Origin of the sequence: Streptomyces sp. NPDC007346, assembly GCF_040703535.1 — a bacterium.
Taxonomy (GTDB): Bacteria; Actinomycetota; Actinomycetes; order Streptomycetales; family Streptomycetaceae; genus Streptomyces.
Genome location: NZ_JBEYKR010000010.1, coordinates 1 through 57671 on the forward strand (window position 1 = coordinate 1; position 57671 = coordinate 57671).

At 72.9% G+C, this 57671-nt stretch carries 45 protein-coding genes and 1 pseudogene (1 of these 46 running past the window's edge); 17 read left to right on the forward strand and 29 right to left on the reverse strand.

All coding sequences use genetic code 11. From position 1 onward, the window contains the following. Positions 1 to 100: 100 nt before the first annotated feature. The 12 genes and pseudogenes from AB0917_RS05295 to AB0917_RS05350 all read right to left on the reverse strand — a co-directional run bounded on the left by AB0917_RS05295 (position 101) and on the right by AB0917_RS05350 (position 14204). Positions 101 to 1543, reverse strand: coding sequence for an LLM class flavin-dependent oxidoreductase (locus AB0917_RS05295; RefSeq protein WP_366818113.1), 1443 nt, complete (start codon positions 1541 to 1543; stop codon positions 101 to 103). Continuing rightward, the gene (locus AB0917_RS05300) at positions 1540 to 2931 is read right to left on the reverse strand and encodes an NtaA/DmoA family FMN-dependent monooxygenase (protein ID WP_366818114.1); all 1392 of its coding nucleotides are present in this window, start codon (positions 2929 to 2931) and stop codon (positions 1540 to 1542) included. The genes AB0917_RS05295 and AB0917_RS05300 overlap by 4 nt, the downstream gene beginning before the upstream one ends. Positions 2932 to 3055: 124 nt before the next feature. After that, a complete protein-coding gene (locus tag AB0917_RS05305) occupies positions 3056 to 4030 on the reverse strand; it encodes a fumarylacetoacetate (FAA) hydrolase (RefSeq protein WP_366818115.1) in 975 nt (324 codons plus the stop codon). A 106-nt stretch (positions 4031 to 4136) separates the two neighbouring features. Continuing rightward, a complete protein-coding gene (locus AB0917_RS05310) occupies positions 4137 to 5525 on the reverse strand; it encodes a pyridoxal phosphate-dependent aminotransferase (protein WP_366818116.1) in 1389 nt (462 codons plus the stop codon). Positions 5526 to 5664: 139 nt separating this feature from the next. Next, positions 5665 to 7497 (reverse strand): annotated as a pseudogene (locus tag AB0917_RS05315) (AMP-binding protein); the annotation flags it as partial. 575 nt (positions 7498 to 8072) lie between these two features. Further along, positions 8073 to 9203, reverse strand: coding sequence for a Glu/Leu/Phe/Val dehydrogenase dimerization domain-containing protein (locus tag AB0917_RS05320; protein WP_366818117.1), 1131 nt, complete (start codon positions 9201 to 9203; stop codon positions 8073 to 8075). A gap of 51 nt (positions 9204 to 9254) precedes the next feature. Further along, a complete protein-coding gene (locus AB0917_RS05325) occupies positions 9255 to 9818 on the reverse strand; it encodes a gamma-glutamyl-gamma-aminobutyrate hydrolase family protein (protein WP_366818118.1) in 564 nt (187 codons plus the stop codon). Beyond that, complete coding sequence (locus AB0917_RS05330) at positions 9815 to 10654, reverse strand: acetylglutamate kinase (RefSeq protein WP_366818119.1); 840 nt, start codon at positions 10652 to 10654, stop codon at positions 9815 to 9817. The genes AB0917_RS05325 and AB0917_RS05330 overlap by 4 nt, the downstream gene beginning before the upstream one ends. After that, positions 10651 to 11706, reverse strand: a complete 1056-nt coding sequence (gene argC, locus AB0917_RS05335) for an N-acetyl-gamma-glutamyl-phosphate reductase (protein WP_366818120.1) — start codon at positions 11704 to 11706, stop codon at positions 10651 to 10653. Before argC ends, AB0917_RS05330 begins: the two co-directional genes overlap by 4 nt. After that, a complete protein-coding gene (locus AB0917_RS05340; protein ID WP_366818121.1) occupies positions 11703 to 12557 on the reverse strand; it encodes a RimK family alpha-L-glutamate ligase in 855 nt (284 codons plus the stop codon). The genes argC and AB0917_RS05340 overlap by 4 nt, the downstream gene beginning before the upstream one ends. Before the next feature lies 1 nt (position 12558). Then, positions 12559 to 12747, reverse strand: coding sequence for a hypothetical protein (locus AB0917_RS05345; RefSeq protein WP_018489663.1), 189 nt, complete (start codon positions 12745 to 12747; stop codon positions 12559 to 12561). Between the two features lie 302 nt (positions 12748 to 13049). Beyond that, positions 13050 to 14204: a LeuA family protein gene (locus AB0917_RS05350; RefSeq protein ID WP_366818122.1), complete on the reverse strand. Its 1155-nt coding sequence runs from the start codon at positions 14202 to 14204 to the stop codon at positions 13050 to 13052. 246 nt (positions 14205 to 14450) lie between these two features. On the opposite strand from AB0917_RS05350, the gene AB0917_RS05355 reads away from it, so the two are divergent. Beyond that, positions 14451 to 15209, forward strand: coding sequence for an arylmalonate decarboxylase (locus tag AB0917_RS05355; RefSeq protein ID WP_366818123.1), 759 nt, complete (start codon positions 14451 to 14453; stop codon positions 15207 to 15209). A gap of 172 nt (positions 15210 to 15381) precedes the next feature. Here AB0917_RS05355 and AB0917_RS05360 read toward each other — a convergent pair whose 3' ends face one another. From AB0917_RS05360 to AB0917_RS05375, 4 genes are all read right to left on the reverse strand, one after another. Then, positions 15382 to 16071 (reverse strand): response regulator transcription factor, encoded by a 690-nt coding sequence (locus AB0917_RS05360; RefSeq protein WP_366818124.1) that lies wholly within the window; start codon positions 16069 to 16071, stop codon positions 15382 to 15384. A gap of 49 nt (positions 16072 to 16120) precedes the next feature. After that, positions 16121 to 17302, reverse strand: a complete 1182-nt coding sequence (locus tag AB0917_RS05365) for a transposase (RefSeq protein ID WP_366818125.1) — start codon at positions 17300 to 17302, stop codon at positions 16121 to 16123. Positions 17303 to 17743: 441 nt separating this feature from the next. After that, on the reverse strand, positions 17744 to 19111 hold the full coding sequence (locus AB0917_RS05370) for an MFS transporter (protein WP_366818126.1): 1368 nt from the start codon (positions 19109 to 19111) through the stop codon (positions 17744 to 17746). A 189-nt stretch (positions 19112 to 19300) separates the two neighbouring features. Further along, positions 19301 to 19927, reverse strand: coding sequence for an SDR family oxidoreductase (locus AB0917_RS05375; protein ID WP_366818127.1), 627 nt, complete (start codon positions 19925 to 19927; stop codon positions 19301 to 19303). 151 nt (positions 19928 to 20078) lie between these two features. Here AB0917_RS05375 and AB0917_RS05380 point away from each other — a divergent pair, with 151 nt between their 5' ends. The 3 genes from AB0917_RS05380 to AB0917_RS05390 all read left to right on the forward strand — a co-directional run bounded on the left by AB0917_RS05380 (position 20079) and on the right by AB0917_RS05390 (position 27319). Continuing rightward, positions 20079 to 23855, forward strand: coding sequence for a BTAD domain-containing putative transcriptional regulator (locus AB0917_RS05380; protein WP_366818128.1), 3777 nt, complete (start codon positions 20079 to 20081; stop codon positions 23853 to 23855). 442 nt (positions 23856 to 24297) lie between these two features. Then, entirely contained in the window at positions 24298 to 25512 is a 1215-nt protein-coding gene (locus AB0917_RS05385) for a S8 family peptidase (protein WP_366818129.1), read from the forward strand. Between the two features lie 580 nt (positions 25513 to 26092). Further along, positions 26093 to 27319, forward strand: coding sequence for a transposase (locus AB0917_RS05390; protein ID WP_366818130.1), 1227 nt, complete (start codon positions 26093 to 26095; stop codon positions 27317 to 27319). A gap of 173 nt (positions 27320 to 27492) precedes the next feature. On the opposite strand, the gene AB0917_RS05395 is transcribed toward AB0917_RS05390, so the two are convergent. Then, positions 27493 to 29295: a helix-turn-helix domain-containing protein gene (locus AB0917_RS05395; protein WP_366818131.1), complete on the reverse strand. Its 1803-nt coding sequence runs from the start codon at positions 29293 to 29295 to the stop codon at positions 27493 to 27495. Between the two features lie 518 nt (positions 29296 to 29813). Beyond that, entirely contained in the window at positions 29814 to 32510 is a 2697-nt protein-coding gene (locus AB0917_RS05400) for an AAA family ATPase (protein ID WP_366818132.1), read from the reverse strand. Positions 32511 to 32674: 164 nt separating this feature from the next. On the opposite strand from AB0917_RS05400, the gene AB0917_RS05405 reads away from it, so the two are divergent. The 7 genes from AB0917_RS05405 to AB0917_RS05435 all read left to right on the forward strand — a co-directional run bounded on the left by AB0917_RS05405 (position 32675) and on the right by AB0917_RS05435 (position 41029). After that, positions 32675 to 33760: an alkene reductase gene (locus AB0917_RS05405; protein ID WP_366818177.1), complete on the forward strand. Its 1086-nt coding sequence runs from the start codon at positions 32675 to 32677 to the stop codon at positions 33758 to 33760. A 108-nt stretch (positions 33761 to 33868) separates the two neighbouring features. Then, positions 33869 to 35089, forward strand: coding sequence for an MFS transporter (locus AB0917_RS05410; RefSeq protein WP_366818133.1), 1221 nt, complete (start codon positions 33869 to 33871; stop codon positions 35087 to 35089). 432 nt (positions 35090 to 35521) lie between these two features. Further along, positions 35522 to 36700, forward strand: coding sequence for a 3-deoxy-7-phosphoheptulonate synthase (locus AB0917_RS05415; RefSeq protein WP_366818134.1), 1179 nt, complete (start codon positions 35522 to 35524; stop codon positions 36698 to 36700). 206 nt (positions 36701 to 36906) lie between these two features. Continuing rightward, entirely contained in the window at positions 36907 to 37677 is a 771-nt protein-coding gene (locus AB0917_RS05420) for a 2,3-dihydro-2,3-dihydroxybenzoate dehydrogenase (RefSeq protein WP_366818135.1), read from the forward strand. A gap of 108 nt (positions 37678 to 37785) precedes the next feature. Then, positions 37786 to 38409 carry an isochorismatase family protein gene (locus tag AB0917_RS05425; protein ID WP_366818136.1) on the forward strand — a complete coding sequence of 208 codons (624 nt, stop codon included), beginning with the start codon at positions 37786 to 37788 and terminating at the stop codon, positions 38407 to 38409. After that, positions 38409 to 40307 (forward strand): anthranilate synthase family protein, encoded by a 1899-nt coding sequence (locus AB0917_RS05430; protein WP_366818137.1) that lies wholly within the window; start codon positions 38409 to 38411, stop codon positions 40305 to 40307. The genes AB0917_RS05425 and AB0917_RS05430 overlap by 1 nt, the downstream gene beginning before the upstream one ends. Then, the gene (locus tag AB0917_RS05435; protein ID WP_366818138.1) at positions 40304 to 41029 is read left to right on the forward strand and encodes a DsbA family protein; all 726 of its coding nucleotides are present in this window, start codon (positions 40304 to 40306) and stop codon (positions 41027 to 41029) included. The genes AB0917_RS05430 and AB0917_RS05435 overlap by 4 nt, the downstream gene beginning before the upstream one ends. Before the next feature lie 53 nt (positions 41030 to 41082). Here AB0917_RS05435 and pcaB read toward each other — a convergent pair whose 3' ends face one another. The 5 genes from pcaB to AB0917_RS05460 all read right to left on the reverse strand — a co-directional run bounded on the left by pcaB (position 41083) and on the right by AB0917_RS05460 (position 47793). After that, complete coding sequence (gene pcaB / locus AB0917_RS05440; protein WP_366818178.1) at positions 41083 to 42492, reverse strand: 3-carboxy-cis,cis-muconate cycloisomerase; 1410 nt, start codon at positions 42490 to 42492, stop codon at positions 41083 to 41085. A gap of 104 nt (positions 42493 to 42596) precedes the next feature. Beyond that, entirely contained in the window at positions 42597 to 44585 is a 1989-nt protein-coding gene (locus tag AB0917_RS05445) for an FAD/NAD(P)-binding protein (protein WP_366818139.1), read from the reverse strand. A gap of 1 nt (position 44586) precedes the next feature. Further along, positions 44587 to 46161 (reverse strand): AMP-binding protein, encoded by a 1575-nt coding sequence (locus AB0917_RS05450; protein WP_366818140.1) that lies wholly within the window; start codon positions 46159 to 46161, stop codon positions 44587 to 44589. Positions 46162 to 46199: 38 nt separating this feature from the next. Continuing rightward, positions 46200 to 46742 carry an SRPBCC family protein gene (locus tag AB0917_RS05455; RefSeq protein ID WP_366818141.1) on the reverse strand — a complete coding sequence of 181 codons (543 nt, stop codon included), beginning with the start codon at positions 46740 to 46742 and terminating at the stop codon, positions 46200 to 46202. Positions 46743 to 46797: 55 nt separating this feature from the next. Continuing rightward, positions 46798 to 47793 (reverse strand): NADPH:quinone reductase, encoded by a 996-nt coding sequence (locus AB0917_RS05460; protein WP_366818142.1) that lies wholly within the window; start codon positions 47791 to 47793, stop codon positions 46798 to 46800. Positions 47794 to 47941: 148 nt separating this feature from the next. On the opposite strand from AB0917_RS05460, the gene AB0917_RS05465 reads away from it, so the two are divergent. Further along, entirely contained in the window at positions 47942 to 48400 is a 459-nt protein-coding gene (locus tag AB0917_RS05465; protein ID WP_366818143.1) for a GNAT family N-acetyltransferase, read from the forward strand. Between the two features lie 146 nt (positions 48401 to 48546). Further along, entirely contained in the window at positions 48547 to 48759 is a 213-nt protein-coding gene (locus tag AB0917_RS05470; RefSeq protein WP_366818179.1) for a DUF4287 domain-containing protein, read from the forward strand. Positions 48760 to 48963: 204 nt separating this feature from the next. Here the strand turns inward: AB0917_RS05470 and AB0917_RS05475 are convergent, their stop codons facing one another. Further along, positions 48964 to 50436, reverse strand: a complete 1473-nt coding sequence (locus AB0917_RS05475; protein ID WP_366818144.1) for a SulP family inorganic anion transporter — start codon at positions 50434 to 50436, stop codon at positions 48964 to 48966. A gap of 257 nt (positions 50437 to 50693) precedes the next feature. Here AB0917_RS05475 and AB0917_RS05480 point away from each other — a divergent pair, with 257 nt between their 5' ends. Beyond that, positions 50694 to 51245 carry a MerR family transcriptional regulator gene (locus AB0917_RS05480; RefSeq protein WP_366818145.1) on the forward strand — a complete coding sequence of 184 codons (552 nt, stop codon included), beginning with the start codon at positions 50694 to 50696 and terminating at the stop codon, positions 51243 to 51245. Positions 51246 to 51323: 78 nt separating this feature from the next. Here the strand turns inward: AB0917_RS05480 and AB0917_RS05485 are convergent, their stop codons facing one another. The 3 genes from AB0917_RS05485 to AB0917_RS05495 all read right to left on the reverse strand — a co-directional run bounded on the left by AB0917_RS05485 (position 51324) and on the right by AB0917_RS05495 (position 53730). Then, positions 51324 to 52082, reverse strand: coding sequence for an SDR family oxidoreductase (locus AB0917_RS05485; RefSeq protein WP_366818146.1), 759 nt, complete (start codon positions 52080 to 52082; stop codon positions 51324 to 51326). A gap of 368 nt (positions 52083 to 52450) precedes the next feature. Next, a complete protein-coding gene (locus tag AB0917_RS05490) occupies positions 52451 to 53035 on the reverse strand; it encodes a TetR/AcrR family transcriptional regulator (protein WP_366818147.1) in 585 nt (194 codons plus the stop codon). A 134-nt stretch (positions 53036 to 53169) separates the two neighbouring features. Further along, positions 53170 to 53730, reverse strand: a complete 561-nt coding sequence (locus AB0917_RS05495) for a VanZ family protein (protein WP_366818148.1) — start codon at positions 53728 to 53730, stop codon at positions 53170 to 53172. 236 nt (positions 53731 to 53966) lie between these two features. On the opposite strand from AB0917_RS05495, the gene AB0917_RS05500 reads away from it, so the two are divergent. Both AB0917_RS05500 and AB0917_RS05505 read left to right on the forward strand, forming a co-directional pair. After that, positions 53967 to 55178, forward strand: a complete 1212-nt coding sequence (locus tag AB0917_RS05500) for a histidine kinase (protein WP_366818149.1) — start codon at positions 53967 to 53969, stop codon at positions 55176 to 55178. Next, on the forward strand, positions 55175 to 55843 hold the full coding sequence (locus AB0917_RS05505; RefSeq protein ID WP_366818150.1) for a response regulator transcription factor: 669 nt from the start codon (positions 55175 to 55177) through the stop codon (positions 55841 to 55843). Before AB0917_RS05500 ends, AB0917_RS05505 begins: the two co-directional genes overlap by 4 nt. A 12-nt stretch (positions 55844 to 55855) precedes the next feature. On the opposite strand, the gene AB0917_RS05510 is transcribed toward AB0917_RS05505, so the two are convergent. After that, the gene (locus AB0917_RS05510) at positions 55856 to 56437 is read right to left on the reverse strand and encodes a hypothetical protein (RefSeq protein ID WP_366818151.1); all 582 of its coding nucleotides are present in this window, start codon (positions 56435 to 56437) and stop codon (positions 55856 to 55858) included. Positions 56438 to 56470: 33 nt separating this feature from the next. Continuing rightward, on the reverse strand, positions 56471 to 56845 hold the full coding sequence (locus AB0917_RS05515) for a VOC family protein (RefSeq protein WP_366818152.1): 375 nt from the start codon (positions 56843 to 56845) through the stop codon (positions 56471 to 56473). A 347-nt stretch (positions 56846 to 57192) separates the two neighbouring features. Between AB0917_RS05515 and AB0917_RS05520 the strand changes: the two genes are divergently transcribed. Further along, a protein-coding gene (locus tag AB0917_RS05520) for an AsnC family transcriptional regulator (protein WP_366818153.1) crosses the window boundary here: on the forward strand, positions 57193 to 57671 show its beginning. The gene runs 520 nt beyond the window's last position; the window shows 479 of its 999 coding nt (coding positions 1–479); its start codon is at positions 57193 to 57195; the stop codon falls past the right edge of the window.

Sequence of the window (57671 nt, forward strand, 5' to 3'; positions counted from 1 at the left end):
TGTGGCGGGGGGGGCCCGGCCCGGGGGGCGGGGCGGTGTCCACCCTTCCGGTCCGGGGGCCCAGGCCCCCGGCCCCCCGGGCCACTCCGGTCGCCACGCGTCAACCCGCCTTCGCGTACCGGCTGGCGGGGCGGGCCAGGCCCAAGTGGCCGCGCAGGGTGGTGGACGCGTACTCCGTACGGAACACCCCGCGCCGCTGCAACTCCGGGACCAGGCCCCGGGTGATCGCCGTGAGGTCGTGCGGCAGGGTGGCCGGACGGAGGCGGAAGCCGTCCAGGCCGGTGGAGTGCCAGTCGAGCAGCAGGTCGGCCAGTTCGGCGGGTGTGCCGGTGAAGATCTCGGCGTCGGAGGCGAGTGCGGCTCCGGCCACCTCGTCCAGGCGGGCCTTGCGACGGGCCGCGGCGCCCGGTTCGTCGTCCAGGAGGACGACGAGGTCCGCGAAGGTGCGCAGGGGCCGGTCGCTCACGTCCCGGCCGGTGCGGTTCACAGCCTCCGCGACCTGGGCGAGGATCGCCGCCGTGCCCGCCCGGTCGTGCGGGGTGATGGCGACGACGTCGGAGCTGAGGGCGGCGAACTCGTACGGCGTGGTGGCGTGCGCGAGGCTCACCACCAGCGGCTGGCCCTGGGGGGTGCGCGGGGTGATCGACGGGCCCTTGACGCTGAAGTTCGAGCCCTGGAAGTCGATGTGGTGGACCTTGTCGCGGTCGAGGAAGCGGCCCGTCGCCGCGTCCCGTATCTCGGCGTCGTCCTCCCAGCTGTCCCAGAGCTGCCGTGCCGCCTCCACCACTTCGGCGCCTTCCGCGAAGAGGGCGCGCAGCGGCTGGGAGATCAGCTCCGAGTCGGTCACGTCGTTCTCGGTGAGCTGGGGTGTGGTGCGGCGGCCGAAGTGGGCGGCGTCGGCCGCGCGGGACGAGATCTGCGGGCGCCAGCCGGCCCGGCCCTTGCTCGCGTGGTCGAGCGTGGCGATGCCGATGGCGAGGTGGAACGGTTCGGTGTGGGTGACGTTGGTGGTCGGGACCAGGCCGATGTGCGTGGTGAGGGGGGCGAGGTGGGAGGCGAGCAGGACGGCGTCGATGCTGCCCCTGACCTGGTCGGTGCGGTCGTCGGGCAGGTGGAAGGCGGCGGACTGGAGGCCGAGGGCGTCCTCGAACGTGACGAAGTCGAGCAGGCCCCGCTCGGCCTCGGCGACCAGGTCGGCCCAGTACGCGGCGTCGAGCAGCTCACCGGGCCGGGCGCCCTCCTCCCGCCAGGCCGCCGGGTGCCAGCCCGCGCCGTCGAGCGCGACGGCCAGGTGCAGAGGGGCACCGGTGGCGGCGGAGGTGTCGGGGGCGGCCCATGTGCCGGGGGTGGCCCATGTGTCGGGGGCGGCCGATGTCTCGGGGGTGGCGGTCGGGGTGCCTGTCGGGATGCCCGTTGGGGTGCTTGTCGGGTCGGTGGCGCCCGTCGTGCCCGTCGTGCCCGTCGCGCCCGTCGCGCCCGGCGGGCCCGACGCGCCGGTCGTGGCGTCCGTCGTGCCGTTCGTGGCGCCGTTCGTGCCGGTCATGCGGAGGTCTCCTTCTCATGGCGCACGGTCGGTCCGCCCCACCCGGCCGGGCGGGGGGCGTCGGACAGGCCCAGGTGGTCCCGGAGCGTGGAGCCGGTGTAGTCGTCGCGGTGGACGCCCTTCTCCTGGAGGATCGGCACCACCCGGTCCACGAAGTCGTCCAGGCCACCCGGGGTGAGGTGGGGGACGAGGACGAATCCGTCGGCGCCCTCGCTCTGCACGTAGTCGTCGATGGCGTCGGCGACCGTCTGCGGGCTGCCGACGAACGTCTGGCGTCCGCCGACCTCGATGACCAGCTCACGGATGGAGAAGTTCCGCTCCTCGGCGAGCTTGCGCCACTGCCGGGCCGTCTCCGCCCGGCCCTTGCGGAAGACGGAGTGCCCCTTCAGGAAGTGGGCGTCGTCCTCGGGCTCGATGTCGGGGAGCGGCCCGTCCGGGTCGTACGCGGACAGGTCGCGGCCCCAGACCGCCTCCAGGTGGGCGATCGCGGTCTGCGGGCTGACCAGCTCGCGGCTGATCTCCTCCGCGTACGCGGCGGCCTCCTCGTCGGTGTCCGCGACGACCGCGTTGGCGGTGGGGAGGATCAGCAGGTCGTCGGGGCTCCGGCCGTACGTGGCCAGGCGCCGCTTGACGTCCCGGTAGAAGTCCCGGGCCACGTCGATCCGGTTGTGCTTGCTGAAGATGACCTCGGCGTCGGACGCGGCGAACTCCCGCCCCGCGTCGGACTCGCCGGACTGGATGATCACCGGGTGGCCCTGCGGTCCGGGCGGGGTGGTGAACCGGCCGGAGATGTCGAAGTGCTGCCCCTGGTGGGCGAAGCGGCCGGCCCCGGGGGCGATGAACTCCCCCGTCGCCGCGTCGGCCTTCAGGTCGCCGTCCGACCAGCTGTCCCACAACTCCCGCACTGTGGTGAGGAATTCGGCGGCCCGGGTGTAGCGGTCGGCCTCCGGGAGGAAGCCGCCCCGGCGGAAGTTCTCGCCGGTGAACGCGTCGTAGCTGGTGACCACGTTCCAGGCGGCCCGCCCGCCGCTGAGCCGGTCCAGGGTGGCGAACCGGCGCGCCACCTCGTACGGCTCGTTGAAGGTGGCGTTGACCGTGGCGGCGAGGCCCAGGCGCGTGGTGACGGCGGCCAGGGCGCTGAGCACGGTCAGGTTCTCCGGGCGTCCCGCGATGTCCAGGTCGTAGACCTGCCCCTTGTGCTCGCGCAGCCGCAGCCCTTCGGCAAGGAAGAAGAAGTCGAACTTGCCGCGTTCGATGGTCTGCGCGAGCCGGATGAAGGAGTCGATGGATATCTGGCTCTCGGAGCGCGGGTCCGACCAGACGGTCACATTGTGGATGCCGGGCAGCTGGGCTGCGAGATGCACCTGTTTCTTGGTGGTGGCGGGCACGGTGCGGTCTCCTCCTGCGAAGTCCGGCGGCGGGACGGTGGTGTGGGAGTGGGGGGTGGCTTTGAGAGCGTGCCTGTGCCGGATGGCATCTGCACAGGTCAACCGGCCCTACTTCACGAGGTGTTCATGCCGTGGCGGCAGACGTAGGGGCTTCGGTCGCCCCGGGCGCCGGGGCGGCGGCCGGCGTGGTGGACGGGGCCGGGGAGAGGTACCGCACCTGGTTCTCGAAGGCGACCCCGTGGCTCTTCACGTCGATGGCGATACGGTCGCCGTCGGCGATCCTGAACCCGTCGTGGAAGCTCGCCTCGTCGGCGCCCAGGAGCACGTAGTTGACCAGTCCGGGCCGTCGCACCGCCGGGAAGGTGAACAGGTGGTCCGCCATGTCCTGCACCCGGTAGTAGAGGGCGTCGTCACCGCAGTCGAACGGGCCCTCCCACGCCGTCGCGCCGTCCCGGACGATGGTGACCCGGCCGGTCACCGTGCGCGGCGGCGGGCCGAGGAAGAGCCACGGGGTGAGGGCGGTGTCGCACAGCTTGCAGTACGGGTTGTAGCCCGGGTCCTGGCGGTGCAGGCCGATGTCGCACAGGTCGTTGCCGAAGGTGTAGCCGGCGTAGTGGGGGGTGCCGTCGGCGTCGTTGACGTAGACGAGGGCGACCTCCGGCTCCTCGATGAGGGCGACCGGACGGGCCGGGACGACCAGCTCCTCGCCGGGCAGCTTCGCCCACTCCCCGAACCCCTTGAAGAACCACTTGGGCGGGGTGAACTCGCCGTCCTCCGGGGCGGTTTCGCCGCCCCACTTCTTCTTGTGCGTGCCCATGAAACCACTCAGCAGGGCGTTGCCCGTGGCCTGCGGCAGCAGGGGCGGCAGCAGGCGCAGTTCCGGGTCCCCGGCCGTGACCACGACGGTCGGCGCACCCCCGGTGAGGGCCGACCGCAGGGCCTCCTCCGAGCCGTCGGTGGCGATGAAGGCGGCGGCGACCTGGCCGTCCTCCACCCGGTACAGGGTCTGCCGCGTGCCGTCCTCGGGGCGGCCGAAGCCGACGTGACGTGCGCCGTCGTACAGGGCCTCGAAGAGGACGGGGAGGTGGGAGTGGGGCATCGGTGACTCCTTCAGTGCGTATGCGTGTGTGTGCGTGCGTGAGTAGGTGAGTAGGTGAGTTGGGGGCGTCAGAGGTGTCGGGGGTGTCAGGGGTGGTCAGGGGTGGTCAGGGGTGGTCAGAGGTGGTCAGTGGGGGTGGAGGCGCGGGGGTGAGAGCGGGTACCTCCACCCCTGTGAGGTCGGCCAGGACCTCGCCGACCCGGTCGACCGATGCCCGTATCCACGGCAGGGCCAGGGGGTCCGCCGCCTCCAGGGCCGCCGTGCGTCGCTCGTCGGTCTCGCCGTAGAAGCGGCTGGTCACCGCGCGGATGCGCAGCGGGCGGACGGGCTCCCCGAACGCGCTCGCGGGCAGGACGCCGATCCCGTACCGCTCGGAGAGCAGCGCGGCCAGACCGTCCCCGCCGTGCACGTCGTGTGCGCCCGCCAGGTGCTCGCGCAGGGGCTCGAAGTCCGGGTAGAGGTAGCAGGTCGCCGCGACGGGGGCCAGGAGCGCACCCACGGCGGTGAAGCGGGCGGCGACCGCGCGCACCACCGTCCCGTGCAGCCGCCGGCTCGCCGCGACGCGCTCGACGACCTCCGGCGGCTCCCCGAAGGCGTACGCGGCCGCCGTCTGCACCGGCGCGGGCGGGCTCGACCAGATCTGGCTCGCGACCGCGACGAGCCGGGTGTGCAGGGCGCGCCCCGGTTCGCTGTCGGGCAGCCGGGCCACGCCCGTGCGCCAGCCGCCGAGCGCCAGGTTCTTGGTGAGCCCGGTGGTGACGACGGTCCGCTCGGGGGCGTGCAGGGCCGGGGAGACGGCCGGGTCGGAGGTGTCGTGGACCAGGTCGCGGTAGATCTCGTCGGAGACGATGACGAGGTCCAGTTCGCGGGCCGCCTGCGCAAGCCGCCGTACGGTGGCGGCCGAGGCGACCGTGCCGGTCGGGTTGTCCGGTACGGTCACGACCACCGCGCGCGGGTGCTGTCCGGCGGCCCGCGCGTCGGCGACCGCCTCACGCAGCCGGTCCGGGTCGGGCACCCCGCCCTGCCCCGGCAGGATGGGTACGGGGATGGGCCGCGCCCCGGCCAGCCGGGCCTGGGCGGCGTAACTCACCCAGCTCGGCACCGGCACGACCACGTCCCCGCCGATGGCCAGGAGCAGGGCGAAGAGCAGCGACTTGCTGCCGGGGCCCGCCACGACGAGACCCGGGTCGACGGCCAGGCCGCGCCGCTCCCAGTACCCGGCGACGGCGGTCCGCAGGGCGGGGCTTCCGGCGACGGAGCCGTACGCGTTCTCGCCGGCCGCCGCCGCGAGCCGGTCCCTGAGCGCCGGGAGGACGGGCAGGCCGATCTCCCCGCTCGCCATCGACAGGACCCGCTCCCCGGCCCGGCGCCGGCGGGCCAGGGCCTCGTCGGCGGCGAGGGTCGCCGACATGGAGACCGGTGAGGGGGTCGCCGACATGGGGGCCGGTGCGGGGGCCGGTGCGGAGACCGGCGGGACCGGGGTGGGGTCGGACATGACAACAGCTCCAGCGCTCGGTGTGGGGTGCGGGGTGCGGGGCGTGACGTGTGGGTGCGGCGCGGTGAGATGTGGTGCGGTGCGGTGGGATGCGGTGCGAGGTGGGTGGCGTGTGTGAGGTGCGTGGGGTGTACGGGGGTCAGGTGCGGGTGCCCGTGGTGTACCGCTCGCGCAGCTCGGCCTTGCGGACCTTGCCGGTCAGCGTCTTCGGGAGGGCGGGGACGTGCTCCACCCGGTCGGGCAGGAAGCGGGCGTCGTGGCCCGCCTCCGTGACCCGGGCCCGGACCTCCTCCAGCGTCGGGCCCTGGCCGCCGCGGGGGACCACGACGGCGACGATCACGTTGCCGGGCCCGTCTCCCGTAAAGCCTTCCGGTGGCTCCTGGCCGACGTTCGATGACTTCGGGCCGGCGCCCGGTGGCTCCAGGCCAGCGCCCGGTGGCTCCTGGCCGACGCCTGATGACTCCTGGCCGACGCCCGAAAGCTCCAGGCCCACCAGCGCGGCCTCGACCGCCTTCGGGTGGCTGCCGATCACCGCCTCCAGCTCCGTCATCGGCGCCACCCGCCCGTCCCGCAGGACCGCGTCCCGGGCCCGGCCGATGATGCGGATGCCGCCCCGGCCGTCGTCGCGGGCGAGGTCGCCGGTGTCGAACCAGCCGTCCCCGTCCAGCTCGGCCGCGAACGCCTCGGGGCGCTTGTGGTACCCGAGCGCGAGCGACGCGCCGCGCACCTTCAGCTTCCCGACAGCGCCCTCGGCCACCGACGCCCCGTACGCCCCCGACGTCTCGATCCGGGTCTCCATCGCATCGATCGCGCGGCCGTTGCTCCGCGCCGACCAGCCCTCGGGGTCCTCGGGCCGGGTGGTGGTCACGGGGCCGTTCTCCGACATGCCCCACAGCGAGTGGGCGCGGGCGCCCAGCGTCTCGTGGACCTCGTCGGCCAGCTCCTTCAGGACCGGCGCCGAGCCGATCACCACATGCCGCAGCGTGCTGGTGTCCCGCCGCTCGGCCCGCTGGGAGGCAGCCACATCGGCGAGGGTGGCGGGCGGCCCGTAGAGCAGGGTCGCGCCGTACCGCTCCACCAGGTCGAGCAGCGCCTCGTTGCGGCGTACGTCCTGGAAGGCGACGGTCCCGCCCAGCATGACCCCGGCCAGCACACCCTGCGCGAACCCCGAGTAGTGGACCAGCGGCGTGGAGACCGCCGCCACCCAGCCGCCACCCTCGGTGTCCCCGCCCCCGTCCCCGCCCCGGTCCCTGTCCCGGTCCCTGTCCCCGTCGGCGGCGCCCGCTCCGAACGCGTCGACGTACCCGCGTACCGCCGAGTGGACCGTGTTCTGGCTGTGCAGGACCCCCTTGGACAGGCCGGTGGTGCCGGAGGTGAACAGCACCACGAACGGGTCGTCCGCGCCGAGCGCCAGACCGTCCAGCCGGGCGGCGGCGCCCTCCAGCTCCTCCCGCTCCTCGGCCACGAAGTGCTGGTGGAACGGGAGCGCGCCCTGAGGCAGCGGCCCGTCCACCACCAACACCTGCTTCAACGCCGGAAGTTCACCCTTCAGGCGGGTGGCGATCTCCGCCAGCGGGGTGCCCGACCACTCCGGGAGGGTGATGCACACCCGGGCCCCGGTGAGGCCGAGGCGGTGGCGCAGCTCCTCCTCCGTGCAGATGGGCGAGATCGGGATGATGACCGCGCCGACCCGGATGGAGGCGAAGATCAGCGGCACCATCTCCCACCGGTTGGGCAGCTGTACGGCGACGAAGTCGCCCGGCCGAACGCCCAGGTCGAGCAGGGCCAGGGCGAACCGGTCGGTCAGACGGTTCAGTTCGGCGTAGTCGAGCGTGTCGGTACGGGACTCCGCGACGCGCCGGCCCGCGATGGCCAGCCGGCGCGGGTGCTCCCGGGCCTGGCGGTGCAGGTCGTCGAGGAAGGTCCCGTCCCGCCACCAGCCACGGCGGAGGTACTCGGCGGCGCGCTGTTCACCGGCGCGCTGTTCATCGGGTCCGGTCGGCTGCTCGGTGACGGCCGTTCCACCAGAGGTCGTCTGCTCCGCGACCGTCGCCCCGCCAGGGGTCGGCTGTCCGCTGGCGGCCTCTCCGTCAGGGGTCGGCTGCTCTACGACGGTCGCCCCGCCAGGGGTCGGCTGCCTCGCGACCGCCACTCCGCCAGGGGTCGGCTGTTCGGTGGCGGCCTCTCCGTCAGGGGTCGTCTGCTCCCCGACCGCCACCCCACCACGGTTCGGCTGTCCGGTGGCGGCCGTTCCACCAGGGGGCGTCTGCTCCCTGACCGTCACCCCGCCACGGTTCGGCTGCTCCGGGACCGTCGCCCCACCACGGGTCGGCTGTCCGGCGGCGGCCGTTCCACCAGGGGTCGGCTGCTCCCCGACCGCCACCCCACCACGGTTCGGCTGCCCGGTGACCGCCGCCCCACCAGTGCCCGACCGCTCCCCGACCGCCGCCCCACCAGCAGCCGACCGCCCCGCGACCGCCGCCCCACCAGTGCCCGACCGCCCCCCGACCGCCGGGGCCGCCCCCGCCCCCTTCGCCGCCGTGCTCATCAGCGCTCCTTCCGGCGGGCCGCGAGCAGCTCGGGCAGGGGGTTGCCCGCCCGGGAGGCCGCGATCTCCAGCAGGTCGCGGGTGTTCCGCCGGACCCGGTCACCGACCCAGTCGAAGACCCACGCCTTGCGCGCCTCGGCCTCCAGGTCGAACGGGACGACCCGGGTGACGGCCAGGGCCGCCGAGGCCGCGCCGCCGATGTTGGCGATCACGCCCGGGACCAGGGCGGCCCCCGAGGCGGCCACCTTCTCCTTCGCCGCGGCGCTGGAGGCGAGGTTGGCGCCCTCGACCACCAGGCCGGCCCGCAGGCGGTGGGCGTTCTCGGCGTTGATCGCGTACTTCTGGGCCGCCAGGATCAGGATGTCCGCGTCCACGTCGAGCCAGGCGTCCGGCTCGGCGGAGAGCTTGACGTCCTGCGGCAGCCGGGTCCGGTCGATGGCCCCGAACCCGTCGGTGATGGCCACGAGTTCGGCCACCGGCAGCCGCTCCGCACTGATCGTGCCCCGGACGTCCGCGATGCCCACGACGATGTGCCCGCGGTCCTCCAGGAACCGCGCCACCGCCCGGCCCACCGCTCCGAACCCCTGCACCACGACCCGGGCGGGCTCGGTGCGGCCGCTCGCCTCCAGGGCGGTGACCGCGGCGACCCCGACGCCGTGGCCGGTGGCGTCGATCAGGGGCTCGTAGTACGTACGCCAGTCGATCGGCATGTCGGGGGCGCCGAGCCGGTAGCGGGGGTCGTACGTAGCCTCCTCGAAGAAGACGGCCCGGTCGGCGGGGGTGACGCCCATGTCGATGCCGAGGTGGATGCCGCCGTGCAGGAGCGGCTTCACCGTGCGGCCGAAGGTGCGGAAGGTCTCCTCGCGGCCGGCGCCCTCAGAGTTCGTGGCGTCGGCGACGATCCCGGCCTTGGCGCCGCCGATGCGCAGCCCCGCCAGGGTGAACTTCTCGGTCATGTCCCGGGCCAGGCCCGCGACTTCCTCCTCGGTGACCCCGGTGGTCATCCGGGTTCCGCCCATCGCCAGGCCGTCGACGAGGGTGTCGATGACCACCCATCCCTTGATGGCGCCGCCGCTGCCGTTGAGGTGGACGGTGAGGGCGGGGTCCTGCGGTTCTTCCAGAGCACTCATGGCGAAGTCCTTGTTCTGTACGAAGGAGTCGGTGGTGAGGGGGGGACTAGGTCACTGGTAGAGCTGCGCGAAGCCCCGCAGGATCTCCAGGCCGTCTTTGCGGAACTCCAGGTGGGCCTGGGCGCCGTGGATGCGGCCGTCGTCCGAGCGCAGGAACTCCACGGGCGCGTGCTCGGAGCGGCCGATCGAGCGGTAGCCCGCCGGGGCCTCCTGGAGGTAGAGGGTGTGCCGGTGGAAGACGGTGACCGTGGGCTTCACGTAGGTGAAGAGCGGTTCCTCCGTGTCGACCCGCACCTCGTAGCCGCCGACCCGCTGCGGCCCCTCGGCGAGTCGCCCGTCGGCCGCGACGGCGAGGATCTGCATGCCGCCGCAGATGCCGAAGACCGGCACGTCCGCTGTCGTGACCAGGTCGATCAGGGGCTTGTAGAACGCGCTGTCGTACGCGCGCACCTTGGTGCCGCTCAGCACGATCGCCTGGTAGCGGCCGTCCACCCGGGCGGGGACGGACGCGGCGTCGACCGTCTCGGTATCCGAGCCCAACTCCTCGAAGCGGGCGCGGAGTTGTCTGAGGGAGAGCGTTCCGTTGTTGACGACCAGCACACGGGACCGGGTCATGCGTTCGCTCCTGCTGTATCGGCGGCGGCCGGGGTGCGGGCATCGGTGATGAGCGTGCCGGTGGAGCCGTTCAGCAGCTCTGTGACGGCCGCGCTGCCGATGACGACCCGCTCGACGCCGGCTTCCAGGGCCTCGCCCGCGGCCCGCAGCTTCTTGCGCATGCCGCCCTTGGCGCCCTTGTCGCGGAAGGCGGCGGCGTCCTCGGCGCTGATCCGGCGTACCGGCCGGTCGTCGATCAGCAGGTGGCCGACATCGGTGACCAGGACCAGGTCGGAGGCGCCGGTGGCCCCGGCGATGGCGGCGGCGGCCCGGTCGGCGTCGGTGTTGACCTCCTGGCCCGCCGCGTTCCGGGCGAGCGGGGTGATCAGGTAGGCGTGGCCCGGCCGGAGGTTCTCGAGCGGGGCCGGGTCGACCCCGGTGATCGGTCCGACGAGGTTCTCCAGCTCGACGAGCTGCTTCTCCCGCCACCACCACCGCTCACCCTCGCCCGCGCCGACCAGCCCGTCGCTGCCGAGCAGCCGCTCGGCGGTGATGCCACGGCTCTCCAGCCGCGCGAGGACGTCCTGGGCCAGCTCGGCGCTGACGGTCCTGATGTCGTCGATGACCTCGGGCGTGGTCCACCGGCTCTGGTTGCCGTACCGGTCGCGCAGGATCGCCGACGGCTCGCTGTAGCGGGCGTGGAGCTTCTTGAGCGGCTTGGACCAGCCGTGTACGAGGACCAGGGGGTGGTCCTGGCCGTGGCGGGCCAGGTCGTCCCACCACGTGCCGTCGAGACCGTCCAGGCAGCTGCCGCCGAGCTTCACCACGGTGGGGTTCGTGGCAGGGTCCGCGCTCATGCCGGCATCACCGGCTGCTGCGTCAGCCCCGTCTCCTCCGCCAGGCCGAACCGCAGGTTGGTCACCTGCACGGCCTGGCCCGCAGCCCCCTTGACCAGGTTGTCGAGCGCGGCGAGCACGACGATCCGGCCGCCCTCCTCGTCCAACAGGACGGTGACATCGGCGTAGTTGGAGCCGAGCACCACCTGCGGGTCCGGAACGGGGATCAACGTTTCGTTGTGCCGCCGTACCCGGACGAACGGGCGCCCCTTGTAGAAGCGCAGGTAGGCCCGGTTCAGCTCCCGCTGGTCCACCTTCTCGTCGGTGAACACGTACGAACTGGTCAGCAGCCCGCGTACGGTGGGGACGCCGTACGCCGACATGGACAGGTTCCCGATGGTGCCGGGCTTGCTCCGCTCCAGGAAGTCGCCGACCTCGGCGGCGTGCCGGTGCCCGGTCGGGGAGTACGGGGCGATGGCGCCGGCCCGGAACGGGTGCAGGTCGGAGGTGCGCAGCTGGACACCGCCGCCGCTGGACCCGCTCTTGCCGTCCACCACCACCGTCTTCAGATCGAGCCCGAGGCCGAGGGTGAGCGGGGCCAGGCCCAGGGTGATCGCGGTGGCGTAGCAGCCGGGCAGCGAGATCAGCGCGGCGTCCGTCAACTGGTCGCCGATCAACTCCGGTACGCCGTAGACGAAGCGGTCCGCCAGGTCGGTGCGCCGCTTGACCTTCGGGTACCAGCGGTCGTGCAGCTCCGGCGTACGGATGCGGAAGGCGCCGCTGAGGTCGACGATCGCCGGGACGCGGTCGGCGAGCAGCGAGGACAGCTCGGCCGAGACCGGCGCCGGGGTGGCCAGGAAGAGGACGTCGACCTTGTCCACGACGTCCTCGGTGACCGGCTGCACGGTCAGGCCCTGGTCGATGCGGAGCCCCGGGTGGAGCTCGGAGGGGCGGCGGCCGATGTTGGAGGAGCCGCCGAGGAAGGTCAGCTCCAAGTCGGGGTGCTGGGTGATGAGGCGGATGAGTTCGCCGCCGGCGAGCCCGGAGGCGCCGACGACTCCTGCACGGATCATGCGAGTAGCTCCTGCACATATCGGCCGATGGCCGAGGGGATGTCCGCTCCGGTGGCCGAGGCCACGGCCCGGAAGCCGGGGGCGTGGTTGACCTCGTTGACGACGTGGCCGTCGGGGGTGGCGAAGAGGTCGACCCCGTAGATCCCGGGCCCGAGCACATCCACCACACCGTCGACGATCTTCAGGACGTCGGGGTCGTGGGCGACGGCGCGGTTCTTGTTGCCGAGGGCCGCGTTGTTGCGCCAGTCGCTGCCGCCGCTCTCGAACTCCGCCGCGCCGATCAGCTCCCGCCCCACGACCAGGCACCGCACCGAGCTGCCGCCGAGGTACGGCTCCACCACGCTGGCCTGCTCGAAGGCGTGGGCCAGATCCTCGATGTAGTCGTACACGGAGTGCGCGGTGTCGGCGTGCCGGATCAGCGTGACCCGCTTGCCCATGCCGCCGAAGACGGGCTTGAGGACGAGGGGCAGCGGCAGGTCCGCGAGCGCCTTGTCGAAGTCCTTGCGGGAGAGCACGAGCCGGTGGTCGGGGACTGGCACGCCCGCGGTCTGGAGCAGGGCGCGCAGGGCGGCCTTGTTCTCGCAGGCGTGGATGGCCCGGGAGGTGTTCAGCGTGGGGACGCCGGCCGCCTCGGCCAGGGAGGCGATCAGCCCGCCGCGGGTGTAGCTGCGGCTGCGGACGAGGAGGGTGTCGTACCCCTTGATCGCCGGGGCGTCCGGGTGGCCCAGGGAGAGGGACTCGTCGTTGACCCAGTCGATACGGAGGCCGAAGGCCGGGGCCGCCTTGATGAGCAGGCGTTCCTCCCAGGCGATCCGGTCCGCGACGAGGCCGACGGGGCGGGGAGCGCCCATGTCACTGGCCCCAGTCGCGCAGCTGCACCTCGACCATCTCCAGCGTCAGCCGGCCGTTCTCGACGGCCTCGACGCGGAGGGTCAGGATGCACTCGGGGCAGGAGAGGGTCTCGCCCAGGGTGACCGGGGGGACGGTCAGGTCGGTCTCGCACTCGGGGCATACGCCGGTCAGGGTGGTGGCGGTGGACATGATCAACTCCGTACGTGGGTAAGCGGTTTGAGGTGGATTGCGTGGGTGCGCGGGGCGGAATCCGCTCGGAGTCCGGGGGTCGGAGGTCGGAGTCCGGGGGCCGGAGTCCGGGGGCAGGGGGCAGGCCGCGCGGTCATCCGGCGGTGGCCGGTCGGTGGCCGGAGCCGGTCTGTGGCCGAGGCGGGTCGCGCGGGCCTGCGCCGGAAGCTGATCGCAGGCCGGGGCGCGCCCGACGGAAGCTGATCGCCCGCCGGGGCAGGTCGCGCGGTCATCCGGCGGCAACCGGTCGTCGGCCGGACGGGCTACGCGGGCACCGGCCGGAAGTCGATGGCGGCCTTGCGGATGGTGTCCCGGTCCAGCAGCGGGCGGCCGTCCCGCTCCTGCCGCTCGGCCAGCCACGGGGTGAAGGCGTCGACGTCGACCTCCAGGCCCGAATCGGCCAGGGCCCAGCGGACCAGGGCCGGGGTCAGTCGGCTGCGGACGCGCAACTCCCGGCTGTTGCCGACTAGTTCGGCGGGCAGGGTCTCGTAGGCGTGCGGGTGGCTGAGCTGGCCCGGCAGCTCGTACGCGAACGCGTGCGGGGTGGTCGGCCCGGACTGGAACGCGTCCCCGAGGCCGGCGCCCCGCAGGGCGAGCCGGGACAGCTCGGTGAGGTGGCCGAGGTCGAAGCGGGTGTCGCCGTGGATGACGCGCAGCGAGGTGAGCAGCTCGGCCAGCGGGGCGTTGCCGCCGCGCTCACCGATGCCGCCGACGGTCGCGGAGATCCACTGGGCGCCCGCCCGCACGGCGGCCAGGGAGTTGGCGACGGCCATGCCCAGCATGTTGTGCGAGTGGATCTCGATCTCGGAGCCGTCGATCGCGGTGATGTCCGCGATAACCTCCTCCATCTGCCAGGGCGAGAGGTACGCGACGGTCTCCGCGAGCCGGAACCGGTCGGCCCCCGCCGCGAACCCCGCCTCCACATAGGGGACGAGCCGTTCCCTGGGCGTACGGGCGCCGTCCTCACCGCTGAACGTGACGTGGAAGCCGCGCTCCTTGGCCTGCGTGATGGCCGAACGCGCCAGCGCCTGGAGGAACTTGGGGCTCGCCGAGTCGAGCTTCAGCCGCGCGTGCTGCTCGGAGGTGGGGATGGAGTACATGATGTGCCGTACGCCCAGGCGCTCGGCCTCGTCCAGCGCGCGGGCGACCTGGCGGCGGTCGCGTACGACGACGAGCGTCATGCTGCGCTCGGGGGTGATCGCCTCGTGGGTGGCGAGGACGAGGTCGGCGTCCTTGGAGTCCGGTCCGGAGACCATGCCCACCTCGACGAGCTCGACCCCCGTACGCACCAGCAGGTCCGCGATGGCGGTGGCGTCCGCGGGGCAGAATTCGACGCCCGCCATGTGCGCGGAGTCCCGCAGCGTCGCGTCCGATATACGGGGCGGCCTCTCCAGTTCCTCGGGTCCTTCGGCTGCCATTTCCTTTGCTCCTCTTTCCGCGAAAGGGGTCTGCGATCCGGGCTGTATTCGCTGACCCATATCCTTCGGCGCCTGGCCGAAAACAGCAATGTCTGCCGTGTCAGGGCTGTGTTGCGGAGTGTCAAGGGATGTCAAGGAGTGTCAGGGAATATCCATAGGGAAAAGGAGTGCAAGAACGGTGTGCGGGCGTGCCAAATAGCGGACGAAGGCGACCCGTTGATGCGACGCGCCTCCTAATGTGCGTCCATGGATCTCTTCTCACTGCCCCGACTGGGGGTCGTCGTCCCGCCGGAGAACCCCACGGCGGAACCTGAGTTCAACCAGCTGCTCGGCGCCGGGATGAACGTGTACACCTCCCGCTTCCCGGTGACTCCGGGGTCCGGGCTCAAGGCCATGCTGGAGACGTACAACGAGGTGCTTCCCGCCTTGCTCGGGAGCTTCGGCGCGCTGCGCCTGGACGCCACCGTGGTGGCGTGCAGCGCGTCCCACTACCTGCTGGGACCGGAAGGCGACCGGGCCTTCTGCGCCGAGCTGTCCGAGCGCGCCGGCTCCCCCGTGCACTCCTCCACGCAGGCGATCCTCGCCGCCTGCGAGGCGCTCGGCGTGAGCCGCCTGACGCTCGTCTCCCCCTACCAGCCGTGGCTCACCGACACCTCCCGCGCCTTCTGGGAGCAGGCGGGTCTCACGGTCGACGGGGTGGTGCTCGTCCCGGCGGCGGAGGCCTCGGAGCCGTGTGGGGAGGCGCACTTCGACCCGTACGAGGTGACGACGGGGACGATCCTGCGGCGGATACGGGAACGGGAGCTGCCCGCCGACACGGCCCTGCTCTTCACCGGTACGGGCATGGGCACACTCGCCGCCCTGACCGAGCTGGCCCGGAGCGAGCCGCACCGCACGCTGCTGACCTCGAACCTGGCGTCGGCCTGGTGGGCGCGGCGGGCGGTGGGGGAGAAGTGGGAGGCGAACCACCCGCTGCTGCGGCGGCTGGAGGGCAAGGCGGTCTGACGGCCACGGGCCCGGGGGCGCGCCTTGGTCATGGGTCCGGGGCCGCGCCTTGGTCATGGCCCCGGGGCCGTGCCTTGGTCGCGGGCCTGGGGCTGCGCCTCGATCACGGGTCCGGGGCCGAGCCTCCGTCACGGCCCCGGGGCCGCGCCTCGGCCCCCGGCCGTCGGCGGGGTCAGCCGGCGGACGTCTGCGGTAGCTGCCAGGCGTACCCCATGCGGTAGCCGACGCCCCGCACCGTGATGATCCAGCCGCCGGAGCCGAGTTTCGCCCGCAGGCTGCTCACGTGCGTGTCGATCGTGCGGCTGGTGTGCCCCCAGTTGCTGCCCCAGACCCGGGCCATCAGCTCTTTGCGCGTCACGACCGTTTCCGGGGTGGCGGCCAGGGTGTAGAGCAGCTCGAATTCCTTCGACGTGACACCGATGAGCCGGCCCCCCAGCCGCACTTCCTGCCGACGCGGATCGATATGCAGATCGCGCAGGGAAATGGTGGCCGGAAGGACCTGCCGGGGCTGGGCGCGGCGCAGTACCGCCTCGATACGGGCCCCGACTTCCCGGAATCCCCAGGTTTTCACCACACAGTCGTCCGCGCCCGCCTTCAGGACGAGGACGCGTTCCAGTTCGGCGTCGGCATCGGTGACCGCTATCAGGGCCGTATCCCCTCCGCTGCGGAGGGACCGGCACAATTCCAGTCCGTCGATATCGGGCAGCTCCACGGAGAACAGCACCAGATCCGCGTCGCCGTACACCCGCAGCGCCCGCTCTCCGGTGGAGACGCTGCGGGCGGTGAATCCCTGCCGCCGCAGGTCGCTCACCATGGCGGCTGCGGCGGAGGTGTCCTGCTCCACCACGAGTACCTGTCTCACGTGCCCACCCTCTCTCCTCGGCTTCACGTCGGTCGGGAGCGGCTTCACGTCAGTTGAGGGCGCCGGCGAGCACGGCGGGCGGGGCGGCGGGCAGGCGCTGGTAGACGTAGGCGGCCGAGGCCATGGTCATGTGGTGGTGCCAGCCGGGGAAGGAGCGGCCCTCGAAGTCGAGGACGCCGAAGCGCCGGCCGAGCGTGGTCACGGCCGCGAGGGCCGCGGCGTGGCTGCGCGCGAGGCGCAGGATCTCCTCCACCCGCCGGTCGGTGAGGGTGGTGAGCCAGTACCGGGCGGGCCGGCGGCCGTCCGGGTCGGGCCGTTCCAGGATGCGGTACGGGCGTGCGCCCAGGTCGGCGCCGGGGCCGGGGCGCGGCGCCGCCACCGTGCCCGCGTACGTGTGGACCGGTACGGCCCGGACGCCGCCGTCGGGCGTCTGCCGGAGCAGGACGTGGGTCTGCCGGGCGTGCCGCACCTCCATGAGCGCGCTCACCGTGGTCACGACGGGCGTGTGCTGTCCGGTGAGCAGCACCAGGTGGTCCGGGGAGACCTCGCACACCACGTCTGCCCGCTGCCGGGCGAGGCCCGCGAGGACCCCCGCCGCTTCGTCGCACCGGGTCAGGTCCAGCACCCAGGGCAGCCGGGAGAGGCGGGGGTGCGCGGCCGCCTCGGTGGCGTACCCGACGACATGGTCGGCGGGGGTGCGCCCGGCCTCCGACCCGGGGATGCGCGCACGGCGCCTGCGCTCCCGGTCCGAGTCCCACGCCCCGCCGAGCACGAGGCTCCAGTCCACCGGATAGCACTGGGTGTCCGAGGCGAGGAAGAGGACCAGCGCGCGCTGGCAGTTGACGGTGCGTCCGGTGGCGGGGTCGACGCGCCGGTGCACGCCCACCGAGTGCTCGCCGCGCTTGGGGATGATGAGTTCGGCCACGGTCCAGGCGTGCGGTGTGGTCCGCGCGGCGACCCGCCGGGCCAGCCGGCGGCGTACCGGGGCCCATTCCCAGGGGCTGGCGTTGATGAACTGGTGGAGACCGTGTGCCGCGGCCGGGGGTAAGGGCTTCGCCAGTGCCATGCGGCGGGGCGTCTTCTTGCCCGATACATGGATCAGGGCCCACAGATACGTCTGGGCCCAACGACGCTGTTCCGGCCGCTGGAACGCCCGGAAGACCTCGTCCATGAACGTGTGCATGTCCGCGCCGTCGCCCGGCACCGCCGCGCGTACCTCACTTGACGACATGTAACGCTCCGCCCCCCTCGATACTCGTCACCACCGGCACCCGAGTGGATACATGGCACATCAGTACGGGGTGAAAGTACCGTCCGGAACGGAGTTTGCCCGGGTCGGCCGCCTATTTTGCGAGTTCGCGGGCTGACCTGCGAAAACGCCCCTGGGCGGGGTGGGTGCGCACCGGGGGAACCCGGATCTACCAGTGGTGTAGCCGTGGCTGGAATCGCTTGCTGAAGTGTCAACAAATCATGAACATGGCACCGGCACGGTGGGATGCACGGAGTTCGGAGACCGTGTCCCGGTGACGGGGACCGTATACGGAGGACGACCGCCGGAGGACGGGGAGGCATGCCCTCCGGCGGTCGGTCGGCGCGGATCCGGCGGGGGAGGGATCCGGTAGGGGAGTGGATCCGGTGGGGCAGGGATCCGGTGAGGGAGGGGCCCGGCGCGTCAGGTCGCCGGGGCCGAAGCCTCCTCGACCGTTGCCTCTCCAGCCGTTGCCTTCCCAGCCGTTGCCTCCCCAGCCGTTGCCTCCCCAGCCGTTGCCTCCCCAGCCGTTGCCTCCCCATCCGCTGCCTCCTCGGACGCGGGCACCGGTCGCCGGGCGGGGAAGCCCGCCTGGCGGGCGTAGAGCACGACCGCGATGACCGGCAGCAGGAGCAGCAGGACCGTCCAGGGGAAGGACTCGCTGCCGAGGGTGTCGAGCAGGATGCCGCCGACGATGCCGCCACCCGCCATCGCGACGTTCCAGAGCGTGACGAGCATCGCCTGCGCCGCGTCGGCCGACTCGCCGCCCGCGTCACCGACGGCGGTCTGCAACAGGGTGGGTACGCCGCCCCAGCCCAGCCCCCACAGCACCGCGGCGACATAGACGAGGGCGGTGATGTCGGAGAGGACGGCCAGGATCAGGGAGGCGACGGCGACCAGCAGCGCGCCACCGACGGTGAGGCCGCGCAGCCGGCGGTTGATCTGCGCGCCGACGATCCAGATGCTCGCCAGCGAGGCGCCGCCGAAGACGAGCAGGATCAGGCCGGTGGAGCCGCCCATGCCCAGGTCCTTGAGGTACGTGGCGATGTACGCGTACAGGATGGTGTGCGCCAGCACGAAGACCAGCGTGACGAAGAGGACCGGGGAGACCCCCGGGATGGTCAGGGTCCGCAGCAGCTTCGGCCGCTCGCCGCGCTCCTGGCCGGGGAAGTCCGGTACGCCCGCGAAGATCCACACCAGGAGTACGACGGTGAGCACGGTCATCGACAGGAACGCCACGCGCCAGCCGAGCCAGTCGCCCAGGAACGTACCGGCGGGCACGCCGAGGGAGAGCGCGACGGGGATACCGGCCATGGCGATGGCCATCGCCTTGCCCTGGAGGTGTACGGGGGCCAGCCGGCGGGCGTACCCGGCGAGCAGGGCCCAGGCGAGACCGGCCGCGACACCGGCGACGAACCGCGCCACCATCGTCAGCTCGTAGACGGACGACAGGGCGGTCACGGTGTTGGCGAGGGCGAACCCGGCCATGGCGGTGAGCAGCAGCCTCTTGCGCTGCCAGCCGGCGGTGGCCGCGGTGAGCGGGATCGCGGTCAGGGCGGTGCCGATCGCGTAGACCGTGACCGTCTGGCCGGTCGCGGACTGGCTCACCCGCAGGTCCTCGCTCATCGCGGGCAGCAGGCCGGCGGGGAGGGTCTCGGTGAGGCAGGTGATGAAGACGGCGGTGGCGAGGGCCAGCAGGGCGAAGAGCGGAAGCTTCTGCTGGTCCTCGCCCCCGCCCTTCGGGTCCGGTGCCGCAGCGGCGGCGGGCGCCGTGTCGGGTGCGGTGCTCATGGGGTGTGCTCCAGGTTTCCGGATGGGAGGTACGGGTGCGGGGACGGTGAGGTGTGGGGTACGGGGGGTGGGTGAGGTGTGGGGCGCGGGGCGTGGGGGCGGTGAGGTGTTGGGTGCGGGGGTGGGGACGGCGACGTGCGGGGGCGCGGGGTGCGGCGGGGCGCCGGGGCCGGGGTCGCGGGGGCCGGTTCACGGGTGGCCGAGGCCGCCGTCGACGGGGAGCCGGGCCCCCGTGGTGAACGTCGCCTCCGTGGCCAGGAAGAGCGCGGCGCGGGCCACCTCCTCGGCGGCGCCGAGGCGCCCCAGCGGCGGCAGGGGTACGGCGCCGGAGCCCGGCGCCTCGATACAGCCCGGGGCCACCGCGTTGACGCGGACGCCCCGGAAGGCGAGTTCGGCGGCGAGCGCCTGCACGGCGTCGGGGCACGGGGTGGAGGCGGTGAGCACGATCGCGCCGCCGTCCTTGACGTACGGCAGCAGGGGGCGCGCGGTGGGGATGGCGTCGGCGAAGAGGAGATCGACGCCGGAGTCCGGCGCGACTTCGTGCCAGTCGCCCGCCGCGCCCGCGTGCCCGGGGCGCGGCGCTCCCTCCTGCCCGGAGCCGGTGGCGCTCCGGGGGGCGAGGGCGGACGCAACGTCGGACGGGCCGACGACGTGCGCGGCGGAGCCGAGTTCGGCGACCGCGTGGGTGCGCTCGGCGTCGGTGCGGGCGGTCAGCACGACGCTCGCCCCGCCCTCCACGAGCCGCTTGGCGATGGCCAGGCCGATACCGGTGGCCGCGCCGACGACCAGGGCCTTTCTCCGCGCGTACTTGGTCATGGTTGCCGCTCCCTCCAGGTGCCACCCGTAGGGCGACTCTGCGCCCGAGCACTTCGGGGAACCTTCGGGAAACCTTGCGGTCGGCTGACGGCCGGGGCCGAGGCGCGCGGAGCCCCGAACGCCGGTTCTGCCGACCTGTACGGTGGCGCCTATGCGGTTTGGGGTGCTCGGGCCACTGGTGGTGTGGGACGGCGAGGGGCGGGAAGTCAGAGTCCCCGAAGCCAAGGTCCGGGCCCTGCTGGCGGACCTGCTCGCGAACGACGGGGGACCGGTCTCCGCCGACCGGCTCATCCACGACCTGTGGGGCGACGCGCCTCCGGGCAGACCCGCGGGCGCCCTCCAGGCCAAGGTCTCCCAGCTGCGCCGGGTCATCGGCCGCGACCGGGTGGTGCGCCAACCCCCCGGCTACCGGCTCCGGTTCGAGGCGGGCGGCGACGAGGTGGACGCCGTACGGTTCCGGGCCCTGGTGACGAAGGCCCGCCCCCTCCAGGACCCGAACGCGCGGGCCGCGCTGCTGACCGAGGCCCTGGAGCTGTGGCGCGGACCGGCGTACGCGGACTTCGCGGACGGCCCCTTCGTACGGGCGGCCGCCCACCGCCTCGCCGAGCAGCGGCTCTCCGTGCTGGAGGACCAGGCGGAGGCGCGCCTGGAGGCGGGGGACCACGCGCTCCTCACCGGGGAACTGGCCGACCTCGTCGCACTCCACCCGCTGCGCGAACGCCTGCGCGCCGTCCAGATGAGGGCCCTGTACGCGGCGGGCCGCCAGAGCGAGGCACTCGCCTCGTACGAGGAGCTGCGCGCCCGGCTGGTGGGTGAGCTGGGGGTCGACCCGAGCCCCGGACTGGCCGCGCTGCACCGGGCGGTGCTGCGCCAGGAGCCGGGGCTGAGCACGAGGGCGTACGCGTACGGGGCATCGGGTCACGACCACGCGGGACCGCCGGACGGCGTACGGGCGCGGGGCGCGGCGCCGGACCGGCAACCGGTGTGGGGCGCGGCACCGGACCGGCAACCGGCGCGGGACGCGGCACCGGACCACCGACCCGCACAGGGCACGGCGCCCGCCCCCTCCACCACCGGCCCTTTCGCCTCCTCCACCCCCAGCCCCCTCGCCCCCTCCACCACCAGCGCCCCCGCCGCCCTCACCCCCACTCCCATCCCCCACTCCAACCTCCCCGCCCCCCTCACCCCCCTTGTCGGCCGCCGTCAGGCGCTCCACGACCTCTCCCAACTCCTGGCCGACACACGGCTGGTGACCCTCACCGGCCCCGGGGGCGTCGGTAAGACCCGGCTGGCCGTGGCAGCGGCGACCACCGAACGGGACAGCGCGCACGGGGGCCAACTGGCCGACGGGATATGGCTGGTCGAGTTCTCCGGCATCCGCGCCGGCACCCCCGCCGACCTGGCCCAGGTCGTCGCCGCCACCCTCGGCATCCGGGACGACGCCCCCCGCTCGCTACCGGGCACCGGCGCCGGGGCCCCCTCCCTCCCGCACCGCCTCGCCGCCGCCCTGCGCGACCGCCTCACCCTGCTGGTCCTGGACAACTGCGAGCACGTCGTCGACGCCGCCGCCGAACTCACCGACCTCCTCCTGCGTACCGCCCCCGGTCTGCGGGTTCTCGCCACCGGGCAGGAGCCGCTCGGCCTGGCGGGCGAGGCGATGTTCCTGGTCGAGCCGCTGCCGCCCGCCGACGCCGTCCGGCTGTTCATGGAGCGGGCCGCCGCCGCCACCCCCGGCTTCCCGCGCGACCCGGACGCCCCGGACGAGCCCGAGCGCCGGGCCGTCACCGAGATCTGCCGCCGCCTGGACGGCATCCCGCTCGCGCTGGAGCTGGCCGCCACCCGCGTTAGGGCCCTGGGAGTACGGGAGTTGGCGACCCGGCTCAACGACCGCTTCCGGGTGCTGACCTTCGGGCAGCGTGGTGCTCCGGCCCGCCAGCAGACCCTGCGGGCGGTGATCGACTGGAGCTGGGAGTTGCTCAGCGCGCCCGAACGCATCGTCCTGCGCCGCCTCGCCGCCCACAGCGACGGCTGCGACCTGGCCGCAGCCGAGGCGGTCTGCGCGGGGGACGGGGTCGCCCGGGGCGAGGTGCTCGACCTCGTCACCCGGCTGGTCGACCGCTCCCTGGTGGTCGTGGGGGACGGGCCCACCGGCCCCCGCTACCGGCTCCTGGAGTCCGTCGCCGCGTACGCGACCGAGCGGCTCCACGAGATGGAGGACCTTACCGCCGTACGGGACCGCCATCTGCGCCACTACCGGGCGCTGGCCGAACACGCCGAGCCCCAGCTGCGCGGCGCCGGGCAGCGGCCCTGGCTGGCCCGCCTGGACGCGGAGGCCGGCAACCTGCGCGCGGCGCTCGACGAGGCGGTGCGCCGCGCGGGGGCGGGGGAGCCGCAGGAGGCGGTCCGGCTGGCCACCGCCCTCGCCTGGTGGTGGCTGCTGCGCGGCCGCCTCACGGAAGCCCGCCGCAGCCTGGGCGCAGCGCTGGCCGTGACGTCCACACCCGTGGAGCCGACCGACGCCGACGCCGACGCCGACGCCGACCCCGACGTCTACGACGGCGTTGGCCCCGGCCTCGGTCCCCGCCCCGGTCCCGGCTCGGACCCTGGCCCCGGCCCCGGCCCCCGCCCCGGGCCCGGCTCGGACCCCGGCCCCGGTCCCGGCGTCGGGGCGCCACCCGAACTCGCCCTGCTGCACACGGTCTTCGCCCTGCTCACCGGCGACCACACCGCAGCCGCCACCAGGGCGGAAGGCCACGGCATCACCGCCACGACCACGGCCCCCACCACCGCTACGGCCACAGCCGCCCCCACCACCGCTACGGCCACGACCGCCCCCGCCACAGCCCCCGCCACGGCCACGACCGCCCCCACCACCGCCACAGCCACCGCTGCCGTCGCCGCCACCGCCGACGCCGTCCCCGACCCCGTGCGCCGGGCCCGCGCGCTCTGGCTCTGTGCGTACGGCCTGTTCAGCGCGGGTGACACGGCCGGGAGCGGCGAGCTGAACGCCCGTGCCCTCGCCCTGTTCGCCGCCGCCGGGGACCAGTGGGGCACCGCCGCCGCTCTCGGCCTGCGTGCGACGCTCGCGCTGGTCTGCGGCGACCTCACCGGGCTCGGCCGCGACGGGACGCGCAGCGCTCTGCTCTTCCGCGAACTGGGCGACCGATGGGGCGAGTTGCAGACCGTCTCCCCGCTCGCCGCGCTGGCCGAGATCAAGGGCGCGTACGAGGACGCCGAGCGCCGGCAGCACGAAGGGCTCCGGATGGCACGGGAGTTGGGGCTCGAGGCGGAGGTGTCCGCGCGGCTTTCCGGGCTCGGCCGGCTCGCGCTGCTGGCCCGCGACTGGGACCGCGCCCGCGACCTGCACGAACAGGCGCGCCGGATCGCCGCCGTACAGGGCTACAAGTACGGCGAGATCCACTCCGAGATGGGCCTCGCCCTCGGCGCCCGCCGCTCGGGCGACCTCGACCGGGCCGAGGCCCACCTGCTCCACATCCGCGACGGCTACGCCGACGTCTCCTCCCGGGCGGGCGACCACCTGCTCCTGGCCGAGCTCGGCTTCGTCGCCGAGCTGCGCGGCGACGCGCGTACGGCGGCGGCCCGCCACCTGGAGGGCCTGGAGGTCGCCCGCGCCCTCGCCGAGCCGCGCGCCCTGGCCCTCTCCCTGGAGGGCCTCGCCGGAGCGGCGGCCCTGCCCGGCCACGCTTCCGCCGCCACCCGCGCGGCCGTCCTCCTGGGCGCGGCGGCGGCCGCCCGCCGCCGGGCCGGAGCCCCGTTGCCGCCCGCAGAACGCGCCGACGTCGACCGCGTCACCGAGGCGGCACGGGCCACGCTGGGGGCGGAAGCGTTCGCGGAGGCGTACGGGAGCGGCGCCCGGCTGGACCCGGAGGAGGCGGTCCACCGAGCCCGTCCCCAACGTTCCCCGTAGCCGTAGCCGTAGCCGGACCCGGAGCCAGTGCCAGTGCCAGTGCCGGAGCCGGAGCCGGGGCCGGGGCGAGGCCAGGGGCGCTGACCGATACGCGGCTGAGGCAGACCCGCGCGGCCCCCGCAGCCGAGGAGGGCCCGAAGGCCGATGGGGAGCCCGTGCCGGCGGGCGAGAGGCGACCGCCGCCTGCCCATACCACGGCCCCACCTGACGTGATCGGCGGCCCCACGGCACCGTTCATGCACTGTGTGTGACGGCTGTATTGCCGTGTGTGTAAAGGGAGTTGACGTCCAGTCAACTCTGTGTCGCGGGCATGACATCCACCGAGGCGCCCTTGCTCCGCCCCGTCGCACGCCGCCATCGTCGGATGCGGCGGACGAAACCCCGTACGCCGCATCCCCCGGCGCGTGAACCCCCGCGCGCCACCGTTCGAGGAGATTTCTTCATGGCAGCAGTGCGCACCACCAAGCGAAGGATCGCCGGAGCGATCGCCGCCGCCACGACCTTGGCTCTCGCGGTCGGAGCAGGAGCGGCCTTACCGGCGCAGGCGGCCCCCGCGCCCGAGGGCAGAATCCTGCACGCGGGAGCGGTCGAGGCGGTCCCCGGCAGCTACATCGTCACGCTGAAGGAGGCGGCCGGGTTCAGCGCCTCCGCGACGCAGGGCAAGAAGCTGATAGCGGGCTACGGCGGTCAGATCGAGCGCACCTACACGTCGGCGCTGAACGGGTACGCCGCCAAGCTCAGCAGCGCCCAGGCCAAGCGGCTCGCCGCCGACCCGGCGGTCGCCTCGGTCGAGCAGGACCAGAAGGTCCACTCGACCGCCACCCAGACCAACGCGCCCTGGGGCCTCGACCGGATCGACCAGACGAACCTGCCGCTGAACGGCACGTTCACCTATCCGGACTCCGCCGGCGGCAACACCACCATCTTCGTCCTGGACACCGGCGTGCGCATCACCCACCAGGACCTCGCCGGCCGGGCCGTGAACGGCTGGGACTTCGTCGACAACGACGCCGTCGCGCAGGACGGCAACGGCCACGGCACGCACGTCGCCACCACCGCCGCCGGAACCCGGTACGGCGTGGCGAAGAAGGCCAGGATCGTCGCCGTCCGGGTCCTCAACAACAGCGGCTCCGGCACCACCGCCGGGGTCATCGCGGGCGTCGACTGGATCACCGCCAACCGCACCTCCTCCTCCGTCGCCAACGTCTCGCTCGGCGGCGGGGTCAGCACCACCCTGGACAGCGCGGTACGCCGGTCGATCGCGGCCGGAGTGACGTACTCCATCGCGGCCGGCAACTCCAACGCCCCGGCCTCCAACTACTCGCCCGCCCGGGTGGAGACCGCGCTCACCGTCGGCGCCACGACCCGCACCGACGCGCGGGCCAGCTACTCCAACTACGGGCCCCTGGTGAACCTCTTCGCGCCGGGCTCCGACATCACGGCCGGCTGGGCCACCTCGGACACCGCGACCTACACCGGCAACGGCACGTCCTTCGCGGCGCCGCACGTCGCCGGCGCGGCGGCGGTCTACCTGACGAACCACCCCGGCGCCTCCCCGGCCGCCGTGGGCAACGCCCTCGTGAACGGCGCGACCAACAACGTCCTCAGCGGCGTCGGAACCGGCTCCCCGAACAAGCTGCTCAAGCTCGTTCCGTGAAGCCGTGAAGCCGTGAAGCCGTGACAGCGGTGAAGCCGTAACAGCAGTGACAGCAGTGACAGCAGTGACAGCAGTGACGCGACAACGCGGTGACGCGTGACGCGATAGCGCCTTGACCCGGTGCTCAACGGCCGGTGGCCGTGCGGGGAGCGACCTCCCCGCACGGTCACCGGCCACACGTCGTCCCGGAGGACACACAGCAGGACACACAGCAGGACGCACAGGCCGCACAGGCCGCACAGCAGGGCGTACGCAGGGTGAGCGGGCCATGCGGAAGGTCACGCTCCGTACAAGGGGTCCGGGCACACCCGGGGGCCATGCGGTCTGTGGTGCGGTGATGCGGCCGGTCGAGGGGCTGCCGCTGTGCCGTTCGCGTGTTACGGACGGGGCGTGTGGTGCCTCACCACCCCCTGGCACATGCCCCAGGTCGCAGCCTCCCCAGCCGAATTGAGGCGCCGGTGCACCGAGCACCGCATCGGCGGGCAAGCCGGTGTCCGGAGCACCTAGGCATGTCACCCGTCCGGCCCGCACCGTGGTCCACGAAGGCCCCAGAAGCGCCGCCGAAGAGGAAGGTACAGGGATGAGTTCTGCTGCTCTTTACACAGACAACCGATCATCGGGCGAGCAGCACCGCCTGGCGCTCGACGCGTCCGGGGCGGAAGACATCGTGCTCGGCGAACTCGGAGCACGCCTGTTCCTCTCCCTGCCGCGCAGCGACCAGCGCCGGCGGGGCATGCACTACCTCCAGGCGCTGATCGCGGCGGAGGGCCGCAAGTCGATACGGAACATCGCCGCCGTCCTGGGCGGCAGCGCCACGGAGCAGAGCCTGCACCACTTCGTGGCCAGTTCCACCTGGGGCTGGTCACCGGTCCGCCGCGCCCTGGCCGAGCACGTGGTGCGGGTGGCCCCGGCCCAGGCGTGGGTCGTGCGGTCCATGGTCATCCCCAAGGCCGGCGAGAACTCGGTCGGGGTGGAGCGCCAGTTCCTCCCGTACACGGGTCAGGTGCTCAACGCCCAGCACGCGGTGGGGGTGTGGGCCGCCTCCGAGGCCGGCAGCTTCCCCGTCAACTGGCGTCTGCACCTCTCCGACGCCTGGCTGGAGGACGGTGCCCGCCGGACGCAGGCGTCCATACCGGACACCGTGGCCCCGGAGTCGCCTGCCGACTGCGCCCACGAGGCCTACCTGGGCATGATGCGGGACTGGGGTCTGCCGGAGCGCCCGGTGGTGCTCGACGGCCACGCCGCCGACGCCGCGGACGCGGCGGCCACCGTGCGGTCGTACCACGCGGCGGGCGTGCAGGTGCTGGCCCGGGTGCCGGGCAACACCCGGCTGGACGTCACCGACCCGCTGCTCCGCGGCCGGATCGCGGCGTCGACCGGGCACCAGATCATGGCGGCCGCCCGGGAGCTGCGCCGGCCGGTGGCCTGGCGCGGTCACGGTCCGGGGAGCCCGGCCCGCAGGGGCCTGGTCGCGGCGGTCCGGGCCCGGTTGGCGAGTCCGGTGCGGGTTCCGGGCCGCCACGGTGGCGACCTGGTGCTGCTCGGGGTGGGCGAGCAGGGGCGGGCCTGGCCCGCCGAGCTGTGGCTGACGAACATCACGCACCTCGCGCCCACCGAACTCCTGCGGCTCACCCGGCTCGTCGACCGGGTGGACCACGACTTCCGGGAGATCGCCGAGCGGGTGGGCATCCGCGACTACACGGGGCGCTCCTTCGCCGGCTGGCACCGCCACGTCACCCTCGCGTCGGCCGCGCACACCGTCGTCGCCCTCAGCCGGATGGGCGACGGGGCCCGCGTCCTGTGCTGAGGCCCAGACCGGTGGCCGGCCCGTTCGGCGGGGACGCGGCCGATCGGACGGTTCACTCACCGTCCCGGTCAGCCCGGCCCGGCCCGGTCGGCGGTGGCGCGGCCGATCGGACGGCCAACTCACCGTCCCCGTCGGCCCGGCCCGATCGGTGGGGACGTGGCCGATCGGGTGGTTCACTCACCGTCCCCGCCGGGCCGGGAGCTGCCGGGGTGTGGTTCCGGTCCCATCAGGGCGGAGCGCATCCGCCGGAGTTTCAGGGCGAGTTGGACCTCCAGGGCCCGGTCGGGGTGCTGCCACCCCTCGCCCAGCAGCTCGCTGACCCTCTCCAGCCGGCGGGCGACGGTATTGGGGTGCACGTGAAGCGTCTGTGCCGCGTGGGTGGGGGAGCCGGAGGCGTTGAAGAAGGCCTCCAGCGTTTCGGTCAGCTGGGTGAGCCGCTGGTCGTCGTAGCGGGCCACCGGGCCGATCACCGAGTCGATGAACGCGTCCACGTCATGGTCGTCGGAGACCAGCAGCCCGAGGAACCCCAGCTCGGACGCGGCGGCCGACCGGCCGGACAGGCCCAGCGCGGACATCACCTCCAGGCAGCGCAGCGCCTCCAGGTAGCTGCGGTGGATGGGGCCCGCGCCGGAGACCGGGCCGGCGGCGCTGACCGTCACCAGGTGCCTGAGCAGCGGGGAGAGGTCGTTGTGCACCTCGCGGGCGACCTCGGCCGGGTCGGTGCCGGGCAGCAGGAAGACCACCCGGCCCGCCTGCTCCGACTTGAGCCCGTCGTTGCGGTGCGCGTAGGAGGAGGCCCAGATCATCGCCTTGCGCCGGGCGTCGCCGACCGGGCTGGCGACCACGACGACGTACGACTCCTCCAGGGCGACGCCCAGCTTCCGGGCCCGCCGGTCCAGCTCCCGCGTGGTGCGGGTGCGGTTGACGAGGTCGTCCAGGAAGCCGTCGCGGGCCTGGCTCTCCAGCATGATGCCGTGGCTGTTCTGCCGCAGCATCAGGACGGCGATGGCCTGCGCCACCAGGCCCAGCAGCCGGACGCCGGACTCCCACAGCGGGCGTTCGGCGCGCAGCAGCACCGCGCCCAGGTTCTCGTCGCCCATCATGACCGGGGCCGCCCACAGGGAGCTCTTGACCCGGACCGCCCTGCCGGCGGCGTGCGCGTCCATCATCGCCCGGGGTATGAGGAGTTCGTCGTCGAGCCGGGTGCCGGCCAGCACCGTGCCGTCGCCCGCGCAGATCGTCAGTACGCCGCCGAGGCCGTCGGCCGCCTCCTCGGCCAGGCTCTGCAGGTCGCACCCGGAGAGCACCTGGGACATCAGGACCTCGTGGATGTCACCGACCTCCTGCCACTGCCGGTGGCCGGCCTCCGCCTCCTCGGTGCGCCGCCGCAGCCTCTCCACCTCCGCGGCGGTCCGGTCCATCAGCCACGCCTTCTCGATGACGGCGCCCGCGAGATCGCCCAGCGAACTCATCAGGGACACCTCGTCCGCGGAGAAGTGGCGGGGCTCGCGGTCGGCGACGTGCAGCACCCCGAACGGCCCGCTGCCGTGGCACAGGGGGACGGCCATGATGCCGCGCAGCTCCTCCGCCCGCACCATCTCGTCCAGCCGCTCGTGGTGGGGGAAACGCGCGTCGCCGAGGTAGTCCGCGCTCCAGAAGGGCGCCGAGGTGTTCAGGACGTCACTGCTCCCGGCCCCGTGCGGGATCAGCATCCCCACGTGGAACGAGGACACATGCCCGTCACTGGCCTCGACCCGGGCGGTGCCCTTCTGCGAGGTGAGCAGGGTGATGTAGGAGATGTCCGCGCCGAGCAGCATCCGGGCCCGGCGGGTGGTCACCTTGAGGAGCGTCTTGAGGTCGCAGGGGGCGGACAGCTCGCGGGCGATGTCCACCAGCGCCGACAGACTGGATTCGCGCTGCTGGCGGCGGTCGAGCTGGGAATAGATGTGGAGGCCAAGCTTCCGCGCATTTTCCAATCGGTCCAATTGCGGTCCCGGCATTCCCGCGGAACGGGCCCGGGTAAGGAGCGATTCGAATCGGTCGGGCGGTGCGTCGGAGGCCAATAACTCCAGTACGGCTACGGCGTCGACGTTCGCCTCAGCTTCGTGTCTCAACACGTGATCCCCCGTTGTGCGGCCCGGCAACGTCTCTGGTCAGCGGCCCTGGTGCGGCCCACGCGGTCGCGTCGCCACTCCGCCTCCTGCACCGCTCAGAAGCGTAATGTCCCCTGATCTTCAGGGGGAGGTGGTCCGAGCACCGTAGAACGGCTCGGAGTGGTGGGCAGCACACTTTCCGCTTTGTTCGCGGGCGGGGTCAGCGGTGGCCGGGCGCCCTTGTGGGGCGCGTACCAGGGGGTCGGGGCAGTGGCCCACGACGGCTTGCGACGGAATAGTACGGGAAAGTGAACACTTTCCGTAGAAACCGTCGGAGCCGTGTGTTCTTCCGGTGGAGAGATCAGGCCGGGTCAGGTCAGATCAGGTCGGGTCAGGCCGGGTCAGGTCAGGTCGAGGAGTACGAGTTCCTGGCGCGAGCCCACGCCGAGCTTCGGATAGGCCTTGTAGAGGTGGTGCTCGACCGTGCGCGGGCTGAGGAAGAGCTGCGCGGCGATCTCCCGGCTGCTGCTGCCGTCCTTGGCGAGCCGCACCACCTGGAGCTCCTGCGGGGTGAGCCGGTCGATCAGGTTGTCGGCCAGCATGCGCGCGGTCACCATGTGCTCCCCGGACGCCTGGAGTTCGGCGCCGGCCCGCCGCATCCAGGGCTTCGCCTGGAGCCGCTCGAAGGTGGCCATCGCCGAACGCAGCACGCCGCGCGCCTCGTTGCGCCGCCGGGCCCGGCGCAGCCACTCACCGTACAGGAGCTCGGTGCGGGCCCGCTCGAAGGGCCGGCCGGATCTCTCGTGCAGGTGCAGCGCCTGCGTGTAGTGCTCCGGCCGGTCGCTCAGGAGCGCCCGGCACCGCAGGACCACCGCCTGCGCCCAGTGCGCGGTGGTCGCCGACGCCTGGGGCCGCGCCCCGGCTCGGGCCCAGTTCTCGAAGTGGCGCATCGCCTCCTCGGCGCGCTCCGGCTGCCCGAGCCGCACCGCCGCCTCGATCTGGTCCGCGGCGGTGGACAGGGACAGCCAGGTGTACCGCTCGGGGCCGGGCGGCGGCGGGCCCAGCCGGGTGAGGGCCGAGTCGAAGTCGCCGAGGCCCAGGTCGAGCAGGACGCCCGCGCAGTCCACCCCGGTGCGCAGCGCCGCCGGGGTGGCGTCCGTGAGTTCGCGGACGCGCTGGGCGTCGCCCTCGACGGCGGCGATCCGCGCGCGCACCGCGCCCAGCCGGGCCAGGCGCCGGCGCATCCCGGTGTCCCGGGCGATCTCCTCGGCCTCCGTCACCGCCGCCTCGGCGTCCCGGTGGCGTCCGGCCAGGACCTGGTTCTGGGCCAGGACGTCGAGCGCGTACGGGAGTTCACCGATCAGGGCCTGCGAGCGGCACCACCGCACCTCCGCCGCGGCCAGGTCGAGTGCGGCCTCGTCGTCGCCGAGGATCGTGCCGCAGGTGAGCGCGAGCATCCGCACGGCCTGCTCCTCGACGTCACGGGTGTCGGGTGCGTCGAGCCGCTGGTCCAGGAACCGGGCGAGCAGCGGCAGTCCGTGCTCGGCGTCGTCCTCGCAGAGCCGCTCCACCCCCTCGACCAGCGGATCGGTGCACCCGCCCGCCGCGAGCCGGCCGGCCGCGGCGCGCACCGCGTCCCCGTCGCCGGCCAGCCAGCCGTAGGCGGCGGCGGTACGGATCAGGCCGGCCGTCCGGGGGGTGGCGGCGTCCCCGACGCGGGCCAGCAGCCCGTGGGCGGCCTCGCTCTGGTCGCCCAGCTCGTAGACGACCGCCGCCCGCACCGAGGCGATCTTGGCCCCGACGGCCGGGTCGTCCGTCAACGGGTCGGCCTCCTCGGCGAGCCGGCCCCCCTGCGCGGCGTGGCCCGCGGCGAGGGCGAGCGCGGCCGCGTCGGCCAGCCAGGCGGCGCGCTGCCGGGCGTCGGTGCTGATCCGGGCGGCGTGCCCGTACAGGCCGGAGGCCGCGGCGTAGGCGGTACGGCCCTGGGCCCGGCCGGCCGCCGCGGCCAGCTCCAGGGCCACCTCCTGGTCGGGCCCGTGGGCCACCGCCAGCAGGTGCCGGGCGCGGCAGTCGGGGTCCTCCGCGGCCTGGGCCAGGGCCCGGTGCACGGCCATCCGGCGGGCGAGCACCGCCCCCTGGTACGTGGCCGAGGCGATCAGCGGGTGCCGGAAGGTGACGGTCCCGTCCATGACGTACATCAGGCAGGCCCGCTCGGCCTCCTCCAGGTCGCCGAGGCCCACGCCCAGCAGCTCCGAGGCCCGCAGCAGCAGGGGCAGGTCGCCCCGCCCCTCGGCCGCCGCGACGAGCATCATCAGCCGGGTGCGTTCCGGCAGTCTGCCGATCTGCTGACGAAAGGCCGAGAACACGCGGTCCGCGACCGGCAGAGGGACGTGCTGGTGCGGCCGGTCACGCAGTGCGGAGTCGAATTCGATGAGCGCGAGCGGGTTGCCCGCGGACTCGGTGATGATCTGGGAGCGCAGCGCGGGGGCTCTGCCCCGGTCGGCCAGGAGACGCGAGGAGTCCTCGAAGTTCAGGCGGGGCAGCCGCAGTTCGGGGATGCCCGGGGCGGTGAAGCCGTCGTCCCGGCCGGCCAGCACGATCGCCACGCCCTCGGCAGCGAGCCGGCGGGCGGCGAACAGCAGGGCCTCGGCCGTGGCCTGGTCCAGCCACTGGGCGTCGTCGACCAGGCACAGCACCGGCCCGTCCTCGGCGAGGTCCGCCAGGAGGGTGAGCACCGCGAGCCCGGTGATGAAGCGGTCCGGTCCCCGCTGCTCCTGGCCGGTGCCCAGGACCGCCCGTAAGACCGCGGCCTGCGGCTCGGGCAGCGCGTTCAGGCGGTCCTGCACCGGCCACAGCAGCTGGACGAGGCCGCCGAAGGCCAGATCCGCTTCCGGCTCGATGCCGGTGACCCGTATGATGCGCAGCTCGCGGTTGTCGTCCCCGCCGTCCTGGACCGCCGTCTCGGCGAGCCAGTCGAGCAGGGCCGTCTTGCCGATACCCGCCTCGCCGCGCACCAGAAGAGCACCGCTGTATCCGGCACGGGCCCCGGCCACCAGCCGTGCCAGTCGCTCCTGTTCGGTGGTTCGCCCGTACAGCACCGACGTCCCCCTCCACCCGCTCCAAGATCAGACCGCATGCCATCGGTATACGGTCCCATGTTACGTACCCGTGAATACGTACCCGGAGCAGTAGAGACTACGGATTCCCGGGGCGAGCGCCGCTCCTACCGTTGTGATCAGGACACCCGCCGATGATCACAACGATGGAGGAGACCATGGACGAGCTGTTCGCGCCGCTGCGAGTGGGCAAGATGACCCTGCCGAACCGCCTGGTGATGGCACCGATGACGCGCAGCCGCTCCGCGGACCGCTCCGTCAACGCGCTCACCGCCGACTACTACGCCCAGCGCGCCGGGGCCGGTCTGATCATCACCGAGGCCATCCAGCCGAGCGTGATCGGCCAGGGGTACATCGACACCCCGGGTCTGCACTCCCCGGAGCAGGCCGAGGCCTGGCGGCGCGTGACCGACGCGGTGCACGCCGCGGGCGGGCGGATAGTGGCCCAGCTCATGCACTCCGGCCGGGTCGGCCACCCCAGCCTCTACCCGGACGGCGCCCTTCCGGTCGCGCCCTCGGCCATCGCCACCGGCGGGCAGATGTTCACCCCCGACGGCATGGTCGACCACCCCGTCCCCCGTGAGATGACCCTGGACGACATCGCCCGGACGGTGGAGGACTTCGTCTCCTCCGCGAAGTACGCGGTGGACGCCGGGTTCGACGGGGTGGAGCTGCACGGGGCCAACGGCTACCTGATCCACCAGTTCCTCGCCGACGGCTCCAACCACCGCACCGATGTCTACGGCGGCTCGCTGGAGAACCGGGTGCGGTTCGCCGAGGAGGTCACGCGGGCCGTCAGCGACGCCATCGGGTCCGAGCGCGTGGGCATCCGCATCTCCCCCGGATCCACCATCGAGGGCATCAGCGAGAGCGACCCGGCCGAGCTGTACCGCGCGCTGATCCGCGCGCTGGCGCCGTACGACCTCGCCTACGTGCACGTCATGGAGTTCGGCCACCGCGAGGTCACCGAGCTGATCCGGGCCGAGTGGCCGGGCACGCTGATCCTCAACCCGCACAAGACCGGCACCGAGGGCCCCGTGAACGCCGAGAGCGCGCTGGAGGTCCTTCAGGACGACCTCGCCGACGCGGTCAGCCTCGGCGCGCTCTGGCTCGCCAACCCCGACCTCCAGCGCCGCATCCGGGTCGGCGGCCCGTTCAACACGGCGGACTCGGCCACCTACTACGGCGGCGACCACCGCGGCTACACGGACTACCCCACCCTGTCTGCCTGATGGGCCGACCGTTGACGGCCTGACGCGCCGGCACCACCGAGCCCTTCCGGTGCCGGCCCGCGCAGGCGGAGCCGACGTACGTCCCATCCCTCACCCCTTCGAGGAACGATGAGTGACTCTCTCGCGGGTCCGGGCACCGCGCGCCCCGAGGGCGCGGACCCGGCACCCGACACACCCCGTATCCCCACCTACTGGCTGGGGTTGATGGCCGGACCGCTCTCGTTCGGCATCGCCGCCCCCGCACTGGTCCTGGACGACATCGCCCGCGACCTGTCCACCACCACCGGAACCGTCACCTGGGGCGTGACCGCCTTCGGCTGGGGCATCGCGGTGGGCACCCCCCTGATGACCGGCCTGCTGCGGCACCGCGGGGCACGGGCCGCGCTCAGCGCCTGCGGGGCGCTGGTGCTGCTCGGCGCACTCCTGGTGCTGACCGTCCCGGTGCTGCCGGCCGTCATCATCGGTTGCGCGCTCCAGGCGCTGGGCACCGCCGGTCTCACCTCCATCGCGATGAGCCTGACGAGGACGGCCCGCTCGATGGGGTTCATCACCGCCACGCTCGCGGTGGTCGGCTCGACCGGGCCGCTGGTCGGCTCGCTGGTCAACGACGCGATCAACTGGCAGGCGGTCCTCGCCCTGCCCGCGCTCAGCCTGATCGGTCTGCTCGTCGTCATCGGGCGGGTCTCCACCAGGCCGACCTCGACCGCCGCCTTCGACGGGCTGGGCGCGGCGCTGCTCACCGCGGTGGTCACGGCCCTGGTCTTCGTCCCGCACTACCCGGCGGTCGCCGGGGTCCTCTCGGTGCTGACGATCGCCGCGCTCGTGTGGCATCTGCGGCGCAGGCCGCAGGGGTTCGTGCCGGCGGTGGTGGTACGCAGCCCCGTCTTCCTGATCTCCTCGGCGCTGGCCCTCGTGCTCGCGGCGGTCAACTTCGGGCTGATGTTCGCGGTGGCCGACGCCCTCCTGGACCACACCTCGTGGTCGAGCGGCAAGATCGGCGTGGCCATGGTGTGGCCGATGCTGCTGGGCGGTGCGCTCTCCTGGGGGGTGGTCGCCCTCTCGGCCAAGGTGGGCCGGCAGCCGGTCGTCATCACCCTGGTCGCCCTGAGCGCCGTCGGGGTGGTGCTGGCCTCGGTGAGCACCGTGGCGGTCCTGCTGCTGCTCGCGCAGGCCCTCACCTCGATCGCCGCCTCCTCCGGACAGGGTGTCTTCGCGGTGCACTCCGCCAAGGCGGTGCCCGACGAGGAACGGCCGCACGCGATCGGTCTGTTCAACCTCTGCTACCTGCTCGGTGTGGCCTTCGGGCCGGCGATCGTCTCGCTGCTGTAGACGTTCGAAGAGTCAAGGACTGGAGCCCCGGCACCTGGTGCCGGGGCTCTTTCCGTGGTGCGGGCGAGCCCCGCCCCGCGACGGTCGCATGGGCCAACTGCCGTTACAGCAGGAGGAGTTCGCGGGGGGTAATCCGTCAAGTCCGTGCCGCTGGACGCGGGTAGACCTGATGGAATCCGCGTCACCTGACGAATTGCTCCGCCGTTGGTTGGCTCTCGTCCGGATCCGGCCCAGGATCGGTACCCGGACCAGGGCGGGACGGCCGCCCCCTGCCGACCCGCGGGCCCGGTTCGTACCGGTACCGAGCGGCGCGGGACGACCCGGACGCCGCCTCGTCACCTACGCCGCCCCCGACGGGCCCGCCGACGCCGCACCGACTCACACCCGACAGCGAGCGTTCCCCGCTCGCGCCATGCGACCGTGGAGGCACCAGTGGACAACGTCGTGTCCGAGATCCGGATCAGGCCCGCACTCCAGCAGCCGGAGTGGCCTGATGCCGAACGTCTGGAGGACGTGCGAAGAGCACTGTCAGGCCGACGGGCCCTCGTCCGGTTCGAGGACGTCCAGGCCCTGAGGCAGGTCCTCGCGCAGGTGGCCCGGGGCGAGGCACAAGTGGTCCAGGCCGGGGACTGCGCCGAGGACCCGATGGAGTCCAGCGCGGGGTACGTGGCCCGGAAGGTCGCCGTGCTCGACCTGCTGGCCGGGGCCATGAAGATGGCCTCGCACCAGCCCATCGTGCGGATCGGCCGGATCGCCGGCCAGTTCGCCAAGCCCCGATCGCAGCCGACGGAACGGATCGGCGGCGTCGAACTGCCGGTCTACCGGGGCCATATGGTCAACTGCCCCGAACCCGCCCCCAAGGGCCGCATCCCCGACCCGGCACGGCTGCTGACCGGCTACGACGCGGCGGACGAGATGATGGGGCACCTGGGCTGGGGCGGCGGCGGCCGTGAGGCCGCCCGGTCCATCGACCCGCTGGTGTGGACGAGCCACGAGGCGCTGCTGCTCGACTACGAGCTGCCGATGCTCCGCCGGGACGATTCGGGTGCCCTGTGGCTGGCCTCCACCCACCTGCCGTGGATCGGCGAGCGCACCCGGGCGCTGGACGGGGCCCATGTGGAGCTGTTCTCCGCCATCGCCAACCCGGTGGCCTGCAAGGTCGGCCCGTCGATGACCGTCCCGGACCTGCTCGCCCTGTGCGAGCGGCTGGACCCCTCCCGCACGCCCGGCCGCCTCACCCTCATCTCCCGGATGGGCGCGGACACGGTCGGCGAGCGGCTGCCCACCCTGGTCGCGGCCGTCCGGGCGGCCGGGCACCCGGTGAGCTGGCTCTGCGACCCGATGCACGGCAACACCGTGACCACCGACGAAGGGCTCAAGACCCGCTACCTGGAGCAGGTCGAGCGGGAGGTGCGCGGCTTCCTCACCGCGGTCCGCTCGGCCGACGGCACGGCCGCCGGCGTCCACCTGGAGACCACCCCCGACGACGTGACCGAGTGCGTGCGCAACGAGACCCTGGCCCACCAGGTCGGCGAGAAGTACACGAGCTTCTGCGACCCCCGGCTCACCGCGTCCCAGGCGGTCTCGGTCATCTCCGCCTGGCGCGGCTGAGCCGGGCACCGACCCGGGCGCGTCCGTGACCGAGTCGTAGGGCCTCTGCGAACGCGTACGCCCTCTACGGACCTGTGCACCCCTACCAACCTGTACGCCGCATCCCTACGAATCCGTACACCCCACGCACACCCCTCAAGCACCCGTACAGCTACGCACCCGTACAGCTACGCACCCGTACGTCCCTCGTACGAAGGAGAGTTCAGGTGGAAGAGCAGACAGCACTGGTCACCGGGGCCGCCGGCGGCATCGGCGCGGCCGTGGTCCGGCTGCTCGCCGAGCAGGGCACCACGGTGGCCGCGGTCGACCGGGACGGCGGCCGGCTGACCGACGAGGTCGCCAAACTCCGCGCGGAGAACCTGCCGGTGACGGCCTTCCCCGTCGACGTGTCCGACAGCGCGGCCGTGAACGACATGGTCGCGGCCGTGGAGGACCGGCTGGGGCCGGTGCACCAGCTGGTCAACGCGGCGGGGGTGCTGCGCCTCGGTCCGGTCAGCGACATCACCGACCAGGACTGGCGGAGCATGCTCGACGTCAACGTCACCGGCGTCCTGAACGTCTCCCGCGCGGTCGTCAACCGGATGGTCCCGCGCGCCCGGGGCGCGATCGTCACGGTCACCTCCAACGCGGCCGCCACCCCCCGGGCGGGCATGGCCGCCTACGCCGCGTCCAAGGCCGCCGCGACCCTCCTCACCAAGTCGCTCGGGCTGGAGGTGGCCCAGTACGGCATCCGCTGCAACACCGTGGCGCCCGGCTCCACCGACACCCCGATGCTCCGCTCGATGTGGCACGACCGGGAGGCCGAACAGCACACGCTGGACGGTTCGCCGGCCGCGTACCGCGTCGGTATCCCGCTGCGCCGGATCGGCCGCCCCGTCGACGTTGCGCAGGCGGTGGCGTTCCTGCTGTCCGACCGGGCCTCGCAGATCACCCTGCACGACCTGACCGTGGACGGAGGCGCATCCCTGGGGTCCTAGGGGGTGCCCGGAAGGGCGCCCCCGACCCGTACGGCCCCGCCCTCGCCGGGCCCCAGGTACCGGCCGACGACCCGAACACGACCACTCCCGAAAGGAAACAGGACCACCATGGCCGGCATCTCCCCCATCCCCCCCTATCCGCTCCCGGAACGCGGCGACCTTCCCGACAACACCGCCCCGTGGAGCATCGACCCCGACCGGGCCGTCCTGCTCGTCCACGACATGCAGCGGTACTTCCTCCAGCCGTTCGCGCCGGAGCTGCGCGAGCCGCTGGTGGCGAACGCCGCCCGGCTGCGGGCGTACGCCGCCGCCGCCGGGATGCCCGTGGCGTACACCGCCCAGCCGGGCAGCATGACGCCCGAACAGCGCGGACTGCTCAAGGACTTCTGGGGCCCCGGCATGCGCAGTGAGCCCGCCGACCGCGAGGTGGTCGACGAGCTCGCCCCCGCCCCCGACGACTGGCTGCTGACGAAGTGGCGCTACAGCGCCTTCTTCCGCACCGACCTGCTGGAGCGGATGCGCGCCGCCGGCCGGGACCAGCTCGTGATCTGCGGTGTCTACGGACACGTCGGGGTGCTGATGACGGCCGTCGAGGCCTTCACCCACGACATCGAGACCTTCGTGGTCGCCGACGCGATGGCCGACTTCTCCCAGGAGCGGCACCTGATGGCCGTGGAGTACGCCGCGCACCGCTGCGCCGTCGTGCTCACCACCAAGGAGGCAGTGGACTGATGACCGATCTGCTCGGGCAGGTACTCGCACCCAAGCCGCCCCCCTTCGCCCTGTTGTACCGCCCGGAATCCACCGGCGAGGGCACGCTCGACGTGCTGGTGGGAGACGTCCGCGCCTACGACACCCTGGCCGACATCCCCCTCCCCGACGCCTCGGGCGCCCCCGGTGCCGGTGGCCCGGAACGGCACGACGCCCTGGTCCTCGTCCCGTACCGGCAGATCGCCGAGCGCGGCTTCGTCGGCGCCGAGGACGGCTCGCCGCTCCTGGCGATGACCGTCACCGGCCAGGAGGTCCGGACGGTGGCCGAAGTGCTGCGCCGGATCCCGGACGTGCCGATCGCCCTCACCGGCGGCGGCTTCGACACCGACGACGAGACGTACGCCGAGACCGTGCGCCGCGTCGTCACCGAGGAGATCGGCACCGGCAAGGGCGCCAACTTCGTCATCAAGCGCTCCTACTCGGCCGACATCACCGACTACGGCCCCGAGGCCGCGCTGACCTTCTTCCGGCGGCTGCTGGAGCGGGAGTCCGGCGCGTACTGGACGTTCGTCGTGCACACCGGGGAGCGCACGTTCGTCGGCGCCACCCCCGAGCGCCACGTCAGCCTCACCGGCGGTCTCGCCGTGATGAACCCCATCAGCGGCACCTACCGGTACGCGGCCTCCGGCCCGAACCTGCCCGCCATGATGGAGTTCCTCGCGGACCGCAAGGAGATCGACGAGCTGTACATGGTCGTCGACGAGGAGCTGAAGATGATGTCCCGGATCTGCCCGGAGGGCGGGCGGGTCATCGGACCGTTTCTCAAGGAGATGGCCCGGCTCGCCCACACCGAATACTTCATCGAGGGGCACAGCGACCGCGACCCGCGCGACATCCTGCGCGAGACGATGTTCGCGCCCACGGTCACCGGCAGCCCGCTGGAGAGCGCCTGCCGCGTCATCAGCCAGTACGAGCCCGAGGGCCGCGGCTACTACAGCGGGGTGGTGGCGCTGCTGGGCCGCGACCAGGACGGCGGCCACGCCCTGGACTCCTCGATCCTGATCCGCACCGCCGACATCGACTCCGGCGGACGCCTGCGGATCGGCGTCGGCGCCACCCTCGTACGCCACTCCGACCCCATGTCCGAGGCGGCCGAGACCCGCGCCAAGGCCGCCGGGCTGCTCGCGGCCCTGGAGACCGGCGGTGAGGACCGGCTCTCCGCCGACCCCCACGTCAGGGCCGCCCTGGCCGAACGCAACACCTCGCTCGCCGACTTCTGGCTCGCCCACGCCGGTGACCGGCACGCCCCGGACCCCTATCTCGCCGGCCGGCGGGTGCTGGTGGTGGACGCCGAGGACACCTTCACGTCGATGATCGCCCAGCAACTGAGCGCCATGGGCCTGTCGGTGACGGTGCGTCGGTTCGACGAGCCCTACGACCCGGCCGACCACGACCTCACGGTGATGGGGCCGGGCCCCGGGGACCCCAGGGACCTCACCGACCCGAAGATCGCCCATCTCGACGCGGCCGTGGCCCGGCTCCTGGCCGACCGCACCCCCTTCCTCGCCGTCTGCCTCAGCCACCAGGTGCTGAGCGGGCGCCTGGGGCTCCCGCTGATCCGCCGGAAGGTGCCCAACCAGGGCGTCCAGCGGGAGATCGACCTCTTCGGCCGCCAGGAACGGGTGGGCTTCTACAACACGTTCGCCGCGGTCTGCGAGGAGGACAAGGCCGACTGCCCGGACATCGGTCCCATCGAGGTGAGCCGGTCCCTGGAGACCGGTGAGGTGCACGGGCTGCGCGGCCCCTGGTTCGCCTCCACCCAGTTCCACGCCGAGTCGGTGCTCAGCCGTGACGGGGTGCACATCACCCGTGGTCTGCTGACCGAACTGCTGCGACGTACCGAGGGAGCGGTCGGATGACGAGCGACGACCCCGCACTGGTCAACACCGGGCCGGTGGAGGGCGGTTCACCCGTCCTCACCGTCTGGTCGGACATCGGCTGCCCCTGGGCGGCCCTGGCCCTGCACTCCGTGCGGGCCGCCTCCGCCACGCTGGACCTGCCGGTCCTGGTCGACCACCGGGCCTTCCCGCTGGAGCTGTTCAACCGGGAGCCCACCCCGAAGTACATCGTGGACGTGGAGCTCGCGGCCATCGCCGGCCGCGTCCCGGAGACCGGCTGGCGGCGCTGGTCGGCACCGGAGTGGACCTACCCGTCCACCATGCTGCCCGCCCTGGAGGCCGTCCAGGCCGCCAAGTCGGCGGCCGTGGGCGGGCTGCGGGCCTCCGACGAGCTGGACACCGCGCTGCGCCACGCCTTCTACACCACGAGCCGCCCCATCGCCGTGCACGCGGTGATCCTGGAGCTGGCCGAGGAGTGCGAGCACGTGGACGCGGGGGCGCTGGCCGAGGCGCTGCGCGCGGGCGCGGGCCGGGCCGAGGTCTACAGCCAGTGGGACATCGCCCGGGGGCCCGGGGTGCAGGGCAGCCCGCACCTGTTCGCGCCCGGCGGATACGCCGCGCACAACCCCGGGGTGAGCTGCCGGTGGACGGAGAGGCCGGAGAAGGGCGGCTTCCCGATGTTCGAGGCGTACGACGACAGCTGGGCGCGGGAGCTGGTGCGCCGGCTGCACGGCCAGGGCTGAACACACCTGCGCGGTGGCACCCCGGGAGGGATGCCACCGCGCATCTGTGTGTTTCAGCGCCGAGGGGACTTCGCCGCCCGCCCCACCTCCCGGTCGACCAGGGCGCCCGCCGCTCCCGTGTAGCCGGCCGGGTCGCACAGCCGCTCCAGCTCCGCGCCGGCCGGCAGCAGCTCCGCCGCCTGCGGGAGGGACGCCAGCACCTGCGCCAGCGAACGGCGGCTCATCCGTACCTCGTCGGCCACCTCACCGAGCAGCCGCTTGGCCGCCGTACGCCCCAGGTGCGGGGCCAGACGCGCGGCGATCCGCTCCGTCACCACCTGGTCGCCGGTGAGCGCCAGGTTCTCCCGCATCCGGTCCGTACGCACCTCGAGCCCCGCACACAGCTCCACCGCCGTGTGGGAGGCCCCGGCGGTCAGCCGCAGGCACTCGCGCAGCGGCGACCACTCGGCGTGCCAGACACCCGCCGAGCGCTCGTCCTCGGAGACCAGGCACTGGGTCAACCCCGCTGCCAGCAGCGGGACTTGGAGCGCCGCGCTGCGGATCAGCGTGGCCAGCACCGGGTTGCGCTTGTGCGGCATGGCCGAGGAGGCGCCGCGCCCCGCCACGGACGGCTCGGCGACCTCGGAGACCTCGGTCCGGGCCAGCGACTGGACGTCGATCGCGATCTTGCCGAGCGCGCCGGTGGTGAAGGCCAGGGCGGCGCCGAGATCCGCGATGGGCGTCCGCAGGGAGTGCCAGGGCAGCGGGGGCCGCGCCAGTCCCGTCTCGGCGGCGAACCCGTCGAGCAGCAGTCCGAGGTAGCCGTCCACGTCCTCGGCCCGCTCGTCGCCGTCGACCAGGGCGTACTCCAGGTAGCCGGCGAGCGTGCCGGCCGCCCCGCCGAGGGAGACGGGCAGACCGCCGTCGAGGACCGCGGTGATCCGCCGGTGGGCGTCCAGCAGCAGCCGCCGCCAGCCCGCCGCCTTCAGCCCGAAGGTGGTCGGTACGGCCTGGAGGGCGAGCGTCCGGCCGGGCATCACGGTGTCCCGGTGCTCCCGCGCCAGCCCGGCCAGGGAGTCGGCCGCCCGAGCCAGGTCCGCCGCGATCAGCTCCAGGGTCCGGGCGGCGACCAGCATGGCCCCGGTGTCCAGGATGTCCTGGCTGGTGGAGCCCCGGTGCACGTACTCGGCCGCCTCCGGGGAGACCTCCGCGACGGCCCGGGTCAGCGCCGCCACCAGGGAGACCACCGGGTTGGCCGTCTCCCGGGAGGCGAGCGCCAGCGCCCGCAGGTCCAGCGCCTCCGCCCGAGCCGTACGGGTGACGGTCTCGGCGGCCTCCTTCGGTACGGTGCCGATCCCGGCCTGGGCCCGGGTCAGCGCCGCCTCGGCGTCCAGCATGGCCTGAAGCCAGGCCTCGTCGCCGGTCGCCGCCTCACCGGGCGTACCCGCGCGGACCGGCGAGAGCAGCCCCGAGTCGATGCCCAAGGCGGCCGGTGGCGGCGTCCCCGGGGCGGCACCGGCCGGGCGGCCCGCCGCCCCCGGTGCGGGAGCACCGGGGGCGGCGGGCCGGGGGCCGGTTGCCTCGGCCGTCACACGATCACCCCGACGATGCCCTCTTCCGAGGCGTGGGGCTTCGCGGACCACGGGCGGTGGGCGACGGGCGGCACGGCCAGGGCCGCCCGCGCGATGGCGTCCGAGTCGCCCAGCGTCACCGAGTCGACGCCGGGGCGGATGCCCGCGGCGGTGACCCAGTGCACCGACTCCGTCGGCACGCCGTAGGCGAAGCGCCGCGGATGCGCCTGGCCGGTCCCGTCCAGCAGCCGGTAGGGCCGCTCGGTGACGGCCAGCCCACCGGTCTGGTAACTGCTGCCCTGGGATCCGGAGATGGAGTACGGGCGGGCCTGCCCGGTGTCGAGCAGATGGCGCATCAGCGGATCGTCGGTGCGCCGCAGATCGGGCTCGGGCAGCCGGGCCTCGATCAGGACCGTGGAGTGGATCGGCGGCCCGGGGACGTCGGTGGAGACCGCGACGAACTGCGGTGCGGTGGTGTCCACCGCGATCTTCGTGCCCGGTCCGGTCACCTCCAGCACACCGCTCTCGATGAGGGCGATCATCTCCTCGATGCGCGAGGCCGGCGGGCCGATGGACAGGAACGCGTTGAGCGGCGTGTACCAGCCCTCCAGCTCGTCCCGGTAGGAGTCGCCCTCCAGACCGCCGTGGTCCACCGCGAGCCGGATCTCGTTGCGCAGATCGCGCAGCACGTCCAGCGCGGCCTTGACCGGCCCGCTGACGTTGCCGCTGCGCGCCGCGACCACGTCGGCGGCCAGGTACTCCAGCAGCCAGGTCCGGAAGCTCTCCCGGCTGGTGAACTGCCGGTCCTCGTACGGCTTGGAGAGCCGTTCCCAGGACCAGTGCTCGTCCGGGGCGATGCCGAACTCCGCGAGCAGCCGCGTCCCGTTGTCGCCGGTGGGCCGGTTCAGGTACCGTTCCGCCAGCTGTTCGCCGTCGTCCGCGCGGCCCTGGGAGGTGAGCAGGGTCTGGTAGTAGACGCTCTCCACCTCGCGGGCGATCAGCGGCCACAGGTCGGTGCTGAACCGGATCTGCTCGCCCTCGGCGGAGCGGGCCCGCAGGCCCACGATGTACTCGACGGTGAGCAGCCGGGGGAAGTAGCGGCCGAAGGCGCCCTTCTGGTTCTCACCGCGGGAGTGGTACGGGATCCCGCGCCGCGAGAAGGCGTACATCTGCGGCTCGCGGCCCGAGGGCCGGTAGACGAGCCGGCCGTCCTCGCCGCGCTCGTAGGTCCCGCCCCGGCCCGCGCTGAAGAGCGCCATGTGGTCGAAGAAGTTCAGCCCCAGCCCGCGCAGCAGCACCGGCTGCCCGGGGCGGATGGAGCTGAGGTCCAGGTCGGCCGGGTTGGCCGGGGCCACGTACGTCAGGTGGTGGATCCGGGCGAGACCCGCCGTACGGGCCTCGCGCGGGGTCAGCCGGGTGGGCAGGTGGCCCTGGGCCAGGACGATCACGTCGAGCTGGTTGAGCCGGGTGCCGTCCTCCAGCCGTACGCCCTGGGTGCCGTCGGTGACCCCGTGCACATCGGCGATGGCCACCGCGCGGGAGCGGTGCACCTTGACCGCCACGTGCTGCGGGGCCCGGTCCACCACCTCCTGGAAGCAGCTGCGCAGATAGCGGCCGTAGAAGGACCGGGTGGGGTAGGAGTCCGGGCCCAGGGCCCTGGCCTCCGCCAGTACGTCGTCGTCGGCCTCGGCGTGGCCCGCCTCGGTCCGGGCGACGAGGGCGCGGGCCCACTCGTACAGGCTGGGCCCCGATTCGATCGGGCCCTCCAGCTGGGCGCTGTCGTCGGTGAAGACGGTGATCTGCGAGGCCACCGTGTTCATCAGCAGGTGCCGGGACTGCTCGGGCCGCCAGACCGTGCCCGCCCCCGGCGGGGAGGGGTCCACCACATGGATGGTGACCCCGGCGTGGCGCGGGGTGGCCCGCTCGTTGGCGCAGAGCCGTTCCACCACCGACAGGCCGCGGGGGCCGGCGCCCACCACACAGATCTCGAGAGGAGCCTCAGTCATGTCAGCCCCCCGTCCCGGTGGGGTCCAGCGCCAGCAGACGGGCGAGCTCCAGCCGCTTGATCTTGGTGGTCGCGGTCTGCGGCAGGTCCTCCAGCTTCCAGCGGACCGGGTCCGCCATCGGCGGCAGACCGACCACGGCCTCCTGCCACACGCGCTCGTCCAGCGGCTTGTCGTCGCGGGTGGAGACCACCGGCACGGGCCGGCCGTCCGGGCCGGGGATGATGATGACCTCGACCAGGTCCTCGACCCGCGCGAAGAGCTTGTCCTCGATCTCCAGGGTGGACTCCACACCGGGGATCTCGTCCACTTCGCGGTCCAGCAGGTGCAGACAGCCCCACTTGGTGCGGTAGCCGACGTCTCCCATCCGCCACCAGCCGTCGTTGACCTGCTTCTCCCACCGCTCGTGTTCGCCGAGGTAGGTGACGATCCGGCCGTCGCTGCGGACCTCGATGTATCCCGGCGAGGACTTGGTGGCCGGCCGGCCGTCCCGGCTGACCACCCGTACGTTGGTCATCCCGTGGAACGGCGAGCCGACGCACCGGCCGTCCGCCTCGGCGCCGCGCTTGCGGGAGTAGGTGCGCGCCGCGATCGGGCCGACCTCGCTCTGGCCGTACGCCTGGGCGAACAGCGGCAGCCGGCGGCGCGAGGCGCCCAGCAGCTTGTGGACGGTCCGCGGGTGGATGGCGTCGAAGGTGGAGCTGAAGTACTTGACGTTGCTCAGCGGGCCGCGCGGGTCGTTCGCCAGCACCTCCCACCGCAGGAAGGTGTTGGGGTGGGCCTCGATCAGCCCCGGCGGGACCTGCGAGAAGAGCGTGCCCACCGTCTCCGGGTCGTCGTCCCTGAGGATGATCAACGGGTGGCCCTGGAGCACCGCGATCGGCATGGCCGTGAACATCCGCGAGTGCACGAACGAGACGTGGATGGCGACCGGTTCGCGGCTGCGGACCGCCGAGACCACGGTGGCCTGGGGGCGGTAGCGGGCCTCGAAGGTGTGCCCGGTGTGCACCGCCAGCTTCGGCGTGCCGGTGGTGCCCGAGGTGTGGGTGATCAGCGTCGGGTGGTCCGGCGGCATGGTGATCGGGGCGACCCGCTCGGCGCCGGCGTACGACGCCAGCGGGGTCGCGCCCTCGAACGTGCCGGAGGTGAGGAGCACCTTCGCCGCCGCCTCGAAGATGTCCCCGGGGAGGCTGCTGGTGAGCTTGGCCTCGTCGGTGACCAGGTAGGGCTGGTTGGCCCGGCGCACCAGCTCGACGACGGTGGCACCGTCCAGCTTGGGGGAGAGCAGCACCGGTACGGCGCCGATCCGGGCCGCGGCGCAGGCCAGGAGCGAAATGTCGAAGCCGTCGGTCTTGTGGACCACGACCCGCTCACCGGTGCGGACCCCGGCGGCCCACAGCCGCGACGCCACTTCGGCGACCAGCTCGGCCACCTCGGTCAGGGCCAGGCGGCGGCCCAGCTCGGGCGCGACGTCCAGGTCGTGGTCCAGGATCACCATGTTGCCCGGGTGCCGGGCGGCCGCCCGGTCGAAGAGCGTCCCCAGCCGGATGCCCTTGTTCCCTATTCGTTGCAGAAACATCTCGCCCACTCCGTTTCACGTACGCGGGAAGGAACCCGTCATGCGGATTCGATGACGTCCTTGATTCGCTTGAGGGTGTCGTCGAGGTCCCGTTCCAACTTGGCGGTCCAGTCCGCGACGAATCGCTTCCGGGCGTCCTCGTCGAGCTCGGAGACGATCTTGTGAATTCCGGCGGTGGCCTTTCCCATCCGGAAGTGGTGGATCAGCTTGCTGCCTTCGGCGAGCGGCTCGATGTCGAAGCCCCAGACCGATTCCTGGTCGTCCTGTGCGTGCGAGAGCATCATCCAGCGGAAGGTCACGCCCGGCTCGGCGGCGGTGACGCGAGCCTCGGTGTACCAGGTGCCACGCACGAGCGGGGCCCACGAGACGACCTCCTCGCTGCGCAGGTTCTCGCCGCGGAAGACCGTGCCCACCGCCGAGGGCTCACCGCCGATCCATTCACCGCCCCGGCATTCGGGGCTCCATTCGGCGCTGCGCGGCAAATCGCTGACGACCGCGTAGACCTCTTTCGGGGTGGCTGATACGGCGATGTCCGCGCGCAGTTCGAAGAGCGGGGAATTGTCGATGATTGATTCACTCATGGGGAGAACTCTGGTGGCGCGCGGAACCGGGGTCAACAAACCCCGGAAGGGTCCGTCAAGTTCTGGCGGACGGAACTTCCGCTTCCACCCTGAGCAGGATTTTTCCCCGGACCTCGCCGCGTTCGAGACGGCCGTGAGCGTCGGCTGCGGCGCTGAGGGGCATCGGAACCGTCGCCGGAGGACGGAGCTTCCCCGACGCCAGCAACGTGCCGATGGTCTCCGCCGCCGCGGCGAGTTCGGCGGTGGTGGCCTGCGAGATGGCGAAGCCCACCACGGAGCAGTCCTTGAGGTACAGCGGCCCGGCGGGCAGCACCGGCCGGGTGGTGAGCCCGGCGAGCACCACGACCCGCCCGCGCCAGGCGAGCAGGTCCACGGCGGTCTCCAGGTCGTTGCGGGCCGAGGTGTCGATCCACACGTCGACCCCCTTCGGGCAGGCGGCCCTGAGCCGCCCCACCACATCCGGGTCGCGGTAGTCGATGACCTCGTCGGCCCCGAGGCCCCGGAGGCGGTCGGCGTCCCGGGCCGAGGCGGTGGTGACGACCCGCGCCCCGGCGTGCACGGCCAGCACGATGAGGGCGCTGCCCACGTTGCCGCCGCCGCCCAGGACGACGACGGTCTCACCGGCCTGGACACGGCCGTGCGGATGCAGGGCGAGGTAGGCGGTGGCGGCGGGGTGGGCCAGCGCGACGGCGTCCTCCGGGTCCACCCCGTCGGGGAGCCGGTAGAGCCGGTCGGCGGGGACGGCCACGCGCTGGGCCGCGGCGCCCTGCCGGCCGGCGTGCCCCATGCTGTTGCACCACACGCGGTCGCCGGCCTCGAAGCCGGTACCGGGCGCGGACGCGGCGACGGTGCCGGCCAGATCGCGCCCGATGACGAAGGGGAAGGTCAGGGGCGTGCGCCAGGCCCCGGACCGGACGAAGGTGTCGACATGGTTGACGGAAGCGACACTCACGTCGACGAGAACCTCGCCCGCCTGTGCCACAGGCGGGGGGAGTTCGCCGTACCGGATGGTGTCGGGCGGGCCGAGTTGTTCGATGTAAGCGGCGAGCATGGTGCCGGATTCTGGCAGCGGCGGACGGGCGCCGTCACCACGCGTAGGGGCTCTCTGTCAGGTCGGTTGATCTCGGGTGGGCGATCTTTCGGTAGGGGGTGGGGGTAGTTCGGGGAAGCCGGCGACGGGGGCCCGGCCCGCTTCTAGCATGAGCGTCGTGGACCTGACACTCACCGACCTCACGCCCGACGACCCCCGTATGTCCGCCGACGTCGCACCGCTGATCCGCACTCTGCGCCCGGAGTTGACCGCTGCCGCCTTCACCGCCTTCTCCGACGAGGCGTACGGCCAGGGGCTCCGCTTCACCGTCGCGTACGACGCCGCCACGGGCCGGGCCCTGGGGGCCGCCACCCACCGCCTGCTGGCGACCAGCCGGGGCCGGGTGCTGTTCGTCGACGACCTGGTGACGGCGCCCGCGTCACGGGGCCGGGGGGTGGGCGCGCGCCTGCTGGCGGAGCTGGAGCGGCGCGGCCGGGCGGCGGGCTGCGTCCGGGTGGAGCTGGACTCCGGCACCGCCAACGTCCAGGCGCACCGCTTCTACCACGCGCGCCGGATGACGATCGGCGCGCTGCACTTCGGCCTGGACCTGCCCGGCGGCCCGCTGTGACGCAGGTCATGGTCGCCGTACCGATGACTTCTCCGCCCACCACCGGTCATACGGGCGACGACGACGACGACAACAACTACGACGACGACAACGACGACGACGACAACGACGATTCTCCGACTCGCCCGACAGACAGGACACACGCCATGACCGACGCCGTGAAGGGCCCTGCCAGCTACTTCCCCTCGATCGAGAAGAAGTACGGCCGCCCGGTCTCGGAGTGGAAGGACCTCATCCGCTCCTCCCCGCTCACCAAGCACATGGAGCTGGTCACCTGGCTCAAGACCGAACACGCCCTGGGCCACGGCCACGCCAACGCCCTGGTCGCCCACACGCTCGCGGAGGACAACGGCCGGTGACCGGGGGCCGGTGAGCGGGGGCGGTGAGTACGACCGGTGGCCGGAGGCCGGGGAGCGCGGGCGGTCAGCGCGGACGGTGACCGGGACGGTGAGCGGGGCCGCGAGTGCGGCCGGTGGCCGGGGCGGTGGGCACGACCGGTGACCGGGGCCTCGTTCCGCGCCCCGCGCAGGGGCGGCGGCGTGCGGGGCCGGCGGGACCGGCCGTCAGTGACCGGCCGCGAGTTCGCCGCTGAGCTTGGAGCGCAGGTCGGCGCTGGGGCCGTTGAGCCCGGTGATCTCGACGCTCTTGCCGCGCTGGGCGTACTTGGCCTCGATGGCGTCGAGGGTGGCGACGGAGGAGGCGTCCCAGATGTGCGCCGCGCTCAGGTCGACGACGACCCTGCCGGGGTCGCCCGCGTAGTCGAACTGGCCGACGAGGTCGTTGGAGGAGGCGAAGAACAGTTCGCCGGTGACGCGGTAGACGACGGTCGTACCGTCGGGGTCGGTCACGGCGGTGACCGACGCGAAGTGGGCGACGCGCTTGGCGAAGATGACCATGGCGGTGACCGAGCCGACGACGACGCCGACGGCGAGGTTGTGGGTGGCCACGACACAGCCGACGGTGATCACCATGACGGCGATCTCGCCGGCGGGCATCCGCTTGAGGGTCCTGGGCGTGACGGAGTGCCAGTCGAAGGTCGCGAACGAGACCATGACCATGATGGCGACCAGTGCGGCCATGGGGATGTGGGAGACGACCGGGCCGAAGACGACGCACAGCACCATCAGGAACACGCCCGCGAGGAAGGTCGAGAGGCGGGTGCGGGCACCCGAGACCTTCACGTTGATCATCGTCTGGCCGATCATCGCGCAGCCGCCCATACCGCCGAAGAAGCCGGTCACGATGTTCGCGATGCCCTGGCCCACGGACTCGCGGGTCTTGTCGGACCGTGTGTCGGTGATGTCGTCGACGAGCTTGGCCGTCATCAGGGACTCCATCAGGCCGACCAGCGCCATGGCGAACGCGTACGGGGCGATCGTCGTCAACGTGTCCAGAGTGAACGGCACATCCGGCAGGCCCGGCACGGGCAGGGAGGACGGCAGCTCGCCCCGGTCGCCGACGGTCGGCACCGCGATGGCCGCGCCGACGGTGATGGCGGTGAGGATCACGATGGAGACGAGCGGGGCGGGGACCGCGGTGGTGATCCTCGGGAAGAACACCATGAGCGCCAGGCCGCCGACGATCAGCGGGTAGACGGCCCACGGGACGTTCCGCATCTCCGGGATCTGGGTCATGAAGATCAGGACGGCGAGCGAGTTGACGAAGCCGACCATCACCGAGCGGGGGATGAACCGCATCAGCTTCGCCACTCCCAGCGCGCCGAGGACCACCTGGAAGACGCCGGCCAGGATGACGGCGGCGATCAGGTGGCCGAGGCCGTGGTCACGGTTGAGCGGCGCGATGACGAGGGCGACGGCTCCCGTCGCGGCGGAGATCATCGCGCGTCGGCCGCCGACGACCGAGATCACCACGGCCATGGTGAAGGAGGCGAACAGGCCGATCGCCGGGTCGACCCCCGCGATGATCGAGAACGAGATCGCCTCGGGGATCAGGGCGAGGGCGACGACGAGACCGGCGAGCACCTCGGTGCGCCAGACCTTCGGGTCGGAGAGCCAGTCGGGCTTCATGGCCTTCATGGCACGGGGGAGGGCAGCCGGGGACACGGGGGAAGCGGCTGAGGACAAGCGCGACAAGCGGAGGCTCACGATCTGGGGAGGCGACTGGCCGCCCTCACGAGCAGCATCTCTACTCTAACGTTAGGGTAGAGATCGGTGAGGCCGCCCCGGGGCCGAGGCTCTGGTGGTGCCCACCGGGGCCGAGGGCCCGGTGATGCCTGCCGAGACCGATGGTCGGTGGGGCCGGTCGGGACGAGAAGGGCCGGAGGATCGCGGGCGTGGACGGCGGGCACATGCAGATCGGCGAGGTCGCCGCACGGACCGAACTGTCCCTGCGCACGATCCGCCACTACGAGGAGAGTGGCCTGGTGATCCCGTCCGCCCGCTCCCAGGGCGGCTTCCGCCTCTACACGGAGAGCGACGTGGCCCGCCTCATGGTCATCCGCCGGATGAAGCCGCTCGGCTTCACCCTGGACCAGATGCGCGACCTGCTGGACGCCACCGACCGCCTCGACGCCGACGCCGACGCCGACGCCGCAGCCGGTATGCATGTGGACGCCGGGTCCGGTGCCGGTGGCGGCGCCGATACCGATACCGATACCGGTGCCGGTGCCGGTGCCGGTGCCGGTGCCGACTCCGATATCGACGCCGACTCCGGTACCGACGCCGATCTGGACGTGGACGAGCGCGAGGCCCTGCTCTCGCGCGTACGGGAGTACCAGCGGGCCGCCGCCGAGCAGGTCGAGCGGCTCCGCGTTCAGCTCACCCGCGCCGAGGAGTTCGAAGCCACTCTCCGGGCCCGCCTGGAACGGAACGCTCCGGCACCGTAGCCCCTTGGCGCCACGGCCTCGCCCACGTCGCCCACCTCACCCACCCCATCCACCCGTCTCATCCAACTGTTCCAACCGTCAGGCCGACGACCCGCTGTCGACGACCAGGTCGGTGCCGACCACCGCGCCGGCCGAGGGCGAGGCGAGGTAGAGCACGGCGGCGGCCACCTCATCGGCCCCCGCGACCCGGCCGAGCGGGTTCTCCGACGTGACCCGCTCGGCGCGATCGGCCTCGGTCTCGCCGGGCCGCAGGGACATGGGGGCGTCGGAGGCGCCCGGACTGACCGCGTTGATGCGAATGCCCTGGTGGATGTGGTCGAGAGCGGCGGCGCGGGTCAGCGCGGAGACCGCCGCCTTCGAGGTGATGTACGCGGCGGCGTTCGGGATGCGCAGGTGCGCGCCGAGGTTGGAGGAGATGTTGACGATGACGCCGCCGCCGTTCTCCTTCATGTGTGCGATCTCGTGCTTCATGGCCAGCCAGACCCCGGTGACGTTGGTCCGCAGCACCGCGTCCCAGTCCTCCTCGCTCACCTCTCCGGCGGGGACGGTGCCGCGGAGTATCCCGGCGTTGTTGACCGCGATGTCGAGACCGCCGAAGCGGGTGACGCTCTCGCGTACGAGATCCTGGAGCCGGCCGGAGTCGGTGACGTCGACCGTGACCGCGGCGGCTGTACCGCCGGCCGCCTCGATGAGGCCGACCGTCCCGTCCAGGGAGGCCGGGGTGCGCCCCGCGGCGATCACGGAGGCGCCCTCGGCGGCGAAGGCGAGCGCGATGGCCCGGCCGAGACCGGAGCCGGCGCCGGTGACGAGCACGGACTTGTCTGTGAAGCGGTCCATCTTCGGTAACTCCCTTGATTTGCAGCTCTGTTGAAGCGTCGATTCGGAGGTCTGAGGCGGCAGGGGCGGGTCGTGGGCGCGACGCCTGACGTACGGGAACGGGACGAGCGGTACGGTCCCGCCGAGCAGGACCAAGCCGGCCCGCTACGGGCCGAGACGCTGACGGCCTACTTGGCGGCCTGCTTGACGGCTTCCTCGGCGGCTTCCCTGGCGGTCGCGCCCCCCCACTTCGTACTTGACTGTTCGTTCCATTATTCGAGCATGCGGGAGAGCCCGGCGGCACATGGCGACTCCGCATGCGCGCGATCCGGACGCACACGATCCGGACGCACACGATCCGGGCGTACGCGCTCCCCGGTGCGTGCGCGTCACTCCAGCAGGGTCAGCGCCTGCTCGGTCGCATCCCGCACCCGGGCGGCATCGCCGGAGGCCTTGCCGGTGATCCGTACGCCCTGCAACAGGACGAGCAGCATGCGGGCCAGCGCCCGCGGGTCGCGGTCCTCGGGCAGCTCGCCCTGGGCTCGCGCACGGACGAGCGCGGACTGCAACAGCGTCTCCAGATGCTCCCAGCTGCTCTCGACCCGACGGGCCGCCGCCGGGTCGTGCGGGGCCAGTTCGGCTGCCGTATTGGTGATGAGGCAGCCCTGCGACCGGCTCTCGGGGGAGGTGGACTCCGAGGCGAAGCGACGCACCACCGCCCGCACCGCGGGCAGCGCGGGCCCCGGCTGGGACAGCTCGGCGAGGAGGAGCGGATCGCACCCCTCGGAGTACCGGTCCATGGCCTTCAGGTACAGCTCGTGCTTGTTGCCGAAGGTGGCGTAGATGCTGGCGCGACCGATGCCGAGGTGCTCGACGAGATCGGTGACCGACGTCGCTTCGTAGCCGCGCCGCCAGAACAGCTCGAGGGCCGACTGCAGTGCGGCGTCCGGATCGAATTCCTTGGTCCTGGCCACGTCGAAGACCGTAGATCAATCAAGAACGATCGGTCAATAACTTCCGGTCGGAGCCGCGCTGTCGAGACCGGCGGCCGGTCAGCCAGTCAGCGCGTCAGCCGGTCAGGCGACCAGCCGGTCAGCCGGTCAGCCGGTCATACGGTCTCGGGCGACGGGGACACCTTGTCCAGCACGGTGCGCACGGCGGCCGTGCGCTGCGCGGCGCGCAGGATCGCGTACCCGAGGAGGCCGCCCAGTGTGTTGGCGATCAGGTCGTTGACGTCGACGGCGCGGCCGTTGGCGAAGACGACGTACTGGAACAGCTGGACGACCTCGATGCCCAGGCTGATGAGGGCGCAGGCCAGGACGGTGCGGCCGCGGCCGAGGCGGGGGAGGAGCAGCGGCAGGAGGAAGCCGAGCGGCAGGAACATGATCACGTTGGGGATCATGGTGAGGTCCGCCATGAGCAACGGGATCGGCTGGATCTGCCCGATCCACTCCGCCTGGTTGCGGTAGTCCCCGCCGTAGATCCACAGGGGGAAGAAGGTGAGTGAGGCGACCGCTGCCGCGTAGAGCGCGGTGACGACGCGCAGCACCAGCGGGCCGCCCCGCCAGCCGGGGACGCCGCGCCGGTGGCGTACGAGGGCCACGAGGGCGAAGGCGGCGAGCACCGGTCCGAGAACGGCGGCGGTGGGAATCTGGGTCTGGAAGTTCATGGGTGCCCCTGCGGCTGGTTCGTCCACGGCTGTTGCGGGTGTTTGTCCGCGGCTGTAGCGACTGTTCGTCCGCGGCTGTCACGGCTGTTCGTCCGCGGCTGGTACGTCGATCGCCCCGAGCTTCCGATCCTGTCCGCGCGGCTGCCGTGGCGGATCTGCCGAAGGACGGAGCCTGCCCGGAGCACTACGACTTTCGGCAGAGAGGCTCGCCCGAGGCGGGTACGTACGCTGCGGACATGTACTCCCCGCACTTCGGCAGAGGCTCCTCCCGGACGCGCCGTGTCCTGTTCCGCCTCGGTGCCGTTCTCGTCGGGTCCGCCCTCGTACTGGCGCTCGCCGCCGACTACCGCACGGGTGTCTACCGGACCCCCGTCGCGTTCCAGGCCCGCCTCTCGGCCCTCGCGCCCGTCCTGGCGGTGGCGGTCTGGGCGGTACGCCGTCGGCGGAGCGATCCGCGGACCCTGGCGGTGGCCGGCGCACTGGCGGGGGCCGTGTCCCTCGCATGCAGTGCGTGGATGCGTGGGGTGGCGGACAGGCAGGGGTCGTCGGCGGGCCACGCCGACGCGTACACCCTGTTCGAGATCACCGCGCTCATCGTGGTGCTGGTCGTCACGGTCCGGTACGGGGCCGCCTGGCCCGCCGCCGGGGCGGCCCTCCTGCTCTGCCTGGCCGTGGTCCTGCGACCGGTGGCCGTCGAAGCGACCGAGAACAGCCTCATCCTGGCGATGTTCTGCACGCTCGCCGTCTGTGCCGGGCTGATCGGGGCGCTCGTGGCCCGGCTGGCAGCCGTCGACCGCCGGCGCCACGCGGAGCAGGTGCGCCTGGAGCAGCGGCTCACCTTCGCCCGGGACCTGCACGACTTCGTGGCTCACCATGTGACGGGCATCGTCGTGCAGGCCCAGGGGGCCCAGGTGGTCGCGGCGTCCAGGCCGGAGATGGCCGCGTCGGCGCTGGGGCAGATCGAACGGGCGGCTGCGGAGGCCCTGAGGGCTCTGCGGTACATGGTGAGCGGGCTCCGTACGGAGGAGGCCGCGCTCCTACCGGCGGGCGGGGCGGAACAACTCCGCACCCTGGTGGCGGCCTTCGCGCTGCCCGGCGGAGGGCGCGCCCGCCTCGAGGAGGAGGGGCCCGTCGACCGCCTGCCGACGGCGGCCATGGCGGCCGTGCACCGGGTCACCATGGAGTCGCTGACCAATGTGCGCAAGCACGCACCGGGCGCCCGGCAGGTGTCCGTGACGCTCCGGGCCCTTCCCCGGTCCGCCGAACTCGACATCGTCAACGTTCTGCCCGGGGAGGGCACACCGACGGCGGCGGGGTACGGTCTCGTCGGACTGGAGGAACGCGTCACCGCCGAAGGCGGCGTGTTCCGGGCCGGCCCCGACGGCAGCGGCCACTGGCGGGTCAGCGCCCATATCCCCTTGGAGAGCGCGTGGAGGGACGGCCCGTGATCCGGGTACTGCTCGCCGACGACCAGGAGATGGTCCGCTCCGGCATGGCCATGATCCTCTCGGCCGAGGACGACATCCAGGTCGTCGCCCAGGCCCAGGACGGTCTCCAGGCCCTGGAGATGGCCGAGCTGCACCGGCCGGACGTCGTTCTCATGGACATCCGGATGCCACGCCTGGACGGCCTGGACGCCCTGCGCCACCTCACCCGGCCCCAGGCCTCGTACCGGCCGCAGGTCGTGATCGTGACCACCTTCGACGACGAGGACTACCTGGCCCGCGCGGTGGACGCGGGTGCCGGCGGGTTCATCCTCAAGGACTCCGGCCCACGCCTGCTGGCCGAGGCGGTCCGGGCGGCCGCGGCGGGCGACTCCCTGGTGAGCCCGTCGATCACGGTCCGGCTCCTGAGACAGCTCCGTACGGCCTCCACCGGACCGAAGCCGAACACCCCCGACGCCCGGCACGCCCCGCTCTCCCCACGCGAGAGGGAGGTCGTCGTGCTGCTGGCCGAGGGCCTGACCAACGCCGAGATCGCCGCAGCCCTGTTCATCACCGTGGGCACGGTCAAAACACACCTGACCAACGTGCAGGCCAAGCTCGGGGCGAGAAACCGCGTGGAGATCGCGGCCTGGGCCTGGCGCAGCGGGCTCGCCGGGCGCGCTACCTGAGACGCCGGCCCCTCATACGCGCGTGACACCGCCCCCGGCGCCGCTCACCGGAGCACCGCCCCCGGCGCCGCTCACCGGACCACCGCCCTCGGCGCCGCCCACCGGAGCACCGCGCCCGGCGCCGCCCACCGGACCACCGCGCCGCGTCGATCGGGGCAACGTCAGCCGGACCAGGGTGAGCGTCGCCGCGAGGAACACCAGCTGCATGACCGTACGGGGAAGCAGCTCGTCCCACCACGGCAGGCCCGACTCCGACAGCGCCCACGCCACGTTGGCGGGGAACATGGCCACGAGCAGAGCGCTCAGCCCGATCCCCGCCCACGGGACGAGTCTCCGGACCACCATGGCGAGCGCCCCGGCAAGTTCGAGGACCCCGCTCACCGTGACCAGCAGCCCGGGGAAGGGCAGCCATCCGGGCACCATGGCGACGAGTTCCGTACGCATGCCGACGAAGTGGACGGCTCCCGTCAGCAGGAACATCGCGCAGAGCCCCGCGCGGAGGGCGAGTACGAGGCTCCGGTCGCGGTGGAGCCACAGGGCGTTCGCCGCCAGGGTGACACCGAGGACGACGACCAGGGCGATCAGAGGTTCCACGGTGCTCCTCCCGGCGCGACCGGCGGCGAGGCGTCAGAGCAGCGACTGCGCATGCCGCACGGTCTCGACATCGATCTCCTGGATCTGGACGACGACGCCGTCCGGGTCGGTGACGCGAAGGCTGCGCCCGAAGTCTTCCTCGACGAGTTCGTACGCGTATCCGGCGGCCGTGAGCCGGTCGGCGACGTCCTCCAGCTTCTCGTCGGTGGAGAACCCGAGCTCCACCGTCCCGGCCGGCCTGCCCTTGGAGACGGCCGCGTCATGAAGCCCGACGGCACCGGCCCCGGCGTCGAGGCGCGCCCAGACGGCCACGCTCTCCTCGGGCCGGAAGACCAGGCCGAGCCCGGTGTAGAACGTGCGGGACGCCTCGATGTCGGCGACGTAGCGGATGGGCAGGACGGTGAGCATGCTCTCTCCTGGGCAGAGGGCTGAGTACGGCGGGGAGTGCGGCGGCTGAGTACGGCGGTGGGGGCGAGGGCGACGACGGAACGCGGCGGGCAGGGGCGGCGGGTGAACGCGTTGGAGGAGCGAGCTACGGGGCTGGGTTGCGGGGCTGATCGACGGGACGGACCTACGTGGCTGATCTACAGGACGGAACTACGTGGCTGATCTACGGGACGGACCTACGTGGCTGAACTACGGGACGGACCTACAGGACGGAACTACGGGACTGAGCACTCAGCAGCCTCCCGCGCCGGTCAGCATCCGGACGTAAAGTCGGCAGGTATCGGCGCATCACTGCCCTCGGGGGGCCCATGACGGAGGATCACGTCACGATCGACGCCACCGACCGGCGGATCGTTCACGCGCTCCAGGTCGACGGACGGGCTTCGTTCAGCCGCATCGCGGCGGTGCTGGGCCTCGGCGAGCGCACGGTGGCCCGCCGCTACCAGCGGCTGCGCTCGCGACTCGCGCTCCGCGTCGTCGGCGTCTCCGACGCGCGGCGCTTCGGCCACCTCGACTGGTTCGTCCGGATCCGCTCGACGCCCGACGTGGTCGACGCGGTCGGCGCCGCGCTCGCCGGCCGCGAGGACACCTCCTGGATCGCCTCACTGTCCCCGGGCACGGAGCTGACGTGCATCGTCCAGGCCGGCCTGGCGGGCGCCGACGGCCCCGGCACCGTCTTCGACCAGCTCGGCCGCAGGAGCAACATCTCCTCCCTCACCGCGCAGTGCCTGCTGGCCCCCGTGGCCGGAGTCGGCGGCTGGGCCGGACGTCTCAACGAACTGACCGC

Bases quoted from the DNA above. Each gene is read 5' to 3' on its own strand.
- AB0917_RS05295 (WP_366818113.1), bottom strand. From the start codon at position 1,543: ATGACCGGCACGAACGGCGCCACGAACGGCACGACGGACGCCACGACC.
- AB0917_RS05305 (WP_366818115.1), bottom strand. From the start codon at position 4,030: ATGCCCCACTCCCACCTCCCCGTCCTCTTCGAGGCCCTGTACGACGGC.
- AB0917_RS05310 (WP_366818116.1), bottom strand. From the start codon at position 5,525: ATGTCCGACCCCACCCCGGTCCCGCCGGTCTCCGCACCGGCCCCCGCA.
- AB0917_RS05320 (WP_366818117.1), bottom strand. From the start codon at position 9,203: ATGAGTGCTCTGGAAGAACCGCAGGACCCCGCCCTCACCGTCCACCTC.
- AB0917_RS05325 (WP_366818118.1), bottom strand. From the start codon at position 9,818: ATGACCCGGTCCCGTGTGCTGGTCGTCAACAACGGAACGCTCTCCCTC.
- AB0917_RS05330 (WP_366818119.1), bottom strand. From the start codon at position 10,654: ATGAGCGCGGACCCTGCCACGAACCCCACCGTGGTGAAGCTCGGCGGC.
- argC (WP_366818120.1), bottom strand. From the start codon at position 11,706: ATGATCCGTGCAGGAGTCGTCGGCGCCTCCGGGCTCGCCGGCGGCGAA.
- AB0917_RS05340 (WP_366818121.1), bottom strand. From the start codon at position 12,557: ATGGGCGCTCCCCGCCCCGTCGGCCTCGTCGCGGACCGGATCGCCTGG.
- AB0917_RS05345 (WP_018489663.1), bottom strand. From the start codon at position 12,747: ATGTCCACCGCCACCACCCTGACCGGCGTATGCCCCGAGTGCGAGACC.
- AB0917_RS05350 (WP_366818122.1), bottom strand. From the start codon at position 14,204: ATGGCAGCCGAAGGACCCGAGGAACTGGAGAGGCCGCCCCGTATATCG.
- AB0917_RS05355 (WP_366818123.1), top strand. From the start codon at position 14,451: ATGGATCTCTTCTCACTGCCCCGACTGGGGGTCGTCGTCCCGCCGGAG.
- AB0917_RS05365 (WP_366818125.1), bottom strand. From the start codon at position 17,302: ATGTCGTCAAGTGAGGTACGCGCGGCGGTGCCGGGCGACGGCGCGGAC.
- AB0917_RS05370 (WP_366818126.1), bottom strand. From the start codon at position 19,111: ATGAGCACCGCACCCGACACGGCGCCCGCCGCCGCTGCGGCACCGGAC.
- AB0917_RS05375 (WP_366818127.1), bottom strand. From the start codon at position 19,927: ATGACCAAGTACGCGCGGAGAAAGGCCCTGGTCGTCGGCGCGGCCACC.
- AB0917_RS05380 (WP_366818128.1), top strand. From the start codon at position 20,079: ATGCGGTTTGGGGTGCTCGGGCCACTGGTGGTGTGGGACGGCGAGGGG.
- AB0917_RS05385 (WP_366818129.1), top strand. From the start codon at position 24,298: ATGGCAGCAGTGCGCACCACCAAGCGAAGGATCGCCGGAGCGATCGCC.
- AB0917_RS05390 (WP_366818130.1), top strand. From the start codon at position 26,093: ATGAGTTCTGCTGCTCTTTACACAGACAACCGATCATCGGGCGAGCAG.
- AB0917_RS05405 (WP_366818177.1), top strand. From the start codon at position 32,675: ATGGAGGAGACCATGGACGAGCTGTTCGCGCCGCTGCGAGTGGGCAAG.
- AB0917_RS05410 (WP_366818133.1), top strand. From the start codon at position 33,869: ATGAGTGACTCTCTCGCGGGTCCGGGCACCGCGCGCCCCGAGGGCGCG.
- AB0917_RS05425 (WP_366818136.1), top strand. From the start codon at position 37,786: ATGGCCGGCATCTCCCCCATCCCCCCCTATCCGCTCCCGGAACGCGGC.
- AB0917_RS05430 (WP_366818137.1), top strand. From the start codon at position 38,409: ATGACCGATCTGCTCGGGCAGGTACTCGCACCCAAGCCGCCCCCCTTC.
- AB0917_RS05435 (WP_366818138.1), top strand. From the start codon at position 40,304: ATGACGAGCGACGACCCCGCACTGGTCAACACCGGGCCGGTGGAGGGC.
- AB0917_RS05445 (WP_366818139.1), bottom strand. From the start codon at position 44,585: ATGACTGAGGCTCCTCTCGAGATCTGTGTGGTGGGCGCCGGCCCCCGC.
- AB0917_RS05450 (WP_366818140.1), bottom strand. From the start codon at position 46,161: ATGTTTCTGCAACGAATAGGGAACAAGGGCATCCGGCTGGGGACGCTC.
- AB0917_RS05455 (WP_366818141.1), bottom strand. From the start codon at position 46,742: ATGAGTGAATCAATCATCGACAATTCCCCGCTCTTCGAACTGCGCGCG.
- AB0917_RS05460 (WP_366818142.1), bottom strand. From the start codon at position 47,793: ATGCTCGCCGCTTACATCGAACAACTCGGCCCGCCCGACACCATCCGG.
- AB0917_RS05465 (WP_366818143.1), top strand. From the start codon at position 47,942: ATGAGCGTCGTGGACCTGACACTCACCGACCTCACGCCCGACGACCCC.
- AB0917_RS05470 (WP_366818179.1), top strand. From the start codon at position 48,547: ATGACCGACGCCGTGAAGGGCCCTGCCAGCTACTTCCCCTCGATCGAG.
- AB0917_RS05475 (WP_366818144.1), bottom strand. From the start codon at position 50,436: ATGAAGGCCATGAAGCCCGACTGGCTCTCCGACCCGAAGGTCTGGCGC.
- AB0917_RS05485 (WP_366818146.1), bottom strand. From the start codon at position 52,082: ATGGACCGCTTCACAGACAAGTCCGTGCTCGTCACCGGCGCCGGCTCC.
- AB0917_RS05495 (WP_366818148.1), bottom strand. From the start codon at position 53,730: ATGAACTTCCAGACCCAGATTCCCACCGCCGCCGTTCTCGGACCGGTG.
- AB0917_RS05500 (WP_366818149.1), top strand. From the start codon at position 53,967: ATGTACTCCCCGCACTTCGGCAGAGGCTCCTCCCGGACGCGCCGTGTC.
- AB0917_RS05515 (WP_366818152.1), bottom strand. From the start codon at position 56,845: ATGCTCACCGTCCTGCCCATCCGCTACGTCGCCGACATCGAGGCGTCC.